Raw genomic sequence first — 53305 nt, forward strand, 5'->3', positions numbered from 1 at the left:
TGGCCGCGGGCCGATTTCGTCTCATCCTTCGGGTCGCGAACCTGTGGAACTGGACGAAAGTGTCGTCACGGCGTCCCTCCACGGTTCATTCGTCTGCGGTCGCGGACCGACCGACGTCGCTCGGATCGAGCCGAAGGCCCTCCGGCGTGGAGCGGGCGACTCCACGGACAGGACGTCGTCCGGTGTCTGCGAGGCGTCCGGACCCCCCCCGGCCGCCTCGATGCTCCAGCGATTCGTCCGCGATCGGATTCTTTCCCGTACTCTCAAAACCCGTACGGGGAATGAATCGGGGCTCATTCGCAGCCGATTCGTATTCAGCATCTTGGGGGCGCAATGGATCCGCAGCAATCGGTGAACAGTGATCGCGCCGTGTGCGCCCACGCGAGGAGCGGCGGATGACCGGGTCGAGTGCGACCGGCGCCGTGGTGAAGCGCCCCGAGTCGCGGGAGTGGATCGACTTCGCCAAGGGCGTCGCGATCAGCCTCGTCGTGCTCTACCACTCGTCGTTGTTCCTCGGATTCTTCGACCTCGCGGGGTACGTCCCGAAGCTCCGCACCGTGCTCCTCTACTTCCCCATGCCCGTGTTCTTCTTCATCGCGGGCCTCACGGCCGCCCGGATGCTGACGTGGACGTTCGCCGAACTGTGGCGCCGCCGAGTGCTCGCGCTGGTGTACCTCTACCTGCTGTGGTCGTTCATCCGGGTCGTCTTCTACCTCATCGTCCCGTTCTCACGGTCGGAGGCGACCTCGCCGACGGACCCGCTCAACGTGCTGGTGCTCCCCATCCTGCCGTCGAGCAGCTACTGGTTCATCTGGGCTCTCGCGATCTTCAGCATCCTCGCCTGGCTGATCCGCAAGGTGCCCCGATGGATCCAGCTCTCGGTGGCCGGGCTGCTGGCCGTCGCGGCGACGACCACCGGCCTGCTCGACACCGACAACATCGGCTGGGACCGGGTGCTCCAGAACTTCATCTTCTTCCTCGTGGCGATGTTCATCCCCCGCACGTTCTACCGCTTCGCCGCTCGTGTGAAGCTCTGGCAGGCGCTCGCGCTCGCGGTGGCCTACCTCGGCATCATCGCGGTGATCGTCGCCTTCGACGCCAACCGCATTCCGGGCGTCATCCTGATCGCCAGTTCGGTCGCGATCATCGCGGGCATCGCCGGCTCCCAGTACCTCGTCAAGGTCCGCGCACTGAAGATCTTCGTCACCATGGGGCAGCAGAGCTTCCAGATCTATCTCCTGCACCTCTTCGTGATCGCGGTCGTCGTCGCATTCGTCCCCCTGCTCGGCGAGACGAATGTCCCAACCCTTCCGGCGACGGTCTTCCCGGTCGCCCTGACGGTGTTCTCCCTCTGGGCGTCGCTGTTCATCTTCCAGTCGCTGCGGCGCTTCTCCTGGCTGTGGGTGAGCCCGTTCAGCACCGGCAAGTCCCAGAAGAAGCGCCTCGCCGCCAGGAATGCGAGATCAGCCGAGGTCCAGCCCACCGCGGTCGAGTCCGCAGCTCCTGTCGCCCCGGCCGATGAGCCCGCTGACGCGGGGACTGCGGGCAGACCGGAGAAGGACTGACCGGCGAGCACCTCCCGGGCGACTCCCCGGGCGACCCTTCTGCAGGCCCGAGTCGTCTCGGGCGCTGGTGACTCCGCGTCAGACCGGGCCGGCCCGCACTGCTCGGTCTCGGGCGAGCCGAGGGAGCAGTCGGACGAGGACGACCATGCCGACGAGTTCCACGAGAGTCTGCGTGACGACGACGACGGGCGCGAGCGACAGCGGTGCCGGGAGCGCGAGTGCGAGGGGCAGCACGACGAGCGAGTTGCGGGTCGCGCCGCTGAACACGAGGGCGCGCGTCGCGGGCACGTCGAGTCGGAAGACGCGTCCAGCACCCAGCCCGAGAGCGGTCATGACCACGAGGAATCCCGCGTAGAGCGGGACGAGGACGAGAAGCCGGCCGGCCGAGGCGCCCACGGCGCCGGACTGGGAGGCGACGACGGTGAAGAGCGTGGCCGTCATGAGCGGCACCATGAGCCCGAGCATCGTGGACTCGACGATCCGGCCGGACACGTGTCGGCGCGCCAGGGCCTGCACCAGCCCGGCCGCGGACAGCGGCACCACGATCAGCAGCAGGAACGCCCGCGCGAACGGACCGGCGTCGACCACCGCCACCCCCGCAGGACCGATGAAGAGCAGCAGATACACGGGGAGGAGGAGGATCTGCGCGAGCATCAGCAGCGGTGCGGCGGCGAGCAGCCTGTCGGACGCCCCTCCGGCGAGCCCGGCGAACACGATCACGTAGTCGATGCACGGCGTCAGGAGCACCAGGAGGACCCCGAACAGCAGCACCGGAGTGTCGGCGACGAATCGGGACAGCCCGTAGGCGACGAGCGGCACGACGACTAAGTTCAGCACCCCGACCGAGGCGAGGAAGCGGCCGTCGCGCAGAGACCGTCCGATCGCGGCGAACGGGACCCCGAGGAACGTGGCGAACAGCAGCAGCGCGAGCACCGGTTCGATCGCGACCTCGAGGTGGTGCGCGGCGGGCAGCAGCAGTCCGAGAGCGGCGCCGGCGGCGATCGCGGCGAGGTAGAGCGGGATCTGGCGGTGCTCGAGCCAGGCGACGAGCGCTCTCACGACAGCAGGTCGGCGAGAAGGAGGGGCACGGGTGCAACGGTAGAGGTCCGAACCGCTTGAGGGTCGCTGCTCTGCCGCTCGTCGCGGCGGAGGGGCTTCTCCCTCGACCCCGCCCCGGTGAACGGACCGGGTCGAGACCTTCGACGATGCGGCACAGCCGGGATCCGCTCCCGCACGGTCCTCCCCGTGAGACGCGCCCAGGACGAGACGCCGTCGACAGCTCTTTCCTGCGTCACTCGACGGTCCTCATAAGCTTTCGCAACTTCTGGTGCAGAGGTGTCGGAAAGATACGAACGCATCATGTCGCATCAGGCGCGTAAGCCTCGAAGAGCTCAGAGGTATTGAGGCCTCGGCCAGTTAGTGCTTTAATCCACATCGAACCGGTTCGATGATCTATGCAGCACTGTACGGACAGGTTCGACCAATCGCTCGATCAATGGAGATACAGCAGATGAACAGATCCATCGCTCTACGCGAGACGCCTCCCACGGATGCCGACCGGCGACAGCGCCGTCGGATCCGCGGGCGTCGTGTCCTCGCAGCAGTCGTCTCAGCGGCGGTCGTCGCAGCGGGGAGCGTCCTCGCCGTGGGCGCTCCCGCGGAAGCGGCACCCGGAGCCGCAGCCACGCTCGTCGTGGAGGCCGACCAGCCCTTCCGCCCCGTCACTCACATGGCCAGCGGGTCCCTGTACGGACTGGCGAGCGCCGGCGTCCCGTCCCTCGACAAGATCCTCCCCATCAAGCCGCACACCTTCGTGCAGAAGCCCGAGGGGGGCACCCAGCAGCCGACCGGTGACGCCCTGTCGGTCGCCGACACCGCGAAGTCGGCCGGTGCGGGCGTCGTCGTCCGCCTGGTGGACTACCTGCCCGGCTGGCCCTATCGATACGACAAGGCCTCCTGGCTCCCGGCCGTCGAGAAGATGGTCGAGGACACGCAGGCATCCGGCAAGACGAACATCGTCGCCTATGCCATCTGGAACGAGCCCGACATCACCTGGCAGGCGTCGAACGGCTCCTTCTTCGATCTCTGGACCGAGACCTACCGTCTGATCCGCACCCTCGACCCCGAGATGCCGATCCAGGGCCCCGCCTACTCCGACAACATCACGAACATGCGCGCGTTCTACGAGCACGCGAAGGCGACCGACACCCTCCCGGACGTCCTCGAGTGGCACGAGCTGATCCGCTCCTCGAAGATCAAGGGCGACGTCGAGAAGGTCCGGGCCATCCTCGACGACCTCCACCTCCCCGAGCCGCCCATCGACATCACCGAGTACGCGGCACCCGCCGAGGTCGGCCTGTCCGGCCCGCTGGTCGGCTACATCGCGAAGCTCGAGCGCTACGGGATCACCCGCGCCGAGCTCCCGTTCTGGAACCAGTCGGGCGCCCTGGGCGACCTCCTCACCGGACGGAACGGCGACCCCAACGGCGCGTACTGGCTCTACACCTGGTACGCCCAGATGAGCGGCCAGATGGTGACCACCACGCCGCCGTCGAACGAGAGCCCGCTCGACGGCGCCGCCTCCGTCAGCGACGAGGGCGACGAAGTGCGCGTCATCGCCGGCGGCAACACCGGAGCCACGTCCATCAAGGTCAACGGGCTCGACGAGCTGTCGCTCGGCTCGAAGGTCGACGTCCAGGTGGACTTCACCGCCTCCTACGGCCGCACGGTGAAGACCGACGGCCCGGTCACCATCTCGAACACGACCTACGAGGTCGCCAGCGACGGATCGATCACGGTGCCCATCGTGATGAACCCGACCTACGGCTACCAGGTGATCGTCACCCCGGAGAAGAGCCCGACCAGCCTGGCGGGCGACTACACCGTGGGCAACGCGAACTCCGGTCTGCAGCTCGCCACGCAGGGCGGCGCGACCGCGAACGGGACGCCGGTCGTCCAGGCCGACTCCGCGACCTCGACCGGACAAGCGTGGAGGATCACGGCAGCGGGCCAGGGCCTCTACCGCGTCATCCACACGCCCAGCGGACGCGCCCTGACCATCGCCGGCGCCGCGACGTCCAACGGAGCAGCCGCGGTGATCGCCGACGCGAACGGCGGAGACGAGCAGCTCTGGCAGCTCATCCCCGACGGGAAGGGGAAGGTCCGCCTCGCGAACTACGCGACGGGCAAGACGCTCGGGGTCCTCAACCTGAGCAAGGACGCGGGCGCTGCGGTCATCCAGTGGTCCGACGGCGCACCGACCTCCAACTGCCAGGTCAGCGGAGCCCGCCAGCCGGGCAGGTTCGGCACGGCACTGGACTTCTGCAAGACGGCGTCGTACGGGTCGCTCCCCAGCGGAATCGTCAGCGGACTCACCGGCGACTGGTCGGTCTCGACCTGGATCAAGCCGGCGTCGCTGACGAACTACTCCCGCGTCTTCGACTTCGGCACGGGCCAGAACGTCAACATGTTCCTCACCCTCAACGCCGGGGGCGCCGGACCGCGGTTCGCCATCACGAACACCGGCGCCGGGGGCGAGCAGCGACTCACCTACGGCGGTCAGAACTTCCCGCTCAACCAGTGGTCGAACGTGGTCGTCACCGTCTCGGGCACGCAGGGCACGATGTACCTCAACGGCACGGTCGTCGCCACGAACCCGAACATGACGGTGAAGCCGTCGGCTCTCGGGAACACCAACCGGAACTACCTGGGCAAGTCGCAGTACGGGGACCCGGCCTACGACGGCGCGATCGACGACTTCGCCGTCTACGACCGGGCGCTGTCCGCGGCCGACGTGGCCGCTCTGGCCGGCGGCCGGGCGGCGGCGGGCACCGTCGCGCAGTACGCGTTCGACGAGGCGTCCGGAGTCGCGCTCCAGGACTCCTCGGGGAACAACCGGAACGGGACCATCGTGCTCGGAACCGACGGAGCCACCACCAGCACCGCGACCGACGCCCAGACCGCCGACCGGTTCTGGACGCTCACGCCGGTCGCCGTCGCCGACACGACCAAGCCGGCGGTCACGCTGGTGTCGCCCACCACGGCGGGCCCCTTCTCCGCACTGGCCGTCCAGGTCGACGCGACGGACGACCGCGGACTGAAGCGCATCGTGGCCAACATCTACAAGGACGGCAAGCTCGTCACGAGCACGCAGTCCCCGGTCGCCGGTGGAGCGAGGACCGGATCGCACTCGGCCACGGTGCAGCTGCCCGACGGGAACTACACCGTCAAGTACAACGCGGAGGATCTCGCGGGCAACATCGCGCCCACGAAGACCTTCGCGGTGACGCTGGACAGCACGGCGCCGACGGCCACGGTCAAGACCGAGCCCTCCTTCACCACCGGTGAGAAGGGCGTCTACGACCAGGTGAGCTTCAAGCTGTACGACGCGGGCAGGATCGACAGGGCGGTCATCAACGGTCGCGTGAAGGATCTCACCGACAACGCGTGGTCCGACGTGAACTTCATCAAGCCGGGCGTCTTCGGCGCGGTCAAGGGTGCCAACACCATGGTCGTCCACGACGTCGCCGGGAACACCACCACCGTCCAGTTCACCCTGAACTGACCCGGACCTCGAGGCGCCCCGTATCCGTACGGGGCGCCTCGAGCGTGTGCGGGGCATGCCACGGCAGGCTGGGCGCAGCTGGGGCGCCCCCCACCCGGACCGGCAGCGGCCCCTGGATGCAGGAGCATGAGGTGCGACCGCCGCGTGCTCTCCTGCACCTGAGCGGAGAGCCGGCAGCAGTCCGACCGGTCCTCGCCGTCCGACAGCCTCCGAGGAGAACGACAGTGGCCACCATCGCAGACGTCGCCCGCGAAGCGGGCGTCTCCCGCAGCACCGCGTCCTACGCGTTCTCGGGCAACCGCCCGATCTCGGCCGAAGTGCGCCGACGAGTGCTCGCTGCGGCTCGTCGCCTGGAGTTCACGCCCAACGCGGGCGCGCGATCGCTGGCGACCTCGCAGACCCGGGTCATCGGCCTGCTGGCGCAGTTCCTCGAGGACGAGTTCGCCCCCGCGATGCTGCAGTACACCCTCGGCGTCTCGAACATGGCCCGCGAGCTCGGATACGACATCCTGCTGGTCACCGACGCCGACGGCACGAGCGCCCTGCGACGCATCAGCGACTCCCGCATGGTCGACGGGATCGTCCTGCTCAACGTCGCCGTGGACGATCCGCGGCTGGACATCCTGCGCAACGCCCGGCAGCCGGGCGCCCTCGTCGGCCTGCCGAGGGACTGCTCCGGCGTCGACGTCTTCGACCTCGACTTCGAGGAGACCGGTCGCGCGATGATCGAGCACTTCCACGCCCTCGGGCATCGGGAGCTCGTGCTCGTGTCCCCGCCCCAGCACGTCGTCGATCGCGGCGGCGCCTACGTCTGGCGCCTGCAGGACGCCGCTCTCGAGGCCGCCGACGCCCACGGCATCCGACTGCACACGTCGTTCGCGCCCTCCACCCAGCCGGACGTCGGCCGGGCGCTCGGAGACCTGCTCGACGCGCACCCTCGGGCGACGGGCCTGCTCGTCAACAACGAGGCGGCCGCAGCGGCACTTCCGAGCGTTCTGGGAGCGCGGAGCACGAGGAGCCCGGAGGACGTCTCCGTGCTCGGCCGGTTCTCGGAGGAGTTCGCGCGCACCTTCTCGCTCCCCTACTCCTTCGTGGAGAGCGCACCCGACCGGCTAGGGAGCATGGCGGTGCGTCAGCTCGTCCGCCGGATCGAAGGCGCGACCGACACCGAGGAGGCGTACGTCGTGCGCCTCCTCGGCCCTGAGATCGTCGAACGTGGCAGCACGGCGCCTCCGCGTCCGGCTCCCGCGGCCTGAGCGGACGACCTCGGCCGGGGGCCCTCCATCCACCCGGGACCACGACCACGAGGCGTCGGCAGCGGACCGCAGGAGGGCGTCGGGACCCCGGAGTCCGGCAGCAGTCGCGACCAGCGAGAGCATCAGCCGCGGATTCAGAGGTCGTCGAGAACCTCCCGAAGGATGCGGGTCAGCGCTGTCGTCCTCTCGTGGTTGGTGGCCGATCCGAACGTGTAGTGGGGCATCCTCCTCACGAACGACCGGGCGTCGGGTCCGAGGGCCTTCTCCAGTGCTTCGGCGATCCGGGTGTCCGGTCCTGTGCCCGACAGCCATTCGAACGCGGCGTCGCCCATGCCGACCACCACCGGCGTCCGGCCGTCGGCTCCTTCGCGACAGGTGGTCAGCTCCCAGGTCAGCAGCTCGGCGCAGCGTTCGACGTGGTCCCTGCCCGCCTGCTGCTCGTCGCGCAGAGTCGTCCGAAGAGCCCCCGCGTCACGGGTCGGAACCAGTTTGAAGACGTCCGACATGTAGGCGACAGGCGCACTCGAGTCGAGGACCTCGTCGTAGGCGGCGCGCACACTGTTCCGGAGTGCGCCGTCGCCCCGATGACCGGGCGAATGGAAGGTCTGCCAGAACGTCGGGTCGGAGGGAGGGTTCTTCCCGCCCCAGTTGATCGCGAACAGCACGACGGATGTCGTCATGGGCTGCAGCTCGACGAACTCCTCGGGACTGCTCGCCGTGACGGGGCCGGCCAGGTCACCGCGCTCGCCCCACCTCGCCCAGGACGTCGCGTGCCCGAGCTTCCAGCCCCCTCCCTCGACATCGGGATGGCTGATGTCCTCGTCACGCAGGGCCTGGTACGTGGCGTAGTCGACAGGCGGGAAGCTCATAGCGGTCCTCTCGGGGCTGCAGGGCCCTGCCTCGGTGGCAGGAGGAGGGCGTGAGACCGGGCGTCTCGATCCAGAGGCTATCGAGACAGTGGTCTTGTCCGTCCCTCGTTCTCGAGTCCCTCCGGAGCGTCGTGCCGACCTCCGATCGGCGGAACGGTCGACGGCCTTCCGGCACCACGAGCACGGGCCGGGCGGACGACAGGTCTCGCTTGACGCAGCGGCTCGCGCCCCGCCGTCGCGATCGCCACCGCCCGCTGGACCAGTACCCTGTCGCCTCGCACCGCGTGGACCATCACCACCGCGACCGCCACCGCGGGAACTCTGGGCCTGGCGCTCGCCGCCGACACTCCGTCCGCCCTCGCGGCCTGCCTGCTCTTCGGATGGGGATGCACCGCCGCCACCGGGTCGCTCATCGCCTGGACCGCCGCTCTCGACTCGGACCGCGCGGCGACCGGCACGGCCCTGCTCTTCGTAGTGCTGATCGCCGGACAGGCCGTGGGCGCAGTGGGGCTCGGAGCGCTGCTCGACGGGCCGGGCACGATGGTCGCCTTCGCCGCCGCTGCTGTCGTGACGGCAGCCGCCGGAATCACCCGCCGCCAGAAGTCGCCGAATGATCGGCTGTCGGCACGGTCGTCCGGTTCGTAGTGTCGGACGTATGGATCCGCGACCGCTTCCCGCCGTCGGCGCCCCGGCCACCCGTGCGCTCGAGGACGCGGGCGTGCACGATGTGGACGACGTGAGGCGGGTGGGCCTCGACCGTCTCGCAACCCTCCACGGAGTCGGGCCGAAGGCGCTCCGGCTCCTCCAGCAGGCCCTCGACGCGGACGATCCCGCTCCGTAGCGATCCCTTCCCTGCACGGTCGCCTCGACCCAGAATGGTCGGAGGCTCGGCGTGCCGATTCCCGGGGGCGATCCGACCGCGGAGGCGGCCGCCGGGGGAACGGTGGTCGGATGAACCAGGAGGCGCGATGAAGATCATGCTCGTGATGCGGTCGGACGGCAGCTACGCCGGGGGCGATGCGCCCGAGGACTACGCGGCCTGGGCGGACTACGACGCGTCGCTGAAGGCGGACGGCGTCCTCGTCGACTCCGGACGCTTCGCCGACGCCTCCGGGGACGTCTCCGTCGAGACGGATCTGACCGTGGCGGGCAGAGGAAGCGGCACTCCGGCCCCTTCCCGAGCGGAGGAGCGGTCAGCCCTCGTCGGCTACTACCTGCTCGACTGCCCGACCCGGGACGACGCCGTGCGGTACGCCCGACGCGCCCCCCTCTACGGCTCGGTCGAGGTGCACGAGCAGGCGCAGTACTGAGCCCAGCTCTGCGGGCGCTCGCGGCGGCCTCGGGCGGATGATGGTCGGGTGAACCGCACCGATCGTCTGTACGGGCTCGTCGAGGAGCTCCGGGCGGTCTCGCCCCGGCCGCGGAGCGCGCGCCGTCTCGCCGAGCGGTTCGAGGTGTCGGTGCGGACCATCGAGCGGGACCTGTCCGCGCTGCAGCAGGCGGGTCTGCCGATCTGGGCGGAGCCCGGCCGCGCGGGCGGCTACGTCATCGACGCGTCCGCGACCCTCGGGCCGGCCGGATTCACGGTGGAAGAGGCCGTCGCCGTGCTGATCGGCCTCAGCGCGCTGCAGCGCAGTCCGTTCCGGCAGGCAGCCAGGACCGCTGCCCGGAAGACGCTCGCGGTCCTGCCGGACGACGTGGCCGCCCGCGCCGGCGCGGTCGCCTCCCGGGTGCACTTCCTCGAGAGCGAGGAGGAGGCGGTCGTCCCGGCGGAGTTCGCGACGGCCCTCCGAGCGGATCGTGTCGTCCGGCTGCACTACTGCGACAGCAGTGGCGCGGAGTCGGTCCGAGACGTCGAACCGCTCGGCTCGATCGGGAAGGAGGAGCACTGGTACCTGATCGCGTGGTGCCGGCTGCGGGAGGGGGTCCGGGCGTTCCGCGGCGACCGGATGCTGTCGGTGGAGGTGACCGACGAGCGGCCTCCGCAGCGCACCCTCCGGGCCGAGGACCTCGCGCTCCAGTACGGACGGCTGCGGTCCGTCGTCGACGACTGACCCGCTCCGGGGACGGCCGCCGCGGACCTCGCGGAGTCGCGGACGATCTGCGGAAACACCGACAGGACGGTGTCGCGACGACCGGCGAGCCTGGTGCCATCGCCTCATCCCGGCCCTGAAGGAGCCCCATGTCGTTCACCTCCCTCCGCATCGTCACCGACGACCTCGACGGCCTCGTCGCCTTCTACGAGCAGGTCGTCGGCCGACCGGCCGAGCGCCCGGCGCCGGTCTTCGCGCAGTTCACGGGAGCGGGTGCGACCCTCGCGATCGCCCGCACCTCGACGGTCGCGATGCTCGACGGCGCCGTCGTCCCCGCGTCGAACCGCTCCGTCCTGCTCGAGTTCGAGGTGGCCGACGTCGACCGCGCCTTCGCCGAGCTCGCACCCCGGAGCGAGGACGTGGTGCTCCCGCCGAGCACCATGCCGTGGGGCAACCGCTCCACCCTCGTCCGCGACCCGGACGGGAACGTCGTCAATCTGTTCAGCAGGCCCGCCGGCTGATCGGGCGCACTCCGTCGGTCCGAGCACGCCCATGCCTGGCCGGTGGGACCCGACGGGGATCGCGGAGACCACCGGGGATCCTCTCTCGCGACGCGATCCTCCCGAGCGGGCGTGGCGTCGGGCCGAGCGCGACCGGTCTGCGGTTCGCAGGCGGGAGCACGGCGACTCCGTCCAGCGTGACGTCCCGACCGCACTCCGACCGGCGAGACGGCCACCCGCCGCCGGTGTCCTCGGCGGTACCCTCGCGGCATGACCTTCGTGAACGTCGGCACCCTCGGGGCCGTCCCCGGCAGACGCGACGAGCTCGTCGCCGTCCTCACCGAGCACAACGACGACCTCGTCGACGCCGGCTGCCTGCTCTACGAGGTCGGGGTCGACGACGAGCAGCCCGACACCGTCTTCGTCGTCGAGCTGTGGGAGAGCGCCGAGGCGCATCGGGCCTCCCTCGCCCTCCCCCGGGTCCAGGCCGCGATCGCGACGGCGCGCCCGCTGCTCAGCGGCGCCTTCGGCGGCTACCGCTTCGACGCAGCAGGCTCTCCCCTCCGGAGCTGACTCGCGCCGAAGGCCTGCCGGCCGTCGGCACAGGCCGACCTGGAGTGAGCGGGCCGTCCGTCAACGGAAGACCTCTTCCTCTCCCGCCACCCCGACACCTCGAAGCGGAGCACCGTGATCAGCACGTTCCTCGTCGACCACGCCGCGCTCGTCCCGATCGCCTTCTGGATCGCGGTCGCGGTGGTCACGGCGATCGCCTGGCTGCTGCACCGGCGCGGCGCGGAAAGGTCTCTTCTCGTCCTCGCCGCGCTCGCCTTCGTCGTGGGGCTCGCGCTGACCGTGTATCCGCCCGACGGGACGCCGCGGGTCTTCTGCACCGTGCAGTTCTCGGTGCCGTTCGACGGCATCGACACCCTCGCGAACATCGCGCTCCTGCTCCCCGGGGCCCTGCTGCTCGCGGTCGCGGTCGGCCGGCCCCTGCTCGTCGCCGCCGCCGTCTCCGGCCTGTCCGCCCTGATCGAGGTGGTCCAGGCGGGCGTTCCGGCGATCGGCCGCTCCTGCGACACGAACGACTGGTTCATGAACACCATCGGCGCACTCCTCGCCGCGTTCCTCGCGGCCCTGATCCTCAGAGGGGAGAAGCGGCGCGGGCGTCGGCGAATGGTCCGCTGACACCGCCTGTCACGTCGCCCTGCTCTCGGCCGGGTGTCTCGGCGGCCGACATCAGCACGGGTCCGTCGATCCACGTCCCTGTGACGCGGACCTGCTCAGAGGACGGCCGACGCCACGGGTGCCGTCTCGGCGACGCCGAGGACGACCGGGCGTCACCGGGTGCCGCGGTCGCGTCTGTCGACCGCCCCAGGAGCTGTCAAGTCTCTCCCCCGTCGGCCTCGGCGCTGCGCACGCTGGGGGCATGAAGCATCTCCTCTTCGCGAACAAGACGATGCTGGTCGGAGACGACGCGGCGGACGCTCTGGTCGAGTACGGCGTCGCCCTCGCCGTGAGCAGCACGGCGGACCGCGTGGAGTACACCGGCATCGGCGGCGACGGCGGCACCGTGCGGGCGGTGTTCCTGCTCAACGCCGGCGCCGCCCTGGTCGCCGAGACCACTCCCTCCGATCTCCCGGAGCCGGACAACACGGCCGAGGTCGCCCGCATCCGCGAACGCACCAGGACGCTCACGGGAGTATTCCCCGTGCAGCCGAGCGAGGACGACATCACCTTCGACGTCGAGCTCGAGCACGAGCACGGCTTCGGACACTGACCGGCCCGCCCATGCCCTCCCTCCACGCCCCCTGGCCGACGCTCTGACCGGGGACACGGACGACGCCGAGGTCCGTCGCTGGGCGGCGTCCCGCGCCCCGCTCACGCCGGGGACGATCGCCGTGCTGCAGGCCGTCGGCTTCATCAGCGCAGCGCAGCGGGTCCCCGCCGACACGGCCCTCGCTCTCCTGCTGACGGCGGCGGAGGACGACCGGCGCGATCCGCCCGACGTGGCTCGCGATGTCCTCGCGCGCCGCCATCCCCTGGCCGATCCCGGTGACGATCGCGGCGCGTCGGTGACCCCGTGATCACCGCCCTTTCGGAGCCGTGGTCGGTCCGCCGCCGGGGGCGCTGTCTCCCGAGTCCGCGACGTCGTGAAGCGCACCGCGCGCCGCCCGCCCCGCCCGCTGGATGCGCGCCCGCACCAGCCGCTGCAGCAGCGCGGGGTAGAGCTGGACGGCGATCGTCGACCCGAGCAGCCAGGCCGCGCCGCCCGTCGCACCCGTGACCGTCGCGGCGAGGGCGAGCGCGACTCCGACGGCCGTGCACGCGAGGTGCACCGCCTCGGAGCGGCGGGTGTGCTGATCGAGAGCGGCCAGCCCCGCGCGCGTGCCGTCGAAGCCGCGCTCGCGGGTGACGAGGCGGTTCCACCCGACGACGTCGAGCAGCCGACCGAAGACGCCGACCCCGAGCGCCCGCAGCACCGTCGGCTCACGGCGGCCCACGTCGAACCAGGACTGCTCGAGCGGACGGGTGCGCGCACCGAAGGTCAGTGCCGCCCAGCCGGTGAGGACCATCTGCGCGACCACGGCGAAGACCGGATGCGAGGGTCCGATCGCGGTCCAGCCGGCCGCGAGGAGGGCGGCCGCGAGGACGGTGGGAACGAGGGTCCGGATCATCTCCGCTCCCTCCTGCTCGTGCTGCGGTGCTCGAGGCCAGTCCAGCAGATCCGCGGCATCCGTGCGCCGCATCCTCCTCCGGTCGCCCCGCACCGGGCATCCACCGCCGTCTCGGCAGCGCTTCCTTGACACCGCCGCCGGCCGGTCATCATCATGCAGTCACGACCGGCGGCGGCGCGCCACCGGCGTCCCGACAGGAACGGTGCACCGATGCCCACCATGCTCTTCGTCAACCTGGCCGTCGCCGATCTCGCCCGGGCGAGGGCCTTCTACGAGTCGCTCGGCTACTCGATCAACGAGGGCTTCAGCGACGAGAACGCCGTCAGCGTGGTGATCAGCGACACGATCACGGCGATGCTGCTCACGCGGGAGTTCTTCGCCGAGTTCACCAGCAAGCCGATCATCGACGCCACCACCTCGACCGAGGTGCAGCTCGCCCTCAGCGCCGACAGCAGGGAGGAGGTCGACACCCTCCACGGCAGGGCCCTCGCCGCGGGCGCGACCCCGGCCGGCGAGCAGGACCACGGGTTCATGTACTCCAAGAGCTTCGACGACCTCGACGGCCACCACTGGGACTTCGTCTGGATGGACCCGGCGGCGGCGGAAGGCGGCGCACCGGAGCTGTCCGTCGAGGAGATCCGGGCGAACACGACGCACAGCTGAGGCGCGACGCGCGGACGCCGAGCGGTCGACGTCCACGACCCTCGCAGTCACACTCCGTCACGATCCGGCGCGCACTCCCCTCGGCCTGACAGGCTCCCGGCATCCGCCTTCCGGGCGTCTGGACAGGAGCACACCGTGACGATCACTGCACCGGCGACCACCGCGACCACTGCTGCGGCGACCACCGCGACCATGACCTCCGCGCCCGCATCCCGCGCCTCCGCGGCGGCCGGCTTCTCCACGCGCCAGGTGCACGCCGGTGCCGCGCCCGACGGCGCCCACGGAGCGCGCGTCACGCCCGTGCACCTCAGCGCCGGCTTCGTGTTCGACAGCTTCGAGCACGCCCGCGAGCGGTTCGCCGGCGAGGACGAGGGCTACCTCTACACCCGCAACGGGAACCCGACCACCGAGGAGGTCGAGCGTCGGCTCGCCGATCTCGAGGGCGGCGCCGAGGCGATCCTGGTGGCGAGCGGCCAGGCGGCCACCGCCTCCGCTCTCCTGGGGATCCTGCAGGCCGGCGACCGGGTGCTCTCGTCGCGCCGCTTGTACGAGGGCAACCGGGGGCTGCTGGTGCAGAACTTCGGTCGGCTCGGGATCGGCGTGGACTTCGTCGACGACGCGTCGGACCTCGGCGAGTGGGAGCGGCGGATCGGGCCCGACACCCGGGTCCTCTTCGGCGAGCCGATCCCGAACCCGAAGAACGATCTGCTGGACCTCCCGGCGCTGGCCGCGATCGCGCATCGGCACGGGCTCCCGTTCGTGGTCGACAACACGCTCGCGACCCCGTACCTCCTCCGCCCGATCGAGCACGGGGCCGACGTGGTCGTGCACTCGACCAGCAAGTTCCTCGCCGGGCACGGCTCCGCCCTCGGCGGCGTGATCGTCGACGCCGGCACGTTCGACTGGGCGGCGCGCCCCGCGCTCTTCCCGCACCTCAACCAGGAGGAGCGGTCGTTCGGCGGCCGCAGCTGGACCGAGCAGCACGGCCGGCGCGCCTTCGTCTCGTACACGCGGGACATCGTGGTCTCCCGCCTCGGACCGACGCCGTCACCGCTGAACTCCTTCCTGCTGCGGCAGGGCGTCGAGACGCTGTCGCTCCGGGTCGAGCGGCACTCGGCGAACGCCCTCGCCGTCGCCCGCTTCCTCGAGGAGCGGCCCGAGGTCGTGTCGGTCGACTACTCCGGCCTGGAGTCGAGCCCGTCGTTCGCCCTCGCGCAGCGCCTGCTCCCCCGCGGGCAGGGCTCCGTCTTCTCCTTCACCGTGGCCGGAGGGGAGGCGGGCGCGGCCGCCTTCATCGACGCCGTCGAGCTGTTCAGCCACATGACCCACCTCGGCGACGTGCGCTCGCTGGTGCTGCATCCCGCGTCGACCACCCACGCCGGACGCACCCCCGCCGAGCGCGCCGCCGCCGGGATCCACCCCGGGCTCCTCCGGCTGTCGATCGGGATCGAGGACGTCGACGACCTCCTCCGCGACCTCGAACGCGGGCTCGCCGCGGTGCGCGCACGCGCCCTCCCCGCGCTCGCGGAGGTGTGAGCGTGGCGCGCCGTCAGCACTTCGGCTGGTTCTTCTCCCGGGGCTTCGGACCGCAGGGATGGGGGCACCCCTACCGGGAGTGGAACCACGACTGGACGAAGCCCGGCCTCTACCAGCAGTCGGCCCGCGAGCTGGAGCAGGCCGGCTTCGAGCTGATCGTGATGGAGGACGCCGTCTCGCTCGGCTCCCCGGAGACGCTCGACCTGCGGGTGCGGGGAGCGTACGGCGGGCCGAAGCACGATCCGCTCCTCCTGGCGCCGTACCTGTTCGCGGCGACCGAGCGGATCGGGCTGGCGCCGACGATCAACGCCGGCATCACGCCCCCGTACCTCGCCGCCCGGCAGGCGGCGACGCTGCAGCACCTCAGCTCCGACCGCTTCGGGATCAACCTGGTCACCGACGTCGGCAGCGCCCGCCACGTGGGCCTGGAGCCGCTGTCGCACGACGCGGCCTACGACCGGGCCGACGAGTGGATGGCGGTCGTCCGCCGGCTCTGGCGCAGCTGGGGCGAGGGCGCGCTGATCGCCGACCCCGGGTCGGGCCGCTACGCCGACGGCACCCGGATCGACGCGTTCCGCCACCGCGGGGAGCACTTCCGCGTGGACGGACCCCTGAACGCCGTCCCCTTCGCGAACGGCGACCCGATCGTCGTCTCCCCAGGCGGCTCCCCCCGCGGCCTGGCCTTCGCCGGCACGCAGTCGGACGTGCAGCTCGCGCTCGCCCCTCTGGAGGCCCGGGCGGTGCGCGACTACCGGGCGCGCGTGCTCGCCGCGGCCGAGCAGCACGGGCGGACGGCGGACGACCTGCGCGTGCTCTTCGTCGTGAAGCCCGAGATCGTGTCGAGCCCGGAGGAGGCCGCGCGCGTCGTCGAGGCGTCGCGCCACCCCGACGAGGACGCGCTGCGGCGGATCGCGCTCGGCTGGTCGAGCGACCTGGAGACCGACCTCACCGGGCTGGACCTGGACCTCCCCGTCCCGCGGTCGGTGTTCGGCGAGCACGTCTCGCACGGCACCATCGCCGGCCTGTACGGCGGCACGGAGGACGCTCCGCTGCGGGAGCTGCTCACCAGGAAGGCGCGCAAGGGCCGCGTCGCCGAGCGCGCCGGCTTCGTCGGCACCGCGGAGGAGTTCGCCGACTTCGTCGAGGAGCTCGGCGACGACGGCGGCAGCGACGGGCTCCTCCTCTCCGGGGACCTGCACCCGGTCACCCTGCACCGGATGCTCGACGACCTCGTCCCCGTGCTACGCCGCCGCGGGATCCTCCGCGACGAGCTCGCTCCCGGCGGGACCCGCGCCAACCTCTTCGGGACGTAGGGGGAGTCCGCCCCGTCTCACTCAGGATCCTGCGCCCGGCCGGGCACCGGGCGGAAGAATCCGTGCTCGATCTCGTGGGCGAGCTGCACAGCCTCGACACGCGAGGCCGCCCGGTCCACCGCCGGCGGCCCGGCCTCATCGGGGGTGCAGAGGGAGCGGAGGCGCTGAAGGACGGCTCCTCGCCACTGTCGTGCGATGCCGCCCGCCTCGGTGCTCCGCCGTCCCACCTCGTCGAGTCCCCGCGAAGGCGCTCCGCCGTTCACACGGCGGCCCGCACGGCTTCGAGCGTCTCGAGGAGGAGGGGACGCGGCATGGCGAAGACGAGACGCACGTGGTCGGCGTAGCCGGCGCCGCACAGGCGTCCGGAGGTGAGCGTCACTCCCGCCTCGCGCTGCAGGTGCTGCGCGGGATCGGCGAGGCCGAGAGCACCCAGGTCGAACCAGGCGAGATACGTCGCCTCCGGGGTGCGGTGCCCGATCCCGGGCAGCTCGGAGGCGAGGAAGTCGGCGATGAGGCGCCGGTTGCCGTCGAGGTAGTCGACGACCTCGTCGAGCCACGCTCCGCCCTCCCGGTAGGCGGCCGTCGAGGCGATCACGCCGAGATTCGAAGCGCCGTGCTGCACCGCGAACCCGAAGCGCGAGTAGACGTCCTCGTCTGCGTCGTTCGTGGTGATCAGCTGCGCGGCCTTCAGGCCGGGGATGTTCCACGCCTTCGAGGCGCTCGTTCCGGTGACGGAATGCCGGGCGGCCTCCTCCGAGACCGAGGCGTAAGGGATGTGGGGGACGCCGTCGAACCGCAGCGGCGCGTGGATCTCGTCGGCGAAGACCCGCCCGCCGTGGCGCTCGACGACAGCGGCGAGACCTTCGAGCTCGGACCGCGGCAGGACCGAGCCCGTCGGGTTGTGCGGATTGCAGAGCACCAGGGTGCCCGCTCCCTGCGCGAAGGCCGCATCGATCCCGTCGAGGTCGTGCTCCCAGCGGCCGTCGACGATCGTTCCCGGGACCTCGATCACCTCGCGTCCGATGGCCGACAGGTAGGTGAGGAACGGCATGTAAGCGGGGGTAGGCACGATCACCGGTGAGCCGGGGCGGGAGAACTCGGTGACGGCCACTCCGAGCGCGGCCATGACATCCGAGACGGAGTGCACGCGGGCGGGGTCGACCGTCCACGCGTACTGCTCAGCGAGGTACTCCGCAGCGGCCTCGCCCAGCTCGCCCGCAGTCGAGGGGGACAGATAGCCCAGCACGTCGCCGGCCACGGCGTCGTGCAGTGCCCTCCGAACGGCCGGCGCCGTGCCGAAGTCCATCTCGGCGACCCAGGCTCCGATGGTGCCGGGGCGGAGGCTCCACTTGCGGCTCGTCGGGCGGTCGAGTCGTTCGCGCGTGAGCGAGTCGAACAGGTGCATGGGAGTCCTCGGGGAAGCGGGCGGAGGGCGCCCCGCTGGTCGATCGGGGCGCCCGAGGCGGGGGCGGCTCAGCTGTTGTCGAGCGGGAGCCCGGGCGGGTTCACCAGGGCCTCGTCCACGGCCTCGTCCTGCAGGCCGTAGGCCGACAGCCAGTCCTGGTACTGACCGTTCCCGATGAGGTAGCCGAGGGCCTGGGCGATCGGCTCGGCGAGTCCGGAGTCCTTCTTCACAGTCGCCGCGATCAGCCCGTCGAGCGATTCGCCCGCTCCGGAGAACGTGCCGGCGTTGCGGGTCGGGTCGGCGCCGTCCTCCGAGATCCGGTTCTGGTAGACCGTCGTCGGGTTGGGCCCGAAGTAGGCGTCGATCCGGCCGGAGCCGAGAGCGAGAGTGACGGAGTTGGCATCGGGCAGTCGCGTGATCTCCAGGGACCTGCCCTCGGACTGCAGACGGGCCTGCCACTCGAGCAGGATCTTCTCCTGGTTGGTGCCGCTGCTGACCGCGACGGTGAGTCCGTCGAGGTTCTCGTAGTCGCCGTCGAACTCCCAGTCGTTCGAGGCGAGGACCTGGAACGCGAGGGTGTCGGCGCGGTAGGAGGCGAAGTCGTACTTCTCCTTGCGCTTCTCCGTGACGGTGATGTTCGAGAAGCCGACGTCGCTGCCTCCGGTGTCGATGCCCACGAAGAGGTTGTCCCAGGTGGAGTTCTCCACCTCGGGCTGCAGCCCGAGGACGGCGGCGACGAGGCGGCCGAGATCGGGCTCCGAGCCGGTGAGGGTCTCGGTGTCGGTCCCGGTGAACGCGAGCGGAGGGAAGCCTGCGGGGAGAGCGCCGACGCCGATCGTCAGGGTCCCGCGGTCGAGGATCTCCTGCGGCAGCGTGCCGCGGATCTCGTCGACGACCGGCACGTCGATGTCCGTCTCGGTCGCCGCTCCGTTGGAGAGGGCACCCACGGTGACGGTGGTGGTGCCGGAGGCGGCTCCCGGGGAGGCCGGGTCGGAGGCGGCGGCACCGGAGCAGGCCGCGAGGCCCGTCGTCAGCGCGGCGGCAGCGAGAAGCGCCCCGACTCTGGTCCAACGAGTGATGTGCGGTCTGGTCATGATTCGATTCCTGTGTCTGTCGTGCGGATGGAGAGGAGGAGGAGTGCGGGGGCTCAGCCGAGGACTCGGCCGAGGAAGTCGCGGGTCCGCGGATTCTGCGGGCGGTCGAGGACCTCGCTCGGGCTGCCCTGCTCGACGACGAGGCCGTCGTCGACGAACACCACCCGGTCGGCGACCTCGCGGGCGAAGCCGATCTCGTGGGTCACGACGATGAGGGTGCGGCCGCTCTCGGCCAGCGACCGGATGACCTGCAGCACCTCCCCGACGAGCTCGGGATCGAGAGCCGAGGTCGGCTCGTCGAAGAGGATCACCTCGGGGTCGAGCGCGAGCGCACGCGCGATGGCCACGCGCTGCTGCTGGCCGCCGGAGAGCTGCCTCGGATAGGCCGCCGCCTTGTCGGCGAGACGGACATGCTCGAGCAGGGCGCGTGCCCGCTCGCGGGCCTCCGCGGGCGGCTGCCCCTGCGAGATCGGCGCCTCGGTGACGTTCTCGAGGATCGTCAGGTGCGGGAAGAGGTTGAAGCTCTGGAAGACGAAGCCGATCCTCGCCCTCTGGCGCAGGATCTCCTTCTCGCGCAGCTCCTTGAGCCGACCGCCGCGCAGCCGCACCCCGATCAGCTCGCCGTTCACGGAGACGAACCCCTCGTCGAGCTTCTCGAGATGGTTGATCGCCCGCAGCAGGGTCGACTTGCCCGAGCCGCTCGGACCGAGGATAACCGTGACGGTGCCCGCCTCGACGCGCAGGTCGACTCCCCGGAGCACGGTCCGGTCGCCGTAGGACTTGGTCGCGTTGTGGATCTCGATGGCGGCGGTCATCGCGCACTCCTCAGGCCGGCGAGCGAGCGCCGCACCCGCTGGAGGGGCGTGGGCGCGAGCTCCCGGTGCGCGCCGCGGGCGTAGAAGCGCTCGATGTAGAACTGCACGCCCGAGATCGCCGAGGTCAGCACCAGGTACCAGATCGTCGCGACGACGAGCAGGGGGATGATGTCCGTCGGGTACGTGCTGCCGAGGTTCTGAGCGACCCCGAACAGGTCGAGCAGCGAGACGTAGAACAGCAGCGAGCTCGCCTTCAGCAGGCCGATGATCTGGTTCACGTAGGCGGGCACGATCGAGCGGAGCGCCTGCGGGAGGACGATGCGGGTGAACTGGCGGCGCTGCGGGATCCCGAGCGCCTTCGCCGCTTCGTGCTGCCCCTGATCGACCGCGAGCACCCCGGAACGGACGACCTCGGCGCTGTAGGCGATCTCGGACAGGCTCAGGCCGATCACGCCGAGGGCGAGCGGAGGCAGCAGCGACACCGTCGGCACCGACCACTGCGGACCGAAGGGGATGCCGATGCCGACGGTCGGATACAGGTTGCCGAGATTGAACAGGAAGATGAGGACGAGGATCAGCGGCACCGAGCGGAACAGCCAGATGTAGACCCAGCTGAGCGTCGACAGCACCGGATTGCCCGAGAGCCGGGCTACGGCGACGACGATGCCTCCGACGAAGCTGATCACGGCGCTGATGGCGGTGGCGAGGAGCGTCAGCTGCAGCCCCTTCAGGATCGCCGGACTGAAGAGCCAGGTCCCGACCTTCGGCCACTCCCACGACGGGTTCGTGAAGAGGGTCTGTCCGGCGTTCAGCAGGAGCACGAGGACCAGTGCGGCGACCACCCAGCGCACCGGGTGGCGCAGCGGCAGCACCGGCCGCTCGCCGAGTCGGGCGAGGTCGATGCCTCCGGGAAGGGGGCCGGACGTGTCCCGCGGTCGAGGCGGCGCGATCGTGCCGCTCATGAGGCACGCCCCGTGACGCCACCGCGCAGGCGTGCTCCGCCGTCGGGCAGGGACGCGGTGAGCTGCGCGAAGGAGTCGTCGTGCGCGGTCCGGATCCTCGCGACGTCGAGCGGCCGATCGGTGAGCGTCCGCGCATAGCCGTGCAGGACGACCACCTCCGGAGGCTGGGTCACGTCGTAGAGCGGTGTGTAGCCCGCGGTGAGGTAGAGCCGCTGCGCCTCCGGCTGGAGCGGCCCGGTCGTGAGGTAGACGGTCGAGTAGCCGAGCCGGCGGGCCTCCGCCTCGAGCTCTGCGACCACGCGCAGGGCGAGTCCCTGCCGACGGTGCGCCGAGGATGTCCAGATGCGCTTGAGCTCGGCGGTCGTGTCGTCGAATCTCTTCAGCGCGCCTCCGGCGATCGCGGTGCCGTCGCGCAGAAGCAGGACGAAGGATCCTTCCGGCGGGGCGAACACCTCGCTCGGGTAGCGCGCGAGCTCGGCCGATGCCGGCTCGCCCCAGGCGGTGCCGTAGCGGGTGTCGTACTCGCGCTCGAGCTCGTCGAGCAGGGGCCGGGCCCGCGGGTCATCGGCCCGCACATGGACGAACTCGTCGGCCGCGACGGTGTCAGACGAGGACACGAGCGGCCTCCTCGGCGGCCTGGGCGGCCGCGGCGTCGCGTCGAGCGACCTCCTCGCGCACCAGCGGTATCACGTGGCGACCGAAGTCGAGGGTGTCGTCGACGTAGTCGTAGCCGCGCGCCGAGATGATGTCGACCCCGAGATCGACGTAGTCGAGCAGCGCGGCGGCCACCGTCTCCGGCGTCCCGACGAGGGCGTTCGAGTTGCCGCGCGCTCCCGCGGCGACTCCCGCCCTGGTCCAGAGCGCGCGATCGAAACGGTCGCCTGCGGCGGCGATCGCGAGGAGGCGCTGCGAGCCGGTGTTCTCCGGCGCGGCGAGGCCTCCGGGGGCGGTCTCGCGGGTGCGCGCCTCGATGCGGCGGAGGATCCCCTCCGCCTTCTCCCAGGCCTGCTCCTCGGTGGCCCCGAGGATGGGTCGGAAGGCGACCTGGATGCGCGGCGCGACGTCGCGGCCGGCCGCCGCCGCCGCCTCCCGGATGCTGCGGATCTGCTCGGCGGTGTCCCGCAGCGGCTCGCCCCAGAGCGCGTAGACGTCGCTCTCGGCGGCACCGACGGACAGAGCGGCGGGAGAGGAGCCTCCGAACGAGATCTGCGGCCGAGGCTGCTGCACCGGCCAGACGTCGCTGACGAACCGGGAGAAGCGGTAGTGCTCCCCGACGTGATCGAACGGCTCACGGGTCGTCCAGACCTGCTTGACGATCCTGATGTACTCGGCGGTGCGCGCGTAGCGCTCGTCCTTGCTCAGGTAGTCGCCCTCCGCGGCCTGGTCCGCGTCCGACCCGCCCGTGATCACGTGGACGCTCAGGCGGCCTCCACTCAGCTGATCGAGGGTCGCGAAGGCTTTCGCCGCGACCGTGGGGTAGGAGACGTTGGGCCGGTGCGCCAGCAGCAGCTGGATGCGCTCGAGCCGCGACGCGATGAAAGCGGCGGCGACGGCGGGGTCGGGGGCTCCGGAGTGGTAGGCGAACAGGATGCGGTCCCACCCGCTGTCCTCATGAGCCGCGGCCAGACGCACCGTGTACTCCGGGTCGAAGCTCGCGCCGCTGCGTGCTCGTGTCTCGCTGCCGTCGTTGAGCGCGGCGATGCCGAGGAATTCGATGGGCACTCGAGGCTCCTGCCTGTCGGGGCGCACCGTTCTGCACGCCGTGGGGGCCGACGCTAGGGTCCGCGGCCACCCGGCTCCAACCCGCCGCTACACACTTCTTCACATCGTCACGAGTCGTCACAGAGCGGCGTCCTCACGGGGGAAGGGTCATCGTGGACGCATGTCAGCGCCATCGGACGGGACCCGCTCCCTCGTGATCGTCGGGGGAGGTCCCCGCGCGGTCGGGGTCCTCGAGCGCCTCGCCGCGAACGCCGCCGAGGACGCCCTCGGGCCGGCCGCGCTCGTCGTCCACGTCGTCGACCCGTACCCCGTCGGCCCCGGCCGGATCTGGCGCTACGAGCAGTCGCCGCTGCTGAAGCTCAACTCGCTCGCAGCCGACGTGACGATGTTCACCGACGCGAGCGCGACGATCGAGGGGCCGGTGCGCCCCGGACCCTCGCTGATCGAGTGGGCGGAGGCGGTGCGGGCCGGCCGGATCGCGCTCGCAGAGGGCGACGAAGCCGTGCGCCGCGAGCTCGACGGGCTCCGCGCCGACAGCTTCCCCACCCGCCGGCTGCAGAGCCTCTATCTGCGCTGGTTCCACCGGGAGGCGCTCGCCGCTCTCCGCCCTGACGTCGAGGTCCGCGAGCACGCGGCGCGCGTCGTCGAGGTGCTCGGCCGCGACGACGGTGCGCAGCGGGTCGTCCTCGACTCCGGCGACGTGATCCAGGCGGACCTGGTCCTGTTCTCGCTCGGGCACAGCGGCGCTCTGCCGACGGTCGACGAGACCCGGCTGGCCGGGTTCGCCGAGCGCCACGGCCTCGCCTACCTGCCGCCGTCGTTCACGGCCGACGCCGACCTCGGATCCCTCCGCGCCGGACACGACGTGATCGTGCGCGGCCTCGGCCTCGTCGCGGTCGACCTCCTGGTGCTGCTCACCGAGGGCCGGGGCGGCCGCTTCGAACGGGACGACGCCGGCGGACTGCGCTACCACCCGTCGGGACGTGAGCCGCGCATCCTGATCGGCAGCCGCCGCGGGGTCCCCTACCACTCGAAGATCGGCTCGACGCTCCAGGGAGCCGCGCCCGAGCCCCGCTGGTTCTCGGCGTCCGTCGTCGAGGAGCTGCGCTCGCGACACCGCCCGCTCGACTTCAGCGAGGACGTCTGGCCCCTGATCGCCCAGGAGATGCTCTGGGGCTACTACCGTGAGCTCTTCACCGGGCACCCCGACCGGGTGAGCACCGACTGGACGCACTTCTCGGAGGTGTTCTCGCGGCTCGACCCGCGCGCCTCGGTCCTCGCCGGCTCCCGCGGCCCGCGACCCGAAGCGGGACAGGGGTACGCTCTCCCCGCACTCGGGGCCGACGCCGAGCGGGTCCTCGGAGATGCGCGGACCCTGACCGCGCTCGTCGCGGACACTGTGCCGGACAGCCTCGACAGGCTGCTCCTCCCCGATCTCGACCGCCCGTTCGCCGATGTGCGGTTCGCCGACGGCTCGGCGCTGCAGGAGGCGGTGCGCGCCTACATCCGGGACGACCTGGCTCTGCGCAGCCGGCAGGAGCACAGCGCCACGATGGCGCTCTTCCTCGCGCTTCTGCGCAGCCACTTCCTCGTCGCCGATCTCACCGCGTCCGCGAGGTGGACGCCCCGCTCGCGGATCGAGGATCTGCACGGATGGTGGCTGGGCTGGTTCAGCTTCCTCGCGAGCGGGCCGCCCGCGCACCGTCTCGAGGAGCTGCTCGCACTCTCGGACGCGGGCGTCGTCGACTTCCTCGGCCCGGGCATCCGTGTGGGGACCTCCGAAGAGGAGGGCCGCTTCCTCGCGAGCGGCGGGGCGACCGATCAGGTCGTCCTCGCCGACGCTCTCGTCGACGCGCGCCTCCCCCGGACGTCCGTTGCGAGGAGTGACGACGCGCTGATGCGAGCGCTCGTCGCGTCGGGGTCGGCGGTCGAGGACCTCGTCGACGTCGGCGACACTCTCCTGTCGACCGGGAGGCTGCGCGTGCACCAGGACGACACCCTGCTGCGCTCGACGGCGGGAGGCCGCGTCGGCCGCCGGTACGCGATCGGCCCGTACACCGACTCGCCGTTCGTCGGCGCCTTCTCCCGGCCGGGCACGAACGCGGTGTCGTTCCGCGAGAACGACAAGGTCGCGCGCGCGCTGCTGCGCCGCCTCCGCGCACTCGACGACGAGGAGCTCGTCCGAGCCGGCACCCTGATCCGAGGAGCACGATGACCGCCGCCCCACCCCTCAGCCTCGCCGTCGCCCTCGAGGGCGCCGGCTGGCACCCCGCGTCCTGGCGCGAGCCTGGCGCCCGTCCCGACGCGCTCTTCACCGGCGCGTACTGGGCGGACATCGTGCAGCGGGCGGAGCGCGGCGGGATCGACTTCGTGACGATCGAGGACTCCTTCGCCCTGCAATCGGCGGACCCCTTCCTGGCCGACGACCGCACCGACGAGGTCCGCGGCCGGCTCGACGCGCTGCTGATCGCCTCCTACGTCGCCCCCCTCACGAGCCGCATCGGTCTCGTGCCCACGGTCACCGTGACGCACACGGAGCCCTTCCACGTGTCGAAGGCCGTCGCGACGCTCGACCACCTGAGCCGGGGGCGGGGCGGTTGGCAGGTCAGGGTGTCGTCACGCGTCGACGAAGCCTCGCACGTCGGACGACGAATCGCGGCGATCGTGCCGCCGGAGCCGGGCACGCCCCTTCTCGAGGACCCCGCGATCCGCGCCGTCGTCGACGAGCTCTTCGAGGAGGCGGCCGACGCCGTCGAGGTCGCGCGGAGACTCTGGGACAGCTGGGAGGACGACGCCGAGATCCGCGATGTCGCCACCGATCGCTTCCTCGACGCCGACAAGGTGCACCGCGTCGACTTCGCAGGACGCTGGTTCTCGGTGCGCGGCCCCGCGATCACTCCCCGGCCGCCGCAGGGGCAGCCCGTCGTCGCCGCGCTCGCACACGCCGACATCCCGTACCGTTTCGCCGCGCGCTCGGCCGACGTCGTGTTCGCGACGCCTCAGAACGCGGCGGACGCCGAGAGGATCCTCCAGGAGATCGCCGAGGCGGAGCGCGGGGCGGGGCGCACGGGCGAGCGCCTGCGGGTCCTCGCCGACCTCGTCGTCGTCCTCGACACCCCGGCGGAGTCCGCCGCGGCCAGACTCTCGCGCCTCGACGCTCTCGGCCGACCGCTCACCGGCGACGCCGCCGTCGCCGCCGGGTCGGCCGCGTCCGTCGCCGACCGCATCGCCGAGCTCTCACGGCTCGGCTACGACGGCGTCCGCCTCCGACCCGCGGTTCTCGCCACCGATCTGCCGCTGATCGCCGACGACCTCGTGCCCGAGCTGCGCCGACGCGGTCTGCTCGTCGGGACGGAGGAGGGCCGCACCCTCCGCTCAGCCCTGGGCCTGCCCACGTCGATCCCGAACCGCTACGCCTCCGAGGAGCAGTCATGACGCGGCGACCGAAGCAGATCGTCCTCGCCGCCTACGTGGGCGGGGTGAACGAGCACACCCTGTGGGAGCACCCCGACGCCGGCAGCCAGGTCGACTTCTCGACGTTCCGCCGCGTCGCAGAGACCGCGGAGCGCGGGCGGTTCGACTACTTCTTCCTCGCCGAGGGTCTGGCCCTGCGGGAGCGCGCGGGGCGCCCGTTCGACCATGACATCGCCGGACGACCGGACACTCTGCCGCTCCTCGCCGCGCTGGCCGCGGTCACGGAGCACATCGGCCTGGTCGGCACGCTCAACGCGACGTTCAACGAGCCCTTCGAGCTCGCCCGTCAGATCGCGACCCTCGACCACCTCTCAGGCGGACGAGCGGGGTGGAACGTGGTCACGTCCTTCGACGCCTTCACGGGCGCGAACTTCCGCCGCGGCGGCTTCCTCGACCGCGCCGACCGCTACGCCCGTGCCGAGGAGGCCGTCCGCGCGGTGACGACGCTCTGGGACACCTGGACCTCCGACGCCGTGCGAGCCGATGCCCCCTCCGGCGAGTTCCTCGCCGACTCGTCGACGGGGTCGTTCGCCGTCTCGAGCAGCCAGTTCGACGTCTCCGGCCGTTTCACCGTGCCGCGCAGCCCGCAGGGCCGCCCGGTGATCGTGCAGGCGGGCGTCTCTCCGCAGGGTCGCGACTTCGCGGCGTCGAGCGCCGACGTGATCTTCTCCCCCTACCACCGGGGACCTGAGGCGCACGAGTTCGCGCGCGACATCGCGGCCCGGGTCGCGGCGGCGGGTCGCCCGGCCGGCTCCGTGCGGATCCTCCCGTCAGCCGCCGTCGTCCTCGGCGGCACCGCTGCGGAGGCGGAGGAGAGAGCGCGGTGGATCCGCGATCAGCAACTCACACCGCGCACGATCCAGGTGCTCTTCGAGCAGGTCTGGAACCGGGACCTGTCGGGCTTCGACGTCGACGGGCCGGTACCCGATCTCGAGCCCGACCTCGAGGCGCCGCCGCTGATCGAGGGCCGCGCACTGATCCACGGTGATCGCGCGGGGACCGTGCGCGCCTGGCGTGCGCTCGCTCAGGAGCGCGACCTCACCCTCCGCGGTCTCGCCGAGACCGTCTTCGACCGCACGGAGTACGTGGGCACGGCTGAGCAGGTCGCCGACCGTCTCGACGAGTTCGTGCAGAGCGGAGGCGGCGACGGGGTCGTCCTCGGATCGCACCTGCACCCGGGTGGTCTGGACGAGTTCGTCGACCGCGTCGTGCCGCTGCTGCAGGAGCGCGGTTCGCTGCGCACCGAGTACGAGGGCACGACCCTGCGGGAGAACCTCGGCCTGGAGATCCCCGCCCGGCCGTGACCTCATCCCCTCCGCCCCTTCTCCGACCTCCGAAGGAAGACCATGACCGACGCCTACTACGACCGCGCAGCCGACCGCCGCTACACCGCCGCCTACAAGAAGGAGACCCCCGACGTCCTTGCGGCGTTCACCGCCTTCGACACCGCCGTCTTCGCTCCGCAGGGTCGCGAGATCCCGCTCAAGTACCGCGAGCTCATCGCCTACGCCGTGGGCATCAGCAAGCAGTGCGTCTACTGCATCGACGGCCACGGCCAGAACGCCGTGCGCGCCGGTGCGACCGAGACCGAGCTCGCCGAATCAGCCTGGGTCGCGGCCGCCATCGGAGCCGGAGCCGCCTTCGCGCACGGCCGACTCGGCTTCAAGCTGACCGAGGACCACCCGCACTGATCGTGCCCCCGCCCCTGTCCCTCCTACCGATCGGCCGATCATGACGAACGAACCCGCCTTCAGCATCACCCTCACCCCCTTCGACGAGGACTACTCGCCGGCCCAGAGCTCCCGGATCACCACCAACTTCGCGAATCTGGCCCGCGGCGAGCGCCGCCGGGAGAACCTCCGGACCGCGCTGCGGATGATCGACGACCGGTTGAACGATCTCGTGCCGGGCGACGATCCGAGCCGCGGCCGCTACACGGTCGGGCTCGACATCGTCTCCGTCGGGCTGCGGCTCACCGCGGACGGCGAGGACCGGGAGTTCCCCCTGCTGGAGGTCCTGCGCACCCGGATCCTCGACCGCCGCACCGGCCGATGTCAGCCGGGGACACTGGGGAACAACTTCTCCTCCTACCTCCGCGACCACGACTTCAGCGTGCGGCTGCCGGCGGTCAACACCTCGCAGGCCGGCTTCACCGTCCCCGACGACTTCGGCGTCCTGCACGGCGCGCTCTTCCAGCACTTCCGGGACTCCGCGCAGTACGCGGAGCTCTCGTCGACGCCGCCCGTCATCTGCATCAGCGTCTCGACGAGCAGGACGTACCGGCGCACCGGGACCCTCCATCCGATCCTCGGCGTCGAGTACCGGCAGGACGAGCTCTCGCTGACCGACCGGTACTTCTCGGAGATGGGCCTCGGGGTCCGCTTCTTCATGCCGCCCGGCAGCACGGCGCCGCTCGCGTTCTACTGCGGCGGCGACCTGCTGGAGGACTACTCGGACCTCCAGCTCATCGCCACGATCAGCACGATGGAGACGTTCCAGAGGATCTACCGGCCCGAGATCTACGGCGCGCGCTCGGCCGCCGCCGACGTCTACCGGCCGGACCTGGAGCAGCAGGACTACGTGCGGCCCGCGGTCTCCTACGACCGCGAGGAGCGCGGTCGGCTCGCGGTCGAGCAGGGGCGGTTCGCGGAGGAGCACCTCATGAAGCCGCACGGGGAGCGGCTGCGGCAGTGGGCCGCCGGGTACGCGGGAGCGGTCCGATGAGCGCCCGCGGATCCTCGACGTCCCTCCCGCTCCTGCCCACCTCGATCGCCGGCAGCCTGCCGAAGCCGTCGTGGCTCGCGCAGCCGGAGACCCTGTGGTCCCCGTGGCGCCTGACCGGCGACGCCCTGGCCGAGGGCAAGCAGGACGCCCTGCGCGCCGCTGTCCACGAGCAGCACCACCGGGGCCTGGACATCGTCAGTGACGGGGAGCAGACCCGGCAGCACTTCGTCACGACGTTCATCGAGCACCTCACGGGCGTCGACTTCGAGCGGCGCGAGACGGTGCGCATCCGCGACCGGTACGACGCGAGCGTGCCGACCGTCGTCGGCGCCGTGGGGCTCGAGAGGCCCGTGTTCGCCGACGACGCCCGGTTCCTGCGCGAGCAGACCGATCAGCCGATCAAGTGGGCGCTGCCCGGCCCGATGACGATGATCGACACCCTCTCCGACCGGCACTACGGGAGCCGCGAGAAGCTGGCGTGGGAGTTCGCGACCATCCTCAACGAGGAGGCGCGAGCCCTCCAGGACGCCGGAGTCGACATCGTCCAGTTCGACGAGCCCGCCTTCACCGTCTTCTTCGACGAGGTGCACGACTGGGGCGTGGCCGCGCTGGAGAGGGCGGCGGAGGGACTCCGCATCGAGACCGCGGTGCACATCTGCTACGGCTACGGGATCAAGGCGAACACCGACTGGAAGGCGACCCTCGGGTCGGAGTGGCGGCAGTACGAGGAGTCGTTGCCGCTCCTCCAGCAGTCCTCGCTCGACATCGTCTCGCTGGAGAGCCACCACTCCCACGTGCCGATGGAGCTGATCGAGCTCGTCCGTGGCAAGAAGGTCATGCTCGGAGCGATCGACGTGGCGAGCGGGACCGTCGAGACGCCCGAGGAGGTCGCCGACACCCTCCGACGCGCCCTCCGGTTCGTCGACGCGGACCTGCTCCTCCCGAGCACGAACTGCGGCATGGCGCCGCTGCCCCGCGACCTCGCCTGGGGGAAGCTCAGTGCGCTGAGCGCGGGAGCAGCGATCGTCCGCGAGGAGCTCGCGCCCTGACCGGCCTCCGGGGAGACGGGTCGCGGCCGGCCCGTCTCCCCGGAGGTCCCGCCCGCCTCACCCCTCCGCTCGCGCCTCCTGCGCCGCGATGTCCTTCATCGCCAGGTCCGCCCGGCGGAACTGGTCCGTCTCCGGAAGCGCGAGGTGCAGTCCGGCGACGGTCGTGAGCGAGACCGTCACCTCGGCCACGGTCACGTCGAGGACGTGCCCGCCCTTCTCGCGGGCGTCGTCGACGTAGTGCAGGTGGTACCCGGGGACCGACACGGCCTGCTCGAACTGCGGAGTGCGGAAGCCCGCGATCGTGCCGCGGGTGTCGGCGATGCCGGTGACGCTCTGGTGGGCGGTCGCCTCGATCAGGGGCGGGTACGGCTCGGTCTGCGCGCCCACGGTCCGGGTTCGGACCTCGGTGAACCGGCCGTCGATCCGCAGGGCGACGGGGATGTTCCCGCCGTCGACCGCGTCGTCGATCAGCCGGGTGAGGCCGGCGAGACCGGTCGGCTCCTCCACCGTGAACGTCGTGGTCGCGTGGAAGGGCAGCACGGCGGCGAAGGGCGTCCGGTCGTCGCCGTCCGCGACCTGGACGGAGCCGTCGCTGCGCAGGTGGTAGCAGACGCCGTCGACGATCACCATCTCGCCGTCCAGGTGGTTGAAGGTGCCCAGCCCGAGGTCGCCGTGGGTGAGCAGCTCGCCGATCGTCAGGTCCCCGTCGTAGACCCCGGCCAGCAGGGCGGCCATGGTCGAGCTCTGGTAGATCGCGTAGTCGTCGGTCGAGTCGACCGTGTGCGTGCTCATTCGAAGGCGTCCTCGACCAGGTGGGCGGCGATGTCGACGTTGCGGCTGTAGTCCACCGCGACGTCGATGATCGAGACGCCCGGCTCGGCGAGGGAGGCGCGGAAGGCCTCCTCGAACTCGGCGAGGCCGCTCACCCGCCTGCCCGTGGCGCCGAACGCCGCGGCGAACTTCTCGATGTCGTAGTCGCCGAGCTGGACCCCGGACTTGCGGCCGTACTTCAGCAGCTGCTGGAAGCCGACCATGTCGTAGGTGTCGTCCCGCATGATCACGTGCGTGAACGAGAGGCCGAGCCGCGTCGCCGTCTCGATCTCCGTCGCGGAGAACAGGAACCCTCCGTCACCCGAGACGGAGACCACCGGGGTCCCGGGGCGCAGGAGGCTCGCCGCCATGCCCCACGGGAAGGAGACGCCGAGGGTCTGCTGCCCGTTCGAGAAGAGCAGGTGCTTGGGCTCGTACACGCGGAAGTGCCGGGCCATGAAGATGTAGTTCGAGCCGATGTCGCAGGCCACGGTGGCGTCGTCCGAGAGCAGGTCGCGCATCAGGAGCACGAGGCGGGCGGGATCGACGGTCCCGGGAGCCGCCTCGGCCGTCCGCGCCGCGTCGTCGATCCGCTCCAGCTCGCTCCGGTGCCGGGCGACCCGGTCGGCCGCGTCCTCGTCGAGCTGCAGGCCGGAGACGAGGGGCGTGAGGGCCGCGACCGTCTGCGCGAGATCGCCCTTCAGCTCCAGCGCCGGCAGGTAGTGGTTGTCCAGCGGGGCGTCGACGGAGTCGATGTGGACGATCCGACGGTCGACGTCGCTGTTCCAGATCACCGGGTCGTACTCGACGGCGTCGTAGCCGATCGCGACGACGAGATCGGACTCGGCGAGGGCGAGGTCGGCGGGCTGGTTCTTGAAGAGGCCGACGCGGCCCAGGTAGTGGTCCTCGAGCTCGCGGGAGACGAGGCCGGCCGCCTGGAACGTCTCGATCACCGGCAGCTCCGTCTCGCTGATCAGGGCCCGCAGGGCCGCGACGGTCTCCGGCTCCGACGCGCGGAGGCCCACGAGGAGGACGGGCCGCTCCGCGGTGTTGATCAGGTCGGCGGCGTGCGTGAGGTCCTCGGCGCTCGCCGGACCGCTCGTCGGCCCCGTGGCCGCCCGGGTGATGACCCGCGAGGTCGGCGCGGCCATCACGCTGGCCGACAGGACGACCGCCGCGGCGCCTCGGGGCTCGGTGACCGCGGCGCGGAAGGCGTTGCTGACCGCCTCCGAGACGTCGTCCGGATCCGTCGACTCGACCGTGTACTTCGTCACGGTGGTGAGGAAGGCGGCCGCGTCCATCGACTGGTGCGTGCGCTTGAGGCGGTCGGCGAGCTGCACGGCCCCGGCGAGCGCGACGACCGGGTCCTGCTCCGTGTTGGCCGTGAGCAGGCCGGTGGCGAGGTTGGTCGTGCCGGGGCCGGAGGTCACGAGGACGACGCCCGGGCTGCCCGTCAGCCGTCCCACCGCGGCAGCCATGAAGGCGGCGTTCTGCTCGTGCCGGCAGACGATCAGCTCCGGCCCCTCGTCGGCGAGGACGTCGAAGACCGCGTCGATCTTCGCTCCCGGGATCCCGAAGACGTACTTCACGCCGTTGGCGGTCAGGGTCTCGATCACCCGCCGTGCACTGCGCGTCTCGACGTTCGGCTGCTCCATGGTCCGCTCCGCTCTCTGCTCGGTTGTACCGACGAGCGTAGGAACGGGGGCACCCGGAGCGACCCGGTCAGATGACTCGTTCCCACCGGTGCATCTCCGGCGGCGTACCGATCGCAGTGACGGAGCGCTCGGGCGGGACACGCTCGGCTCCCCCGCCGACGGTCTGCTCCGAGAGTCGTCCGACGCTCGCCGCGACGTCCCCGGTCGTGATGGACTTGCCCGCATGATGATCTCTCCGCGCGAGTCCGCGCACGACACGAAGGCAGGCGTCTGATGGCCGAGGAGCGCGCGATCCTCGCGGGCGGATGCTTCTGGGGGCTCCAGGAGCTCATCCGCGACATGCCGGGCGTCTTCAGCACCCGCGCCGGGTACGCCGGCGGCAGCACGCCGAACGCGACCTACCGCCACCACGGCGACCACGCGGAGGCGGTCGAGATCGAGTTCGATCCCGAGCAGCTCTCCTACCGCGACCTGCTCGAGTTCTTCTTCCAGGTGCACGACCCGACGACGAAGAACCGTCAGGGCAACGACATCGGCACGGCCTACCGCTCCGTGATCCTCTTCCTCTCGCCTGAGCAGGAGAGGGTCGCGCGCCAGACGATCACCGAGATCGACGCGTCGGGCCGCTGGCCCGGACCGGTCGTCACCGAGGTCGAGCCCGCCGGCGAGTTCTGGGACGCCGAGGAGGAGCACCAGGACTACCTGCGCAAGCACCCCGGCGGCTACACCTGCCACTGGGTCCGGCCGAAGTGGGCGCTCGACGCCTGATCCCGGTCACGCGGGACGCGGGGCCCCGGGCTCCGCTCCCGCGGGCACGGCTCGCGCGCGGTGCGCGAAGAGAAGCACGACGGCGACCGCCGAGAGCACCAGGGCCGGCGTCGGGGCCCAGGCCGGAGCGAGCGTCACGGTCGCCGCTCCGACGACGGCTCCGACCGCGAGGCTCGCGACGATGAGCGCCTGGAGGGTCCTCGACCCGGACGAGCGCTCGGCGAGCTCCTGCATCAGGCTCGTGAGCGTGCCCGTGACGAACGTGGTCGTCAGGCCGGCGGCGCCGGAGATCCGCTTCGCGAGCACGGTCTGCAGCCCCAGCGCCGCCGCGCTGGTCGCGATGAACGCGCAGTCCACGAGCAGCGACGTGCCGCCCTGCACCGTCGGCCAGGCGACCGCGACGGCGAGCTGCAGGACGACCCCCACGAGTGCGATCGCGCGGAGCGGACGTCTCCCGTCGCCGGTCGACGGCGTGCGCGCCCGGGTCGTGCGGAACCCGGCGTAGACCGCTCCGGCGAAGAAGACGATCGCCGTGACCGCTCCGGCCGCGGTCGTCAGCCAGGCGGAGCGGGGGTACAGCCCCAGCAGCACCAGGTTGCCCGTCATGTTCGCGGTGAAGATGCCGCCGAGCAGGAGGAACGCGAACGCGTCGGTCGCGCCCGAGGCGATGGCCAGCAGCACCAGGGCGAGCCTGAGGCGCGCGGGGCCGGTCACCGCCGTCACGCGCGGCCCTCACCCATGGAGCTGCCGCCAGGTGACGATCTGCTCGCCGCGGAGCTCGTAGCTCCCGAAGCAGCGGAGCCAGTGGCCCTCCCCCGTGTCCGAGCGGAGGTGCAGGGCGTGCTCGGTGAGGACGACGCTGCCGGCGACGGCGATCGTGACGAGGGCGATCCGGATCTCGGTGAACGCCCGGTGGACCTCGTCGCACATCTCGAGGACCCGCGCCCGCCCCGCGATCTCCTGCGAACTCGACGCGCTGTAGACGACCTCCGGATGCAGGAACGGGATGAGCTGGCGGCTGTCGCGAGCGCTCCACACCTCGAGGAAGTCGCGCACGACCAGCTCGTTCTCGATCATCGCGATGCCCCGCACCGACGCGTCCTGCCAGCTCTCGGCCATGGGTCCTCCCGCCGTCCCCGCACCGACACTCGTCGATGGCGACGAGCCTGCCCGAGAGCGCCCCGGGCGCCTACGCGTCGGATGACCCGATCTCCCCGCCGGCGGGCTCACCGCGCGTGGGCCGTCGCCAGCTCGCCCCAGTGCGTCGTCGCCCGGAGCGAGAGGGCGTCGCGCTTCATCGTCCACACCGGCCCCGTGCGGATGCCTGCCAGCCCGAGGCCGACCGCGGACCGGCCGTGGCGCTTGGTCACGGCGTCGATGGTGGCGCCGAGGCCCTTCGTGTCGAAGGCGGTGTCGAAGATCTCGAGCAGCGCGTGGGAGTTCCGGGGCGACAGGTTCGTGAGGATGACGCCGGCCCGCACGTAGCGCGCGCCCTCCCGCAGCCGCGGGCGCAGGGTGCCGATCGCGGCCCTCACCATCGCCACCGGGTCGTCCGTGGGGACGGGGAAGCCGGCCAGGCCGCCGGCGGACTCGTAGGGCGCGTCCGCGAACGGCGACGTCGACGCGAACACGCTCATCGTCCTGGTGACCGACTCCTGCGCGCGGAGGCGGTGGGCGGCGCGCTGCGCGTAGACGGAGAGCACCTGCTCCATGTCGCTGATCGTCGTCACGGGAGTGGCGAACGACCGGGAGAAGATCAGCTGGTCGCGGACGGTGCGGGCGGCCTCGAGCGGGATGCAGTCGACGCCGCGCAGCTCGTAGACGGAGCGCTGCAGGACGACCGAGAACTTCTTGCGGATCAGCGCGGGGTCCGCGTCGCGGAGGTCGCGGACGGTGTGGATGGACAGCTCCGCGAGGCGCTTCCCTGTGCGGCCGGCGACTCCCCACAGCTCGGTGACGTGCTGCGAGGCCATGAGCGCGTCGAGCTGCTCGGGCGTGTACCAGTCCGTGTCGCAGACGCCCCCCAGGCGCGGGTGCTTCTTCGCTCCGCCCTTGTTGACGAACTTCGCGAGAGTCTTGCTCGGTCCGAAGCCGACGCAGACGGGCAGCCCGACGTTCTTCGCGACGGCCGCCCGCATCTCCCGGCCGATCTTCGCCCGCTCCGCCACGTCGCCGTCGACGCCGAGGAAGGACTCGTCGATCGAGTACACCTCCTGCCAGGCGGAGTAGCGGCCCAGCAGCTCCATGACGCGCGCGGACAGCTCGCCGTACAGCTCGTAGTTGCTCGATCGGGCGATCACTTCCGGGAGGCGACCGGAGCGGATGAGCGGCTCGATCTGGAACCAGGGCGTGCCGTTCTCGATCCCGAGCTGCTTCACCTCGTCGGAGCGCGCGACCACGCAGCCGTCGTTGTTCGAGAGGACGACAACGGGCCGGCCGGCGAGCTTGGGGTCGAACAGCCGCTCGCAGGAGACGTAGAACGAGTTCACGTCGACCAGGGCGATGCGCCGTTCAGAGCGCACGGTGCAGCCGGTGGAGGCAGACGGTGACGACGCCCCACACCTGGAGGTCGCTCAGCTCGGCGACGTGGATCGGCGGGTACTCCGGGTTCTCGGCCCGCAGCACCACTCCCCCGGGGTGCAGCTCGAGGCGCTTGACGGTCAGCTCGCCGTCGAGGATCGCGATGACCACGCTCCCGTGCGTCGGCGTGATCGACCGGTCGACCACGAGCTCGTCGCCGTCGCTGATGCCCGCGCCGACCATGCTCTCGCCCGAGACGCGGACGATGAACGTCGACGTCTTGTCGCGGATCAGGTGGTCGTTGAGGTCGAGGGACCCGTCGAAGTAGTCCTGCGCCGGCGACGGGAATCCCGCCGCCACGGCCTCGCTGGTGACGAGGAAGGTGACGGCGACGGCGTCCGAGGCCGGAGTCGCGATGCGCTCCACGACGGTCACGCTCATGGTCGGCTCCCTCCTCATCGCATCGAACGTGTGTTCGAACGCGTCCGAGTGTAGGTCGGGGGCACCGACATTCGGGAGGCGCTCGGCGCCGTCCTCGACCGCCGGCGAGGAGGATCACCGGCGACGCCGCTGGGCGCCCGGAGGAGTGGCGCGTCGGCCGACGCGAGTCCAGCCTCCCTGGAGCCTTCTCCGGCACGATCCGACCTCATCCCCTCGGAAGGAGCTCCTCTCATGCGCGCATCCCGTCCTCTTCCCGGCGACCCCTGGCCGTCGGAGATGGTCATCACGGTCGAGGACAACCCCGCGGCGCTGCTCGAGCTCCTCTGGATCCGCGAAGCGTGGGGCTTCACTCCGGCGGGCGACGGGCCGCCGCCGCTCGAGCGGTCCCCGGAGCGGGTCGGGTCGGCGGAGCCCGGCGCCGACGAGCAGCGCGCCTGGCCTCAGCTGTGGCAGGACTGCGTCGAGCATCTGGCGGTCGAGACCGGCCCGCTCCTCCGGCAGCTCTCCAGCACCGCCGACGGATCCCCCGAGCGCGCACGCCTCCTCGACCTCGCGCGCGGCCCCGGCTGGCGGGAGCGCTTCGGCGACGACTCCCTCGGAGCGCCTTTCCGCGCCTGGCACGACGAGCTGCGGTCCGCCCGGATGGACGCACGGGACGTCCCTCTGGACGCCGCCCCCGAGCGGCGCTGCCTCGGCTCCCTCGTCCCCGCCTGGGAGGCCGGACTGACGACGGTGGTCACCCTCCCCTGCCGCGGCGAGTACACGCGCGCCGTCTCCGGCTCGGTGCTGCTCCTGACCGACAGCGACCACCGGGACCCGGACCGCTACGCGGCCGCGCTCCGCCGGTTCGCCGACGGCTCTCTGGAGTGACGGGGCACGGATCTCCGGATCGGATGAACGCTCGCGCGCTCCGGACGGTATCCCCCTCCGAGCCGCCGATCTCCGGCGACCGCAAGTCTCGAGGAGTGCACGATGACCAGGAACATCAGAGTCGGTATCGCAGCTGTCGCCGTCGCGGGCGTGATGGCGGTGGCACCCGTGCTCGCCGGTGCGAGCAGCGTCGCTCCCGCCGCGGCGACCAGCGACTCCAGCAGCGCGTCGGACAGGAACCTGATCAACGCGGTCCGCTCCGTGGCGGCGAAGCTGCGGGTCGTCGGACTCTCCGACGGCGGCACGAAGCTCGTGCAGTTCAACCCGACCAAGCCCGGCAAGGTCACGAACCGCGTCGCCGTCACCGGCCTCACCGGCGGCGACACCGCGCTCGTCGGCATCGACTACCGGGTCCAGGACGGCGCCCTCTACGGCGTCGGCGACAACGCGGCGAGCGCCGGCGTCTACTCCATCAACCCGTCCACCGGCGTGGCCACTCAGGTGACCCGTCTCACCGTGGCGCTGAGCGGCACCTCCTTCGGCGTCGACTTCAACCCCGCCGCCAACGCGCTGCGCGTGGTCAGCGACACGGGCCAGAACCTCCGTCAGCCGTTCGCCACCGCGGGCGCCGCGACGGTCGCCGACGGCACGCTCAGCTACGCCGCGCCCGCCGTGGCCACCGGTGTCGCCGGGGCCGCGTACACGAACAACGACCTCGACGCGAACAGCGCGACCACCCTGTTCGTCCTCGACACGGCCCTCGACCAGATCGCGATCCAGTCCCCGGCCAACGCCGGCACCCTGGCGCCGACCGGGAAGCTCGGCCTCGACGCAGCGGGTGCGACCGGCTTCGACATCTACTCCGTCCTCCGCAACGGCAGCTCCATCGGCTCGGTCGGCCTCGCCGCCGTCAACGGGTCGCTCTACGAGATCGGACTGCTGAACGGCACGGCGACTCCGCTCGGCGCCATCGGGGCGAACGTCACGGACATCGCCGTTCCGCTCGTCCAGCGCTGACCCGAAAGGCTCCCGGCGACCGCGCCCCTGCCGACCGACGCTCCCGGTGAGCGCCGGTCGGCAGGACGCCGGTCGGCAGGACGCTCCGGCGGGCCGCCGGGGCCGAGAGCCCTCGTCGGAAAGTTCACTCAGCTATGCATCACCGTTCACCCACCGACGCGGCGATGAGGAGTGAGATGAGCGTGCCCCTTTCCGGGGTCTCACCTCTCAAGGAGTCCACGACGTGACACGACTGTTCCGCTCCGCGAACCGCGGACGCTCCGCTCTGGCCCTCTCGGCCGCTGCTCTGGTCTGCGCCGCCGCCCTGGCCGCACCCGGCGCCGCCACTGCCGTCGGTGCCGCCGACCTCTCCGCCACCGGCGGAGCCGCCCGCATCTCCCCGGTCGACGCCGACCTCTCCGACTCGCTGCGCGCAGCGGTGAAGGAGCAGGACGCGAAGAACGTCATCCTCCTCATCGGGGACGGCATGGGCGATTCGGAGATCACCGTCGCCCGCAACTACCAGTACGGAGCGGCCGGCCGCTTCCCCGGGATCGACGCCCTGCCGATCACCGGCCAGTACACGACCTACTCGCTCTACCGTGCGGACGACCCGGCGACGGGCGCCGTCAAGGGCGCCCCGGACTACGTGCCCGACTCCGCCGCCACCGGCAGCGCCTGGGCCACCGGCACCAAGACCTACGACAACGCCATCTCGGTCGACATCGACCAGCAGCGCAAGGACACCCTCCTCGAGATCGCGAAGGCGAACGGCCTGAAGACCGGCAACGTCACCACCGCCGAGATCCAGGACGCCACCCCGGCCGTGCAGGCCGCCCACGTCGACGCCCGCAGCTGCTACGGACCCGACAGCGCGAGCTGCGGCGACGACGCGCTGGAGAACGGCGGACTCGGCTCGATCAGCGAGCAGATCCTCGACACCCGCGCCGACCTGACCCTCGGCGGAGGCTCGGCCAGCTTCGCGCAGGTCGCCCGCGCCGGCAACTGGAGCGGCGAGCCGCTGTTCCAGCAGGCCGCGGAGCGCGGCTTCCAGGTGCTCGGGGACGCCACGACTGCCGCCACCGCCGCGCAGCTCGACGCGCTGACCGTCGCCGACCAGGACGCGCCCGTGCTCGGACTGTTCAACTCCGGCAACCTGCCCGTCCGCTACGCGCCCACCCCGGCGACGGTCGGCGGAGCGGACGCCGCCCCGCAGACCTGCGTCGCGAACCCCGACCGTCCGGCCGAGCAGCCGACGCTCCGCTCCATGACCGAGAAGGCGATCGACCTCCTCGACACCGGCGACAAGGGCTTCTTCCTCCAGGTCGAGGGCGCGAGCATCGACAAGCAGGACCACGCTGCGAACGCGTGCGGCCAGATCGGCGAGACCGTCGACCTCGACGAGGCCGTCCAGGCCGCGCTCGCGTTCGCCGAGGCGGACGGGAACACCCTCGTCATCGTCACCGCCGACCACGCCCACTCCAGCCAGATCGTCGACTCGACCCCGCCGACCTCGCTCAGCACCGCGCTGAAGACCGCCGACGGCAGCACCATGAAGGTGTCGTACGGCACCGCCGCCGAGGGCGGATCGCAGCAGCACACCGGAACGCAGCTGCGCATCGCCGCCTACGGGCCGGGCGCGGCGAACGTCGCCGGGCTCACCGACCAGACCGACACGTTCTTCACCATCACGAACGCGCTCGGAGTGGACCGCGACATCCGCTCGATGAGCTTCGAAGCCACCGCCGAGCTCTCCGGCTCGTCGTTCGCCCCCGGAGCCGACGTCACCCTCACCGCGAAGGGCTTCAACGGGGACACGCAGCTGATCGGCTCCGCGCCCCTCTTCACGGACCGCACCGCGACCCGCGACCTCGCCGGCGGCGGCCTCACCGTCACGGCGAAGGCGCCCACCACGCCCGGCGACTACAGCGTCACGGTGACCGGCGACCAGACCGGCAAGGCGATCACCCTGCCGTTCACCGTCACCGAGCGCCCGAAGTCGAGCACCCCCATCACCGACAAGGTCAAGGACATCGGCGGGAAGCTGATCGACAGGATCCGCCAGCACTGAGCACTCGTCGGCCCGGCTCCTCTGGAGGAGCGCGGGCCGGCGGAGTCGCAGGAAGGGCCGTCCCTCGGGGCGGCCCTTCCTCGCGTCCGGGGGGATCGGCACGACCGAGCGGGCCGGGTGAGCCCGCCGTTCGATCAGGACGCGTCGGCTCCCGGCGACTCGCGACGCGGCACGGCCCCCGCGCGATGCACGATCGAGCGGATCAGCGCTTCGAGCAGGAGCGCCGCCCCGGCGAGCGCCACCGAGGCGGCGACGACCGACTCCGTCCAGGGCGTGGTGTCGTACGACTGGTAGCCGACGAGCGCGGGAGCGATCGCGAACGTCGCGACGAGGTAGCCGGGCAGCGTCGATCCGATCAGGAGGACGAAGGACGCGGCGCGGAGGGGCGACGTCCTCGCCACGAGGACCGCGAGGACGAGCAGGCCGGCGGGTGCGGCCAGTCCCAGCAGGACCGCCGGGAGCATCGCCTGCAGGATCGTCGGTGCTCCGAGGATCCCGGACAGGACCGCGTGCAGGCCGAGGCAGCCGAACGCCGCGGCGACCACGGTCCGCATCACCGCGACCGGGCGCCGCCGTCCCGGACCGACCGCGGCGAGGACGGCGAGAGCGACGAGGAGGTGCCCGATCCCGAGCAGCTGCGCTGCCGATCCGATGTTCTCCCACGGATCGGAGGGCCACGAGTAGTCGTACCGGTGGTCCTCGATCGCCTGCTCGCCCAGGATCGGCCCGGCGACGGCCCAGCGCTGGGCGGCTGCGAGCTGCTGCAGCCCGGCCGAGGCGAGCATCAGGGCGCCGGCCGCGAGGATCCGGCTCGAGCTCCGCTCTCGGGCTCCGGGACGTCCTGACTCCGCTGCTGTCATGCGGCCACGGTAGGGGCCGGGCCGTCCGGCACGGGTGGCCGGGAGGAGAACGTCTCGCCGCGATCGGTCCGCGCGAGACGCCTGCGCGCGATCCGTCGGGACCGGCCCCGGGCACCGGTGGGGGATGCTCCGCGGGGGACGAGACGAGGCCACCGCATCCTCCGCGCACCGGCCCCTGCCCTGTTGCGGACATGTCCGCTAGAGGCTGTTGTCGGCGGTGGGACCGGGTGCCACTGTTCGGAGACGGCCGCCCACGGTCGACCCGATCGAAGGCTCCAGCATGCGCTCTCCCTCCGCCTCCCGCCCGACCGACCCGGACGCCGGTACGGCCCGCTCGACCCCTGAGCGGAGGACGAGGCCTCGGCCGGCGCTCGGCCTGCTCGCGCTGACGGCGACCGTCGCGCTCCTCCTCGGGACCACGGCTCCCCTGTCCGCGGTCGCCGCGGCTCCCGCTGCGACCGGTGTCGTCGGCTGGGGTGACGACTCCAGCGGGCAGGTCACTGCGCCGGCTGGGCTCACCGACGCGACGGCGATCGCCGCGGGCGGCTCCCACAGCCTCGCCCTGCGCAGCGACGGCACCGTCGCCGCCTGGGGCGAGGACAGCAGCGGGCAGGCCACCGTGCCGACCGGTCTGGACGACGTCGTCGCCGTCGACGCCGGCGTGAACCACAGCCTCGCCCTGCGGAGAGACGGGACCGTCACCGCCTGGGGCGACGACGGCGACGGGCAGGCCACAGTGCCGGACGGGCTCGCCGACGTCACCGCCATCGCTGCCGGCGGCTACCACAACCTCGCCCTGCACGGCGACGGGACCGTCACCGCCTGGGGATACGACTTCTACGGCCAGGCGACCGTGCCGGACGGGCTCAGCGGAGTCGTCGCCATCGCCGCCGGCCGATTCCACGACCTCGCGCTGCACCGCGATGGCACCGTCACCGCCTGGGGATACGACGCCTTCGGGCAGACCGACGTGCCCCCGGGACTCACCGGCGTCACCGCCGTCTCCGCCGGAGCCTCCCACAGCCTCGCGCTGCGCTCGGACGGGACCGTCGTCGCCTGGGGCAGCGACAGCGACGGCCAGTCCGATGTCCCCGACGGCCTCGCGGACGTCACCGCCGTCGCCGCCGGCGGGTACCACAGCCTCGCTGTGCGCCGCGACGGCACCGTCACCGCCTGGGGCTACGACGGCTTCGGCGAGGCCTCCGTGCCGACGGGACTCACCGGCGCCACCGCCGTGTCCGGCGGCAGCTTCCACAGCCTCGCCCTCGGCGCTCGGCCCGTCTTCACGGCCGACGCCCCTCCGGCGACGGCGCCTCTCGGAGCGCCCTTCTCCTACACCTTCGCCACCGGCGGCGCGTCGACGTTCGAGCTCGCCTCCGGGTCCCTCCCGGCCGGCCTGACCCTCACCTCCGCGGGCGTCCTCTCCGGCACCCCGACCGTCGAGGGAGCGTCCTCCTTCACCGTGTCCGCCCGCACCACCTTCGGCACCACCACCGGCACGCCCCACACCCTCGCCGTTGGACCGGCGGCGACCGCTCCGACCCTCTCGGGGACGGCCGCGGCCGGCGTGGTCGGCTCCGCCTACGACTTCACGTACACGGCGACCGGATCCCCGGCGCCGGTCGTCACCGTCGCGTCGGGCACTCTGCCTCCTGGGCTCGCCCTCGACGGCTCGGGGCGCCTCACCGGTACTCCGACCACCGCGGGGACGTACGGCTTCACCCTCCGCGCGGTGAACCCGGCGGGCACCGTCGAGGCGGCGAGCACGCTGACCGTCTCTCCGCAGAAGGCGACCACGAGGGCCGACCTGCGCGTCGACGTCTCCGCTCCGACCACCGCGGTGAAGGGGAGGACGTTCACGTACACGCTCATCACGAAGAACGCCGGACCCTCCGCGTCGACGTCCGTCTACTCGAAGGTGATCCTCCCCCCGACCGTGCAGTTCGAGTCCGCCACGGGCTCGTACAGCCGCATCGGGAGCATCGTGATCTTCCCGCGCTCGAGTCTCGCGAACGGGCAGACCGTCACCGAGAGGATCACCGTCACGGCCACGCGCACCGGCACCGCGACCGCCTTCGCCGCCGCGTTCTCGGTCAGGACACCGGACCCGTCGATGCGCAGCAACGCCGACAACGCCGCGACGACCGTCCGCTGACCGCGGGCGCAGGAGGACAGCGGGCGGGCCTCCGGGATCGCCCGACGTCTTGATCCGCGAGGTACGGATGCACCCGGAATCCCCGTTCACCGGCGCCCGACCCGCGGAGGGGGCGGCTAGAGCACGTCCGCGATCGCGGCGAACGTCCTGTCCGGGTCCTCGAGCTGCATGTCGTGGTGCACGCCCGGGAGCCGGCGCACCTGCCAGCCCCGCTGCTCGAGCCGCGCGGCCAGGGCGTCCGGCAGCACCGCCGGCGACTGGTCGGAGAGCACGACCGTCGACGGGACCGTCGGCGCCTCGACCGGGACCGGGTGGAAGGCGACGTCCCGGAACACGCCGACGGCCATCCGCGCGTCGAACCGCTTCTTCGCGTCGTCGAGGAGCGCGCGGGTCTCGGGGCTGTAGGCGGCGCGGACCGCGGCGCCCGCCCGCGCCTGTCCGAGCTGAGCGAGGCCGAGCGACAGGAGCGGCACCGCCCAGAACAGCCGTCCGGCGAGGCCGCTCGTCGGCAGCGACAGGGCGAACCCGGGATCGAGGTAGACGGCCCGGCCGGGCGCGAGTGCGGCGACGGCGCGCTGCAGCACCGCGCCGCCGAGCGAGTGGCCGACCACGCTGTCGAGCCCCGCCGGCAGCGACTCGACCAGATCAGCGGCCATGTCGTCGATCCGGTACGACTCCGCCCGCGGGCTCGCGCCGTGCCCACGCAGATCGACGGCCGTGACCGTGTAGCGGCCGGTCGCGACGAGCCGCTCGACGAACGGCCCCCAGGTCGTCGCCGACGCGCCGAGACCGTGCACCAGCCCGACGTGTCGTGGTCCGGATCCGGTGGTGAGGGTCTGCAGGCGCATCCCCTGATCCTGCCGGAGACGGCGCCTGAGGCGGAGGCGCCGGGCGGATGCGGAGCCTGCTGCTGCACCCTCTGCGTCGACGATCGCGCCACATCTCCTGCCATCGAGGTGTGCGCTCTTGACTCCGCCGATGAGCGCTGGGAGGTTCTCCGGATGCGGTGGCACTCCGCCGTCCGCCCGAGCAGCCGGCCGAAGAGAGGACCTCCATGACAGCGACGAGCAGAGCCACGGGAACGGTCGGCCGGACCGCCGTCGTCTTCGGGGCGGCGGGTCTCGTCGTCGGGGCCGTCGTCGGCGGAGCCGCCGTCTTCGGAGCGGGGCTCCTCCTCGACGACTCGAGATCGAGGATCACGATCCGGGACGTCACCCGCGCGGAGCTGGACGGACTCGAGCGCGCTGCCGCTCCGAGCAGGGAGGCCTGCGGAGATCGTCGTGGGTGCGTGGAGGGCGTCGACGGGCCCGGGGCGTCGATCCACCGCTACCACTCCCTCGATCTCGCGCGGCAGGCGACGGTGTACAACACGAGGGACGTCTACCGGTCGGACCGGCTCGTCGTCGAGTTCGAACCGGATCTGGGCCCCGATGAGCGGCACGACCTGATCCAGGTGATCGAAGGGACCTGGACCGGGAGCAGCGACTGACGGGCGTGAAGCGAGCCGCACGGACGGCGTCGACGAGCGACCGGAGGGCGGGGCCCTCGACTACTCGCTCAGCGCCGATCCTCCCCCGGAATGCCCACCGGACAGGGGCCTCCGCAGGGGGTCCGCTCGGGTGCGGTCCGGGCCTACGCTCGCCCCATGCACCTCCGCACGGTCGCGATCAGGCCCGGCACCGCCGCCCTCGCGCCGGTCGGCGCGCCGCCTCGGACCGCGCTGGACGACGTGCTCGCCCACCTGATCGCGGCGCTGGCGATCGGATCCGGCCTGCTGCTCGTCCCGGCGGGCGTCGGCGGAGTGCCGCTCCTCGCCACCGGATCGACCGGAGCGAGCGCCTTCGAGGCGTGGGCGCTGATCCGGACGACGGTGGCCCTGCAGATCGGCATCGCCGTGCTCGCGATCGGTCTCGGCGCCGTGGCGCGGACGCGCGGACCCGCGGGAACCCGGGCGGAGCGCTGGTGCGTGGTCGCCGCGGTGAGCGCCGCGATCGGCGTGGTCCTGCTGGTCGTGCCGCCGGCCTGAGGAGCCTCCGGAGAGCGACGACCACCGGCCCGTCAGAATCGCCGCGCCCGGCCGTGACCGAACCGTCACCTCGCGCCGCGCGGCGTGATCGGATCGTTGCAGGATCCGGCACCGGCTGAGGTTCCGCATAGGACACACTCGGCCACAGGGGGCGATCGTCCCCCGCTCATGGGGAAGCCGACCGCGATCAGCGGCTCGGAGAAAGCAGGAATCGTGCGTTCTGCGCGACGACGCCACGGCGTCACCATCATCACCACTGCGGCACTGCTGGGGGCGCTCGCGTTCCCGTCCGTCGCCCTGGCCACCGAGGTCGTCCCTGACGCCGCCTCGAGCCCCGCACCGGCCGAGCCGGCTCCCACCGCGGAGCCGACCGCGACTCCGGAGCCCACGGCGACGCCGCAGCCGGCCTCGACTCCGGCGCCCACTCCGGCTCCGACCACCGCGCCCGTCGAGAGCGCGCAGTCGCCCCTGGCGATCGCCCTCGACCGCACCACCTACGAAGCGGGCTCGGCGTTCTCCGCGATCCCCTCGGCGGAGGGCTGGGCCGGCGGCCTGGACGTGTCCGGGACCGGTTTCCAGCCCGGCACCGTCGCCGTCGTCGTGCTCCGCGACGGCGCCTCGGAGGAGGCCGTCACCACCAGCGTGATCACCGCCTCCGGCGAGCTCCGCCTCCAGGACTGGCTCCCCACCGACGCGGACGGCGTCGCGGTGGACCCCCACCTCCCGCTCCCCGGCGAGACGATCTCCGTCGTCGCGGAGGGACTCGACGCCTCGGGCGCCCGTGTCGCCTCCGATGCCGTCGAGCTGACCGTGACGCAGCCCGACACGAGCGTCGTCTTCCAGAACCGGGAGGACGGCGGGGTGCTCCCGGCCGGTGCGGACATCCAGGTCGGAGAGTTCCGGATCTACGGCGTCGTCGCCTCGTTCCGCGGATTCGACCGCGGCGAGGACGTGTCCGTCACGCTCACCGCGCCCGACGGCAGCACCTCCGCCCTCGTGCCCCCCGCGCCGACCCCGCTCTCGGGCGAGGCCTTCGTCCTGCTCGACGCCGACACCATGGCGGACCAGCTGGGCACCTTCTCCGTCACCGCCACGGGAGAGACCAGCGGACGCTCCGTGACGTCGTCGCTGGAGCAGGTCCCCTCGCGCACCGCGATCCGGATCTGGCCCCAGGGGGCTTCGCCCGAGCCCGCCCCGGCGGACGGACAGCCCACCAGCGGTGGCGCTCTCCTCGGCTTCGGCGCGGACGAGACCGTCTCGATCGGCGTCTTCTCGACCTCGGGTGCGCGCCAGACGCTCACGGGCGGCGGCTCGAGCCTCGAGGTCGGCGTCGACGGGCTCGGCTGGAGCCTGATCTCCCTCGGCGAGTACCCTCTGCAGGACCCGGCGAGCGAGATCTACTGCGTCATCGCCCGCGGCACGTCGAGCGGTCTCGTGGCGAGCACCTCCTACGACTACACGCTGACGGAGGAGGACCCGATCGCCGGAGAGGCCGACTGCTCCGCCGCGGTCGCCGCCGTCACGGCGCACCCTGCCGGCGCCGGGCCCGCAGTGCACCCGGCCGGCTCCGGACCCGCGGCGCAGACGGGCGGCCACCGCCCCGTCCTCGCCTCGACCGGCGTCTCGACGACCGCGCCGCTCGCCCTGGCCGCCTTCGGCATCCTCGGCGGTCTCGCCCTGACGGTGCTCCGCCGCCGCCGCGCGTAGACGGCCGCGCACCGCGCACGACGAAGGCGCCCGGGCACACCGCCCGGGCGCCTTCGTCGTCGCGAGACCTGTCGGGTCAGTCGGACGGCACCGCGCAGGTCTCCTCCGCCGCGGTCTGACCCGGAGCGTCGACGGCGACGGGAGCGGGATCCGTCGGAGCCGCGCCGCCCTCCGCGGGCGTCTCCGCCGCGGGCGCCTCCTCCGCCGGAGCGTCGGACGCGAGGGTCACCGGCTGGTCGTTGAGGACGCGGCTCATGAGCTCGGCGCCGACCTCGGCGTTCGGCACGACCTTGCCCGGGTAGTCCGGGTCGTCGAGCGCCGGGTACTGCACGAACACCATCTTCGAGAGGTCGACGTCCTTCAGCGCGAGGGCGAGCGAGATCATCGTCGCCGGGCTCGTGAGCGACGTCGACAGGTGCACGTTCGACGAAGTCGCCTGCGCGAGTCCGTAGAGGGCGGGGATGTTCGAGAGGGTGTCGGCCGAGCGGACGGTGCGCATCAGGGAGGCCAGGTACTGCTGCTGCGACGAGATGCGGCTGAGGTCGCTCTGGTCGCCGACGCCGTGGCGGCTGCGGAGGAACGAGAGGGCCATCGACCCGGAGACGGTGGAGGTGCCGGCGGGCAGGTCCAGGCCCGAGTCGGTGTCGAGGATCGGACCGGTGAGGCAGATCGGGACCCCGCCGACGGCGTTGCTCATCTCGATGACGCCGTTGAAGGACACCCAGCCGGCGTAGGGCACCGTCAGGCCGGTGAACTGCTGCAGGGTGTCGTTGACGCAGGCGAGCCCGCCGTACTGGAACGCGGAGTTGAGCGGGACGCCGGCGGCCGCCTCGGTGACGACGCCCGTCTCGGGGTCGGTGCACGCGGGACGGTCCAGGATCAGGTCGCGCGGGAAGCTGATCACCGTCGCGCTGCGGTGGTCGGCCGAGACGTGGAGCAGGATGTTGACGTCGTTGAGCGTGTCGTCGCGGACGCCGAAGGAGTCGCCCTGCGTGGCGTCGTTGTCGGTGCCGACCACCAGGACGTCGAAGCCGCCCTCGACCGCGCCCATCTGCACGTTCCCGGCGGTGGGAGGAGCGACGCCGAGGTCGACCGCGTTGTCGGCGACGTTCCGGCTGATGCTCACCGTCGCGATCGCCACGAGCGAGGTGGCGCTGACAGCGAGGACGCCGACCACCGCCGCGATCCCGACCACCACTGTCCGCACCCCGGACCGCCGCCGGAGCCGCCCGTGCCGCACCGCGCGCTCGTGAACCCTCATGCGCTCCCACCCCTCGCCCCGCCCGCCCGTTCGCGGACGCAGTCGCTCGCCAGTGTAGGCAGGCCCCCTCCGATGCGGCGCGGAACGGCCCTGCTACCGTCGTGCGCGCATCGAGGAGCGGAGGAGGAGCCGTGGAACGCCGAGTCGTCGATCCCGTCACGCAGATCGAGTGGATCGTCCCGCCGTTCGCGACCGAGGAGGACACCCTCGCCCGCGCGCGGGCCGATCGGGAGGGGCGGCTCGCCGACCTCCGCCTGTACCCGGACCACTGCGCGGAGTATCCGCTCTGGGCGGTCGACGGCCCGATCGACGATCCGGGTGCGATCGGCGTCCCGGAGGCCCTGCACGGACCGCTGCTCCGCTGGCAGGAGCTCTGGGCGTCCGGATGCGACGTGTTCGAGGGCTGGAGGAGCGCCGAGGCGGAGGAGCGCTGGCTCGCCCTCGGCCGGGAGTTGCACACCGAGCTCGAGGCCGCCCTCTGGCTGACGACCCGGGTGCTCGCCTGCTTCTGAGGACTGCTGCTCGGACATCCGCGGGAAAGCCGGCGCAACCCGTCCCCGGACCGGCCCCTGCGTGCCTACCCTGGACGGTGCGCTCTCCTCGTCTTCTGCAGCAGGTCGTCGGCAAGCTCGGCGGGCAGCGGCCCGCGGCCCCGGTGAGCCGTCGGGCGCAGCGCGCGCTCCTCGCCGAGCAGACGGTCCGCGGAGTGCTCGAGCTGGCCGTGCGGCTGGGCGAGACGCTGCTCTCGCTGGGGTCCGCGGCCGCCGAGGTGACCGAGACGATCCAGCGGGTGTGCCGCGCGTACGGCATCGAGTGCCAGGTCGACCTCACCTTCACGTCGATCCTGGTCGTGCACGACGGAGGCGACGACTCCCCCAGCGTGAGCGTGCTGCGCGTCGTCCCCTCCCGCAGCGCCGACTACGAGCGGCTCGCCCGCGTGACGGCGCTCGTCACCGCCATCACCGAGGGCTCGCCGGAGGTGCGGGTCGCCGACGCCGTCGATTCCGCCGAGGCCCGCGAGGAGGCCCGGCACCAGTTCGAGGCCGCGCACGACCGGCTCGACGCGATCCTCGTCCAGCCGCACCGCTACCGCCGCGGAGTCGTCACCCTCACGCTCGCGCTGATGGCCGCGGGCGTCGCGCTCCTGCTCGGGGGCGGACCCCTCGTCGTGCTCCTCGCCGCCGCGACGGCCGCCGCGATCGACCTGGTCAACCAGCTGCTCGCCCGCTGGGGCCTGCCCGCCTTCTTCCAGCAGATCGCGGGCGCCGCGCTGGCGACCGGAGTGGCGGTGGTGCTGCTCGCGGTCGTGCCGCGGCTGCCCGTGGAGCTGGCGGTACTGCCGCCCGCGCTCGTCGTCGCGTCGGGGGTGGTCGTGCTCCTCGCCGGGCTCTCGTTCGTGGGAGCGGCGGACGACGCGATCAACGGGTTCCCGATCACCGCGGGCGGCCGGCTGCTCGAGGTCGGGCTGCTGACGCTGGGCATCGTCGTCGGCATCGCCGTGGTGCTCGACGGCGCGCGCTCGCTCGGGGTCGAGCTGGTGCTGGTCGACTCCTACGCCCGCCCCTGGCCGGCGGCCGTGCAGGTGCTCGGCGCCGGGGTCGCGGCCGGCGCCTGGGCGCTCTCGTCGCACACCCCGCCGCGGCCCGCGCTCATCGCCGCCCTCACCGGAGCCGGCGCGTTCCTTGTCTCCGACTCGCTGACCACCTCGGGCTTCGCGCCGCTCATGGCCAACGCCCTCCCGGCGCTGGCGATCGGCCTGCTCGGCGAGATGCTGGCCGAGCGGATGCGGGTGCCCACCGTGGTGACGACCGCGTGCGCGATCGTCCCCCTCCTGCCCGGCCTCACCCTCTACCGCGGCGTCCTCGGCCTCACCTCGAACGCCGGCCCGAGCGCCGGGATCGAGCTCCTGCTCCAGGCGGGCATGATCGCGCTGGGCCTCGCCGGCGGAGTCACGCTCGGCCGGATCGCCTACCGCCGCCTGCGCACCCCGATCGTGCGGGCGGTGGCGCCGGTCCGCGCCCGGACCCGCCGGGACCGCGGGATCGAGCAGGCCCTCGCCGCCGACGTCCTCTACCCCGACGGCGCCGAGGCCGGGCAGGCGGACACCGCGCAGGTCGTCACGGCGCCGGGCGGCGGATCCGGCCTCACGGCGTCCGACCCGTCGGCGCCGGCCGCGGTCGACCCCGCACCGCTGCCCGACGAGCCGGCGCCGGCCGCCGAGGAGCCGTTCACCCGCACCGGGATCGTCCCGATCGTCAGCACGATCGGCGTGACGGAGCCGGTGCCGATCGTCACCGAGGAGGATCCGGCCGACCGGGGCTGACGACAGGGCCTGCTCCCGCGGTCGGCTCCTCGCCGCAGAGGGAGCCGCCCCGCCGGTCAGCCCGCGTCGCCCCGCACGACCGCGGTCCGGCGGGTGTCGATGACGATCACCGAGCCGAGCACGATCAGGGCGAGCGACACCGAGGCGAGCGTGTCGGTCAGCCAGTGGTAGCCGAGGTAGAGCCGGGCGACGATCTGGCCGGCGATCATCCCGAGCGAGAGCGCGAAGCCCCCGATCATCCAGCTCCGGGAGGAGCGGCGGGAGGCGAGGAGGAACGTGGTGATCAGGAAGAAGTCGCTCACGCCGGTGACGTGGCCGGAGGGGAACGAGAACGTGACGTCGGGCCCGAGCAGCATGTACTCAACCGGCGGGCGCATCCGCATCACGAGGTGAGCGGCCAGCTGCACGCTGAGCATCCCGACGAGCATGCCGCCGGCCAGGAGGATCGGCCGCCAGAGGTGCCGCGCGAGGACGAACCAGAGCACGAGCACCGCCAGGATGATGACCGGCAGGTAGACCGGCCCGAAGACGGTGGCGAGCGCGTCCATCACGACCGTGCCCTCGGCGGAGCGCTTCTCGCGGAACCACTCGGCGACGACCGGATCGAGGACGGTGAGGCCGGTGCCGCTCGCGACCTGCGCGGTGAAGGCCGCGAAGAGGACGACGCCGACGCCGATGAGGCCGAAGCCGGCCCGGTCGAGGCCGCGGCGCGCCTCCGGGGCCATCACGCGCTCCTCCACGAGGAACCGCTGGTGGAAGCGGGCGCGGCGCGAGAGGGCGGGGGTGCTCATCCGCTCACCCTAGGGCTGCGGAGGCGCCGCCGACCGGGCCGTTCGCTCAGCGTCCTGCCGCGTAGTGCGTCTGGATCTGCTCCGGCGTGAGGACCGTCGAGTACACCGCGGCGTAGCGCAGGCTCCCGCCGAAGTACGAGGAGCCGACGTTCGGCCACTGGCCGCCCAGGCTGTCGTATCCGATCTTCCAGGTGCCCGTCGTGTTCTCGGCCGTGCGGTACGTGCTGTTCGAGGCGACCTTCACGCCGTCGACCCAGAGCGCGATGCCCGCCGTCGGCGAGAGCGTGGAGACGACGTGGTGCCAGAGCCCGTCGTTGACGGCTCGGGTGCTCGTGATGGTCTGCGCGGCGCCGTTGTAGACGCCGAAGACGAGCTTGCCGTCGGCACCGATGTAGGTGTGGCGGTCGTACTGGCCGCCGGGAGCGGTGGCTCCCGCGCTGAAGCTGAAGAGCTTGCCGCCCGCGTTCGTGGTCTTGAACCAGATCTCGGTGCTGAAGGTGCCGGGGTTCCTGATCTCCAGCGGCGTGCTCAGGTACTGGTTGGTGCCGTTCGGCGTCCAGGAGCCGCCCGCGTCGCGCGGGCAGGCCTTGGGCGTCGCGGCGGAGCTGACCATCGCGGTCGGGAAGATGCTGGTGGAGCGGTAGGTGCCCGGGTACTGGCCGGAGTCCGTGTCGGGCGCGGTCGTCGATCCGCTCGGCTGCGCGAGCGTGTAGGCGAAGAGCGCGGCCCCGCGGTCGGCGGCGAGGGCGCCGTCGCAGGTGAAGAACGCGGCGGCGCTGCCGACCGTGTTGGTCGAGTTCAGGATCGAGGCGGTGTACGCGCCGGAGGTGGCAGGGGCGGTGAGCAGCACGGCGGCCAGGGCGGCGGCGGCGAGGGCGGCGGCGGCAGACCTCGGGCGGGCGAGGAGGGTGCGCAGCCGCGCGGCCGGCGAGGCGGCGGAGAGGCGGTGCCGGCTCATGCCGTCTCCTCCTCGCGGGCGGCGCGGCGGCCGCGCTCGGCGGTCCGCTCCGGCTCGCCGGGGAGGCCGACGAAGACCGTGTAGAGCACCGGGATCGCGCAGAGCAGGACGAAGAGGACCCAGCCCCAGAACGGCAGGTGCAGAGCGGAGGAGAGGGCGTAGGCGTCTCCGTCGTGCGCCGGGATCTGCAGGCGGCCGACCTGTCCGGAGACCAGGTCGACGGGGTCGGCGCCCTCGGCGCTCACGCGGATGGGGAGGACGCCCGTCGAGACGAGCGTGGCGTTCGTCGTGCCGCTGTCGGCCGTGGCCTCGAGGACGACGATGCCGACCAGCGGGCGGAGCACGAAGACGGTGACGGACGCGACGAGCGAGAGGCCGAGGATCCGCATCGACGCCCGCTGGGTGGGCGAGGCGATGAAGCGGGTGAGCAGCTGCACGAGGACGGCGCCGATGATCAGCAGCGGCAGGCCGCGCACGAGCCAGCCGAGCACCGGCAGCGCCGTGGTGACGACTCCGATGAGCTGGTCCTGGCCGGTGGCCCACGGATCGACGGCACCGTTGATGTCGCCCTGGGTGCGGAGCGTGCCGTCGTCCGCGATCTCGACGACCCGGTGGGTGTAGGTCTCGTCGGGCGTGGTGGTGGGGTGGAAGCTGACCGCGTCGCCGACCCGGACGTCCTCGAGGGCCGTCGGCTCGGTGAGGACGAGGGTGCCGACGGGGGCGGCCGTACCCATGGAGGGCGTCTGCACGATGAACCAGCGTCCGCCGGACGCGTGGAACAGGAGCGCCGCCGCGACCAGGACGGCCAGCAGAGCGGTCGTCGTCCAGATGAGGGCGGTGCGGAGGAGGGACCGGCGGGGGCGGTCGGTGCGGG

The 53305-nt window shown here is 72.1% G+C and carries 51 protein-coding genes; 30 read left to right on the forward strand and 21 right to left on the reverse strand.

Going from position 1 to position 53305, the window contains the following annotated elements; genetic code table 11:
• Nucleotides 1-395 precede the first annotated feature (395 nt).
• Nucleotides 396-1565 (forward strand): acyltransferase, encoded by a 1170-nt coding sequence (locus C5C46_RS09665; protein WP_104226527.1) that lies wholly within the window; start codon nt 396-398, stop codon nt 1563-1565.
• A gap of 78 nt (nt 1566-1643) precedes the next feature.
• Here the strand turns inward: C5C46_RS09665 and C5C46_RS09670 are convergent, their stop codons facing one another.
• Nucleotides 1644-2624, reverse strand: coding sequence for a bile acid:sodium symporter (locus C5C46_RS09670; RefSeq protein ID WP_104226528.1), 981 nt, complete (start codon nt 2622-2624; stop codon nt 1644-1646).
• 586 nt (nt 2625-3210) lie between these two features.
• On the opposite strand from C5C46_RS09670, the gene C5C46_RS16915 reads away from it, so the two are divergent.
• A complete protein-coding gene (locus C5C46_RS16915; RefSeq protein ID WP_219812285.1) occupies nt 3211-6129 on the forward strand; it encodes a LamG-like jellyroll fold domain-containing protein in 2919 nt (972 codons plus the stop codon).
• Between the two features lie 224 nt (nt 6130-6353).
• A complete protein-coding gene (locus C5C46_RS09680) occupies nt 6354-7385 on the forward strand; it encodes a LacI family DNA-binding transcriptional regulator (RefSeq protein WP_104226529.1) in 1032 nt (343 codons plus the stop codon).
• Between the two features lie 134 nt (nt 7386-7519).
• On the opposite strand, the gene C5C46_RS09685 is transcribed toward C5C46_RS09680, so the two are convergent.
• Nucleotides 7520-8254, reverse strand: a complete 735-nt coding sequence (locus C5C46_RS09685) for a hypothetical protein (protein ID WP_104223263.1) — start codon at nt 8252-8254, stop codon at nt 7520-7522.
• 655 nt (nt 8255-8909) lie between these two features.
• Between C5C46_RS09685 and C5C46_RS09690 the strand changes: the two genes are divergently transcribed.
• The 8 genes from C5C46_RS09690 to C5C46_RS09725 all read left to right on the forward strand — a co-directional run bounded on the left by C5C46_RS09690 (nt 8910) and on the right by C5C46_RS09725 (nt 12871).
• Complete coding sequence (locus C5C46_RS09690; protein ID WP_104223264.1) at nt 8910-9095, forward strand: DNA-binding protein; 186 nt, start codon at nt 8910-8912, stop codon at nt 9093-9095.
• Nucleotides 9096-9222: 127 nt separating this feature from the next.
• Nucleotides 9223-9564, forward strand: coding sequence for a YciI family protein (locus tag C5C46_RS09695; RefSeq protein ID WP_181136513.1), 342 nt, complete (start codon nt 9223-9225; stop codon nt 9562-9564).
• Nucleotides 9565-9612: 48 nt separating this feature from the next.
• A complete protein-coding gene (locus C5C46_RS09700) occupies nt 9613-10308 on the forward strand; it encodes a YafY family protein (protein WP_104226531.1) in 696 nt (231 codons plus the stop codon).
• 128 nt (nt 10309-10436) lie between these two features.
• Entirely contained in the window at nt 10437-10808 is a 372-nt protein-coding gene (locus C5C46_RS09705) for a VOC family protein (protein WP_104226532.1), read from the forward strand.
• Between the two features lie 249 nt (nt 10809-11057).
• Complete coding sequence (locus C5C46_RS09710; RefSeq protein WP_104226533.1) at nt 11058-11360, forward strand: putative quinol monooxygenase; 303 nt, start codon at nt 11058-11060, stop codon at nt 11358-11360.
• Nucleotides 11361-11474: 114 nt separating this feature from the next.
• A complete protein-coding gene (locus C5C46_RS09715) occupies nt 11475-11972 on the forward strand; it encodes a VanZ family protein (protein WP_104226534.1) in 498 nt (165 codons plus the stop codon).
• Nucleotides 11973-12213: 241 nt separating this feature from the next.
• Nucleotides 12214-12564, forward strand: coding sequence for a hypothetical protein (locus C5C46_RS09720; protein ID WP_104226535.1), 351 nt, complete (start codon nt 12214-12216; stop codon nt 12562-12564).
• Between the two features lie 121 nt (nt 12565-12685).
• On the forward strand, nt 12686-12871 hold the full coding sequence (locus C5C46_RS09725) for a hypothetical protein (RefSeq protein ID WP_104226536.1): 186 nt from the start codon (nt 12686-12688) through the stop codon (nt 12869-12871).
• Here C5C46_RS09725 and C5C46_RS09730 read toward each other — a convergent pair whose 3' ends face one another.
• Nucleotides 12872-13462: a hypothetical protein gene (locus tag C5C46_RS09730; RefSeq protein ID WP_146078970.1), complete on the reverse strand. Its 591-nt coding sequence runs from the start codon at nt 13460-13462 to the stop codon at nt 12872-12874. It abuts the gene before it with no gap.
• Between the two features lie 210 nt (nt 13463-13672).
• On the opposite strand from C5C46_RS09730, the gene C5C46_RS09735 reads away from it, so the two are divergent.
• The 3 genes from C5C46_RS09735 (at nt 13673) to C5C46_RS09745 (ending at nt 16974) form a co-directional block, all read left to right on the forward strand.
• Nucleotides 13673-14125, forward strand: coding sequence for a VOC family protein (locus C5C46_RS09735; RefSeq protein WP_104226538.1), 453 nt, complete (start codon nt 13673-13675; stop codon nt 14123-14125).
• Between the two features lie 192 nt (nt 14126-14317).
• Nucleotides 14318-15661 carry an O-acetylhomoserine aminocarboxypropyltransferase/cysteine synthase family protein gene (locus tag C5C46_RS09740; protein WP_104226570.1) on the forward strand — a complete coding sequence of 448 codons (1344 nt, stop codon included), beginning with the start codon at nt 14318-14320 and terminating at the stop codon, nt 15659-15661.
• Nucleotides 15662-15663: 2 nt separating this feature from the next.
• Entirely contained in the window at nt 15664-16974 is a 1311-nt protein-coding gene (locus C5C46_RS09745; RefSeq protein ID WP_104226539.1) for an LLM class flavin-dependent oxidoreductase, read from the forward strand.
• A gap of 259 nt (nt 16975-17233) precedes the next feature.
• Here C5C46_RS09745 and C5C46_RS09755 read toward each other — a convergent pair whose 3' ends face one another.
• The 6 genes from C5C46_RS09755 to C5C46_RS09780 all read right to left on the reverse strand — a co-directional run bounded on the left by C5C46_RS09755 (nt 17234) and on the right by C5C46_RS09780 (nt 22972).
• Nucleotides 17234-18379: a MalY/PatB family protein gene (locus C5C46_RS09755; protein ID WP_104223285.1), complete on the reverse strand. Its 1146-nt coding sequence runs from the start codon at nt 18377-18379 to the stop codon at nt 17234-17236.
• Nucleotides 18380-18447: 68 nt separating this feature from the next.
• Entirely contained in the window at nt 18448-19473 is a 1026-nt protein-coding gene (locus C5C46_RS09760) for a transporter substrate-binding domain-containing protein (RefSeq protein ID WP_104223286.1), read from the reverse strand.
• Nucleotides 19474-19526: 53 nt separating this feature from the next.
• Nucleotides 19527-20288: an amino acid ABC transporter ATP-binding protein gene (locus C5C46_RS09765; protein WP_104223287.1), complete on the reverse strand. Its 762-nt coding sequence runs from the start codon at nt 20286-20288 to the stop codon at nt 19527-19529.
• Nucleotides 20285-21250, reverse strand: coding sequence for an amino acid ABC transporter permease (locus C5C46_RS09770; protein ID WP_104226540.1), 966 nt, complete (start codon nt 21248-21250; stop codon nt 20285-20287). The genes C5C46_RS09765 and C5C46_RS09770 overlap by 4 nt, the downstream gene beginning before the upstream one ends.
• Nucleotides 21247-21867, reverse strand: coding sequence for a GNAT family N-acetyltransferase (locus C5C46_RS09775; protein WP_219812286.1), 621 nt, complete (start codon nt 21865-21867; stop codon nt 21247-21249). Before C5C46_RS09775 ends, C5C46_RS09770 begins: the two co-directional genes overlap by 4 nt.
• Nucleotides 21854-22972, reverse strand: coding sequence for an LLM class flavin-dependent oxidoreductase (locus tag C5C46_RS09780; protein ID WP_104223289.1), 1119 nt, complete (start codon nt 22970-22972; stop codon nt 21854-21856). The genes C5C46_RS09775 and C5C46_RS09780 overlap by 14 nt, the downstream gene beginning before the upstream one ends.
• Before the next feature lie 160 nt (nt 22973-23132).
• Between C5C46_RS09780 and C5C46_RS09785 the strand changes: the two genes are divergently transcribed.
• From C5C46_RS09785 to C5C46_RS09810, 6 genes are read left to right on the forward strand one after another with little or no spacing between them, the layout of a single operon-like run.
• Nucleotides 23133-25187 (forward strand): FAD/NAD(P)-binding domain-containing protein, encoded by a 2055-nt coding sequence (locus C5C46_RS09785; RefSeq protein ID WP_104226541.1) that lies wholly within the window; start codon nt 23133-23135, stop codon nt 25185-25187.
• A complete protein-coding gene (locus tag C5C46_RS09790) occupies nt 25184-26407 on the forward strand; it encodes an LLM class flavin-dependent oxidoreductase (protein WP_104226542.1) in 1224 nt (407 codons plus the stop codon). The genes C5C46_RS09785 and C5C46_RS09790 overlap by 4 nt, the downstream gene beginning before the upstream one ends.
• On the forward strand, nt 26404-27750 hold the full coding sequence (locus C5C46_RS09795) for an NtaA/DmoA family FMN-dependent monooxygenase (RefSeq protein WP_104223292.1): 1347 nt from the start codon (nt 26404-26406) through the stop codon (nt 27748-27750). Before C5C46_RS09790 ends, C5C46_RS09795 begins: the two co-directional genes overlap by 4 nt.
• Nucleotides 27751-27792: 42 nt before the next feature.
• The gene (locus C5C46_RS09800; RefSeq protein WP_104223293.1) at nt 27793-28137 is read left to right on the forward strand and encodes a carboxymuconolactone decarboxylase family protein; all 345 of its coding nucleotides are present in this window, start codon (nt 27793-27795) and stop codon (nt 28135-28137) included.
• 40 nt (nt 28138-28177) lie between these two features.
• Nucleotides 28178-29170, forward strand: coding sequence for a putative oxygenase MesX (locus C5C46_RS09805; protein ID WP_104226543.1), 993 nt, complete (start codon nt 28178-28180; stop codon nt 29168-29170).
• Nucleotides 29167-30219 carry a methionine synthase gene (locus tag C5C46_RS09810; RefSeq protein WP_104226544.1) on the forward strand — a complete coding sequence of 351 codons (1053 nt, stop codon included), beginning with the start codon at nt 29167-29169 and terminating at the stop codon, nt 30217-30219. The genes C5C46_RS09805 and C5C46_RS09810 overlap by 4 nt, the downstream gene beginning before the upstream one ends.
• A gap of 57 nt (nt 30220-30276) precedes the next feature.
• Here the strand turns inward: C5C46_RS09810 and budA are convergent, their stop codons facing one another.
• Both budA and alsS read right to left on the reverse strand, forming a co-directional pair.
• Nucleotides 30277-31011 carry an acetolactate decarboxylase gene (gene budA / locus C5C46_RS09815; protein ID WP_104226545.1) on the reverse strand — a complete coding sequence of 245 codons (735 nt, stop codon included), beginning with the start codon at nt 31009-31011 and terminating at the stop codon, nt 30277-30279.
• Nucleotides 31008-32684: an acetolactate synthase AlsS gene (alsS, locus tag C5C46_RS09820; RefSeq protein WP_104226546.1), complete on the reverse strand. Its 1677-nt coding sequence runs from the start codon at nt 32682-32684 to the stop codon at nt 31008-31010. The genes budA and alsS overlap by 4 nt, the downstream gene beginning before the upstream one ends.
• Nucleotides 32685-32957: 273 nt before the next feature.
• On the opposite strand from alsS, the gene msrA reads away from it, so the two are divergent.
• The gene (gene msrA, locus C5C46_RS09825; protein WP_104226547.1) at nt 32958-33452 is read left to right on the forward strand and encodes a peptide-methionine (S)-S-oxide reductase MsrA; all 495 of its coding nucleotides are present in this window, start codon (nt 32958-32960) and stop codon (nt 33450-33452) included.
• Between the two features lie 6 nt (nt 33453-33458).
• Here the strand turns inward: msrA and C5C46_RS09830 are convergent, their stop codons facing one another.
• The 4 genes from C5C46_RS09830 to C5C46_RS09845 form a co-directional block, all read right to left on the reverse strand.
• Complete coding sequence (locus C5C46_RS09830; protein ID WP_104226548.1) at nt 33459-34175, reverse strand: YoaK family protein; 717 nt, start codon at nt 34173-34175, stop codon at nt 33459-33461.
• Nucleotides 34176-34184: 9 nt separating this feature from the next.
• Nucleotides 34185-34571: a nuclear transport factor 2 family protein gene (locus tag C5C46_RS09835; RefSeq protein ID WP_104226549.1), complete on the reverse strand. Its 387-nt coding sequence runs from the start codon at nt 34569-34571 to the stop codon at nt 34185-34187.
• 107 nt (nt 34572-34678) lie between these two features.
• Nucleotides 34679-35974 (reverse strand): Y-family DNA polymerase, encoded by a 1296-nt coding sequence (locus C5C46_RS09840; protein WP_104226550.1) that lies wholly within the window; start codon nt 35972-35974, stop codon nt 34679-34681.
• On the reverse strand, nt 35964-36413 hold the full coding sequence (locus C5C46_RS09845; protein ID WP_104223301.1) for a LexA family transcriptional regulator: 450 nt from the start codon (nt 36411-36413) through the stop codon (nt 35964-35966). The genes C5C46_RS09840 and C5C46_RS09845 overlap by 11 nt, the downstream gene beginning before the upstream one ends.
• Before the next feature lie 231 nt (nt 36414-36644).
• Between C5C46_RS09845 and C5C46_RS09850 the strand changes: the two genes are divergently transcribed.
• The 3 genes from C5C46_RS09850 (at nt 36645) to phoA (ending at nt 40350) form a co-directional block, all read left to right on the forward strand.
• Nucleotides 36645-37283: a hypothetical protein gene (locus C5C46_RS09850; protein ID WP_104226551.1), complete on the forward strand. Its 639-nt coding sequence runs from the start codon at nt 36645-36647 to the stop codon at nt 37281-37283.
• A gap of 102 nt (nt 37284-37385) precedes the next feature.
• Nucleotides 37386-38300: a DUF4394 domain-containing protein gene (locus C5C46_RS09855; RefSeq protein ID WP_219812287.1), complete on the forward strand. Its 915-nt coding sequence runs from the start codon at nt 37386-37388 to the stop codon at nt 38298-38300.
• A 223-nt stretch (nt 38301-38523) separates the two neighbouring features.
• Nucleotides 38524-40350, forward strand: coding sequence for an alkaline phosphatase (gene phoA, locus C5C46_RS09860; protein WP_308471129.1), 1827 nt, complete (start codon nt 38524-38526; stop codon nt 40348-40350).
• Between the two features lie 134 nt (nt 40351-40484).
• Here phoA and C5C46_RS09865 read toward each other — a convergent pair whose 3' ends face one another.
• Nucleotides 40485-41210 (reverse strand): hypothetical protein, encoded by a 726-nt coding sequence (locus tag C5C46_RS09865; protein ID WP_146078971.1) that lies wholly within the window; start codon nt 41208-41210, stop codon nt 40485-40487.
• 280 nt (nt 41211-41490) lie between these two features.
• Between C5C46_RS09865 and C5C46_RS09870 the strand changes: the two genes are divergently transcribed.
• Complete coding sequence (locus C5C46_RS09870; protein ID WP_104226553.1) at nt 41491-43365, forward strand: DUF11 domain-containing protein; 1875 nt, start codon at nt 41491-41493, stop codon at nt 43363-43365.
• A gap of 116 nt (nt 43366-43481) precedes the next feature.
• Here the strand turns inward: C5C46_RS09870 and C5C46_RS09875 are convergent, their stop codons facing one another.
• On the reverse strand, nt 43482-44213 hold the full coding sequence (locus C5C46_RS09875; RefSeq protein ID WP_104226554.1) for an alpha/beta fold hydrolase: 732 nt from the start codon (nt 44211-44213) through the stop codon (nt 43482-43484).
• Between the two features lie 206 nt (nt 44214-44419).
• Here C5C46_RS09875 and C5C46_RS09880 point away from each other — a divergent pair, with 206 nt between their 5' ends.
• The 3 genes from C5C46_RS09880 (at nt 44420) to C5C46_RS09890 (ending at nt 47098) form a co-directional block, all read left to right on the forward strand.
• The gene (locus C5C46_RS09880; RefSeq protein WP_104226555.1) at nt 44420-44854 is read left to right on the forward strand and encodes a hypothetical protein; all 435 of its coding nucleotides are present in this window, start codon (nt 44420-44422) and stop codon (nt 44852-44854) included.
• Between the two features lie 156 nt (nt 44855-45010).
• Nucleotides 45011-45391, forward strand: a complete 381-nt coding sequence (locus C5C46_RS09885; protein ID WP_104262235.1) for a hypothetical protein — start codon at nt 45011-45013, stop codon at nt 45389-45391.
• A 213-nt stretch (nt 45392-45604) separates the two neighbouring features.
• Nucleotides 45605-47098, forward strand: a complete 1494-nt coding sequence (locus C5C46_RS09890; RefSeq protein ID WP_146078972.1) for an LPXTG cell wall anchor domain-containing protein — start codon at nt 45605-45607, stop codon at nt 47096-47098.
• Between the two features lie 76 nt (nt 47099-47174).
• On the opposite strand, the gene C5C46_RS09895 is transcribed toward C5C46_RS09890, so the two are convergent.
• Nucleotides 47175-48359 carry an LCP family protein gene (locus C5C46_RS09895; RefSeq protein ID WP_146078973.1) on the reverse strand — a complete coding sequence of 395 codons (1185 nt, stop codon included), beginning with the start codon at nt 48357-48359 and terminating at the stop codon, nt 47175-47177.
• A 131-nt stretch (nt 48360-48490) separates the two neighbouring features.
• On the opposite strand from C5C46_RS09895, the gene C5C46_RS16920 reads away from it, so the two are divergent.
• On the forward strand, nt 48491-48871 hold the full coding sequence (locus C5C46_RS16920; protein WP_104324363.1) for a hypothetical protein: 381 nt from the start codon (nt 48491-48493) through the stop codon (nt 48869-48871).
• 77 nt (nt 48872-48948) lie between these two features.
• Nucleotides 48949-50682 (forward strand): threonine/serine exporter ThrE family protein, encoded by a 1734-nt coding sequence (locus C5C46_RS09905; protein ID WP_181134165.1) that lies wholly within the window; start codon nt 48949-48951, stop codon nt 50680-50682.
• A gap of 56 nt (nt 50683-50738) precedes the next feature.
• Here the strand turns inward: C5C46_RS09905 and C5C46_RS09910 are convergent, their stop codons facing one another.
• From C5C46_RS09910 to C5C46_RS16925, 3 genes are all read right to left on the reverse strand, one after another.
• Complete coding sequence (locus tag C5C46_RS09910; protein ID WP_104226560.1) at nt 50739-51473, reverse strand: phosphatase PAP2 family protein; 735 nt, start codon at nt 51471-51473, stop codon at nt 50739-50741.
• 46 nt (nt 51474-51519) lie between these two features.
• On the reverse strand, nt 51520-52431 hold the full coding sequence (locus tag C5C46_RS09915) for a LamG domain-containing protein (RefSeq protein WP_104226561.1): 912 nt from the start codon (nt 52429-52431) through the stop codon (nt 51520-51522).
• Nucleotides 52428-53305, reverse strand: an 878-nt coding sequence (locus C5C46_RS16925) for a S26 family signal peptidase (RefSeq protein ID WP_104226562.1), incomplete at its 5' end; no start/stop codon positions are given. The genes C5C46_RS09915 and C5C46_RS16925, both read right to left, overlap by 4 nt.

The sequence above is a fragment of the Rathayibacter sp. AY1E6 genome (assembly GCF_002931115.1).
Classification (GTDB): Bacteria; Actinomycetota; Actinomycetes; order Actinomycetales; family Microbacteriaceae; genus Rathayibacter.

Bases quoted from the DNA above. Each gene is read 5' to 3' on its own strand.
- C5C46_RS09770 (WP_104226540.1), bottom strand. From the start codon at position 21,250: ATGAGCGGCACGATCGCGCCGCCTCGACCGCGGGACACGTCCGGCCCC.
- C5C46_RS09865 (WP_146078971.1), bottom strand. From the start codon at position 41,210: ATGACAGCAGCGGAGTCAGGACGTCCCGGAGCCCGAGAGCGGAGCTCG.
- C5C46_RS09855 (WP_219812287.1), top strand. From the start codon at position 37,386: ATGACCAGGAACATCAGAGTCGGTATCGCAGCTGTCGCCGTCGCGGGC.
- msrA (WP_104226547.1), top strand. From the start codon at position 32,958: ATGGCCGAGGAGCGCGCGATCCTCGCGGGCGGATGCTTCTGGGGGCTC.
- budA (WP_104226545.1), bottom strand. From the start codon at position 31,011: ATGAGCACGCACACGGTCGACTCGACCGACGACTACGCGATCTACCAG.
- C5C46_RS09735 (WP_104226538.1), top strand. From the start codon at position 13,673: ATGCCCACCATGCTCTTCGTCAACCTGGCCGTCGCCGATCTCGCCCGG.
- C5C46_RS09720 (WP_104226535.1), top strand. From the start codon at position 12,214: ATGAAGCATCTCCTCTTCGCGAACAAGACGATGCTGGTCGGAGACGAC.
- C5C46_RS09710 (WP_104226533.1), top strand. From the start codon at position 11,058: ATGACCTTCGTGAACGTCGGCACCCTCGGGGCCGTCCCCGGCAGACGC.
- C5C46_RS09785 (WP_104226541.1), top strand. From the start codon at position 23,133: ATGTCAGCGCCATCGGACGGGACCCGCTCCCTCGTGATCGTCGGGGGA.
- C5C46_RS09795 (WP_104223292.1), top strand. From the start codon at position 26,404: ATGACGCGGCGACCGAAGCAGATCGTCCTCGCCGCCTACGTGGGCGGG.
- C5C46_RS09805 (WP_104226543.1), top strand. From the start codon at position 28,178: ATGACGAACGAACCCGCCTTCAGCATCACCCTCACCCCCTTCGACGAG.
- C5C46_RS09875 (WP_104226554.1), bottom strand. From the start codon at position 44,213: ATGCGCCTGCAGACCCTCACCACCGGATCCGGACCACGACACGTCGGG.
- C5C46_RS09690 (WP_104223264.1), top strand. From the start codon at position 8,910: ATGGATCCGCGACCGCTTCCCGCCGTCGGCGCCCCGGCCACCCGTGCG.
- C5C46_RS09790 (WP_104226542.1), top strand. From the start codon at position 25,184: ATGACCGCCGCCCCACCCCTCAGCCTCGCCGTCGCCCTCGAGGGCGCC.
- C5C46_RS09880 (WP_104226555.1), top strand. From the start codon at position 44,420: ATGACAGCGACGAGCAGAGCCACGGGAACGGTCGGCCGGACCGCCGTC.
- C5C46_RS09695 (WP_181136513.1), top strand. From the start codon at position 9,223: ATGAAGATCATGCTCGTGATGCGGTCGGACGGCAGCTACGCCGGGGGC.
- C5C46_RS09765 (WP_104223287.1), bottom strand. From the start codon at position 20,288: ATGACCGCCGCCATCGAGATCCACAACGCGACCAAGTCCTACGGCGAC.
- C5C46_RS09705 (WP_104226532.1), top strand. From the start codon at position 10,437: ATGTCGTTCACCTCCCTCCGCATCGTCACCGACGACCTCGACGGCCTC.
- C5C46_RS09810 (WP_104226544.1), top strand. From the start codon at position 29,167: ATGAGCGCCCGCGGATCCTCGACGTCCCTCCCGCTCCTGCCCACCTCG.
- C5C46_RS09845 (WP_104223301.1), bottom strand. From the start codon at position 36,413: ATGAGCGTGACCGTCGTGGAGCGCATCGCGACTCCGGCCTCGGACGCC.
- C5C46_RS09870 (WP_104226553.1), top strand. From the start codon at position 41,491: ATGCGCTCTCCCTCCGCCTCCCGCCCGACCGACCCGGACGCCGGTACG.
- C5C46_RS09885 (WP_104262235.1), top strand. From the start codon at position 45,011: ATGCACCTCCGCACGGTCGCGATCAGGCCCGGCACCGCCGCCCTCGCG.
- C5C46_RS09910 (WP_104226560.1), bottom strand. From the start codon at position 51,473: ATGAGCACCCCCGCCCTCTCGCGCCGCGCCCGCTTCCACCAGCGGTTC.
- C5C46_RS09850 (WP_104226551.1), top strand. From the start codon at position 36,645: ATGCGCGCATCCCGTCCTCTTCCCGGCGACCCCTGGCCGTCGGAGATG.
- C5C46_RS09665 (WP_104226527.1), top strand. From the start codon at position 396: ATGACCGGGTCGAGTGCGACCGGCGCCGTGGTGAAGCGCCCCGAGTCG.
- C5C46_RS09915 (WP_104226561.1), bottom strand. From the start codon at position 52,431: ATGAGCCGGCACCGCCTCTCCGCCGCCTCGCCGGCCGCGCGGCTGCGC.
- C5C46_RS09800 (WP_104223293.1), top strand. From the start codon at position 27,793: ATGACCGACGCCTACTACGACCGCGCAGCCGACCGCCGCTACACCGCC.
- C5C46_RS09835 (WP_104226549.1), bottom strand. From the start codon at position 34,571: ATGGCCGAGAGCTGGCAGGACGCGTCGGTGCGGGGCATCGCGATGATC.
- alsS (WP_104226546.1), bottom strand. From the start codon at position 32,684: ATGGAGCAGCCGAACGTCGAGACGCGCAGTGCACGGCGGGTGATCGAG.
- C5C46_RS09730 (WP_146078970.1), bottom strand. From the start codon at position 13,462: ATGATCCGGACCCTCGTTCCCACCGTCCTCGCGGCCGCCCTCCTCGCG.
- C5C46_RS09685 (WP_104223263.1), bottom strand. From the start codon at position 8,254: ATGAGCTTCCCGCCTGTCGACTACGCCACGTACCAGGCCCTGCGTGAC.
- C5C46_RS09760 (WP_104223286.1), bottom strand. From the start codon at position 19,473: ATGACCAGACCGCACATCACTCGTTGGACCAGAGTCGGGGCGCTTCTC.
- C5C46_RS09755 (WP_104223285.1), bottom strand. From the start codon at position 18,379: ATGCACCTGTTCGACTCGCTCACGCGCGAACGACTCGACCGCCCGACG.
- C5C46_RS09895 (WP_146078973.1), bottom strand. From the start codon at position 48,359: ATGAGGGTTCACGAGCGCGCGGTGCGGCACGGGCGGCTCCGGCGGCGG.
- C5C46_RS09740 (WP_104226570.1), top strand. From the start codon at position 14,318: ATGACCTCCGCGCCCGCATCCCGCGCCTCCGCGGCGGCCGGCTTCTCC.